The organism is Halomicrobium sp. HArcht1-1 (assembly GCF_058933285.1).
Window position 1 is genome coordinate 2968890 of record NZ_JBZYDL010000001.1, and the last position, 56816, is coordinate 3025705.

Consider the following 56816-nt stretch of genomic DNA (forward strand, 5'->3'; position numbering starts at 1 on the left):
GGATCGTCAGCAGTACTCGTTTGACGATGAAACGTCGAAGGCCCATACGTTGTCCTCGTTATCTGCTGAGGTACGTAATCTGTTCGTCCTGTGGGGCGAACAGTCCGTATCCGATGACGTCCTGCGTGCTCGGATACGTGTTGAACCCGTTGACGGCGGTGTCGTCGACGACACCGACGAGCGTACTGTGCGTGCCGTAGGAGTTGGCGCTGAGTTCGAGGACGCGCTCCCAGACCTCGTTGTACCGTTCCTGTCTGAGTTCGGGGTCCTGGGCCACGTCGACGCCGTATCGGGCGTCGCGCAACAGCTGGCTCAGGTCGTCGTCGTCGATGTTCTGGAAGTTACAACACTGGGCGAAGTTGTCCTGAGAGTGGACGGACTTCGCGTAACCGTGTGGGTTGAATCCGCCCGAGAGTCCGATGAAGGCGAACTTGCCGTCGTCGAAGTACTCCTCGCTCAGGAGCTGTCCGATGAAGTCGAGGAACTCGTAGGTCTCCAGCGAGGCCTCGAAGTACTCCGACTGGTTGAGCGACTGCTGGATCAGTTCGACGGTACGAACGCGGTCGTCGTTGTCGGAGTTGGTCTCCAGTTGGATCTCGATGGGAGTCTCCCAGCCGTTGTCGTCGATCGCTTCTTCGATGAGTTCCGTCGCGCGTTCGCGGTCGAGTTCGTTGTACTCGCGGCCGTCTTCGACGAGTTGCTCGTAGTCGTCGGTCCCAGTCGAGGCGGCGACCGGCGGCAGCGGCGTCCAGGCCGGACTTTCCCACCCAGAGAAGACGCTCTGGGCGATCGTCTCACGCGGGATGAGGTGGTTGATCGCCTGTCGGATCCGCTTGTCGGTGAAGGGTTCGACCGTGACGGGGTGCTGGAGGAACGTGTAGCCGGCACCGTCGGTCGGGGCCGTCCGGAAGTCTTCGGAGCTCTGGTAGTCGTTGAGCGTACTCGCGGTCAGCCCGTAGCTCATGTCGATCTCGCCTTCCTGGAGGGCAGCGGACCGGGAGGCGTCCTCCGAGACGAACGCTATGTCGACCTCGTCGACGACCGGGCCGTTCGGGAACTCCGAGGGACCCTCGAACCAGTCTTTCATCTCGGTGTCGAACCAGTAGTCGTCGAACGCGGTGAACACGGCGTACTCGCCTTCCTGGAACTCGTCGAGTTCGAACATCCCGGTCCCCATCGGGGTGTTGCCCTGTCGGGGGTCCATCTCCTCGGGCGGGAGCGTCGCCGACTCGGAGGGGTAGATGGGTGCGTCGCCGAGTTCCAGCACCGCGGCCGCGTCGGGTTCCTGCACGTAGAGGTGGACGGTGTAATCGCCGTCGGCCTGGATGTCCAGCATCGAGTCGTAGTACTGGCCCGACAGCGTCGAGTTTCGAATCCGCTCGTAGGACTCGACGACGTTGTCGGCGGTCATCTCGTTGCCGTTGTGGAACGTGACACCCTCGTGGAGGTCGAACCGGAAGTGCATCCCGTAGGTGCCATCATCGACGGCGTCGCCCGCTTCTTCGACGGTCAGGACGCGGGCGTCGTCCCCGGAGGCGGGATCGTTGTCCGGGTGTTCGAGGACGATCTGTGCGTCCGTATCGATGACCATCCCGCCGTCTTCGGTCTCGGTGTAGGGGACGGTGGTCATGTAGTCGGCGTAGTCGGCCGGCGACGCCTCCTGTACGTCGACCTGTTCGTAGGACTCGGCGAGCCACGGATAGATGTCGCCGCTCGCGCTGGTCGTCACCATCCCCTCGAAGATGAGGTTGTGGAGGATCGAAGCCGTAGCGGAGCTGCTGTACGCGAAGTCGAACGTGTCCGGACCGCTCCCGATCGCGGCTCTGAACGTCCCACCTTCTTCGATCTCCGATGGATCGACCGTGACGCGGTCCTGGACGGGATCGACGCCGCCGTCGCCGCCGTCACCACCGTCGCCGCCGTCACCACCGCCGCCACCGAGCTGATCCGAACAGCCCGAAAGTGACATTGCAGTGAGGGCAGCTGCGCTCTGGAGGACCTTACGACGCGAAAAACCGGGCAAATTATCGTCCAAATTTAATTTCGACATGTCTGAATCACCAGTGAAAGCCTACCCCACCATCACAGTGATCATCAAAAAGGGTTGTGGCGTTGTCTCACGTATCGTACCAACACACGATAAATAATCGTATTTTTCTCCGTAATAATATGGTGAACAACAAATGTGCTTGTACCCGATCAGGTTAACGGTGATCAGAACCCCACTGCGACAACAACCTCACTGTGGTTTGAGATGTCACTCCATCGGTTCGACCGTCTGGTGCCAGTGGGCCGATCCTGTCGAGGAAGATCGGGACAGGCACCAGAGAGCGACGGCGAGATCGCGTCTTCGCGGGAGATCGATCGTTAAGAGATACCCCGTTTCGTTTAACGACTCAGTTCTCCTCCACGTGAACGAGTGGCAGGGTGCACACGACTGACGGCCATCGTGTCGCGGGATTCGCTCCGCCGCGCTAATACTGCCGGCTGTAAGTCTGTGAATGATTTCGCCACCCCGGGGTGGCGAAGATCGTCACGAAGTTACAGCCGGCAGTATAACGGCCGACCGAGAAGACGACGACAATCCGTATCAGAAGGATATTTGCCGCGGCGTGCCTAGGACCGCCGATGCAACCCACCCAGCGCGGTGTCTCACGGCGCGAGTTCGTCAAGGCGGCCGTGGCCATCGGCGGGTCGGCCGCGCTGTCGGCCTGTCTCGAACGAGAGTCCCCGGATCTGGCGACCGGAGATCCCTCGTCGGTCCCCGACCGCCAGCACGCCTGGAACGAGGCGTTGCCACGAGACGACCACGGAAACGTCCGAATCCCACGTCACCACGCCCTCTTGCTCGTCGAGTACAGTGAGACCGGCGTCCCCGACGACGACGCACGCGAGACGGTCGAAGCGGCGTTCCGCTCGCTCGAACGGGCCTACCCGTGGAGCAACGAGGGACTGCTCTTTACCGCGGGCTATGCCCCCGCGTACTTCGACCGATACGACGCCGACCTCGACGGCGTCGCGCTGCCAGCGCCCACGGCACTGGCCCCGTTCGAAGACCCGGAACTCGACGAACCAGACGCGGTGATACACCTCGCCAGCGACTACGGAAGCGTCGTCCTGGGGGCCGAACAGGCCCTGATGGGCGAACGCTCGACGCTCAACGGCGTCGACGTATCCGGCTTCGGCGAGGTCTTCGACCGCGTGGACAAGCGGACCGGGTTCGTCGGCGACGGACTCCCCGCGGAGCACCAGGACGTGGACGGGATTCCGGACGACGAGCCCGTCGACGAGGACGCACCGCTGTTCATGGGCTTCGAGTCCGGCTTCGAGAAGAACCAGGCCAGCGAGAGCGGCGTCACGATCGAGAGCGGCCCCTTCGCCGGTGGGACGACCCAGCACCTCTCGAAGATCCGGCTCCACCTCGACCAGTGGTACAATCAGGACAGTCGCTCCCAGCGCGTCGCGAAGATGTTCTGCCCGGCCCACGCGGAGGACGACCGCGTCGAGGGCGTCGGCGAGAACCTCGGCGACGACAATCAGGTCGGCGACTGCGTCGACGACATCGAGGCCGACGCTGGCAGCCACGGGATCGTCGGTCACGCCCAGAAGAGCGCCCGCGCACGCGACGAGAACGATACGCCCGTCCTGTTGCGCCGGGACTTCGACTCGACCGACGACGGCGCGGCCGGCGTCCACTTCCTCTCGCTGCAGTCGTCGATCGCGGACTTCGTCGCGACGCGAGCGGCGATGAACGGCAGCGACGTGAGCGAGGAGTCGAGCGTCGGGACGCGACTCAACAACGGGATCCTCCAGTACATGACCGTCCTGCGCCGGGGCAACTACCTCGTCCCGCCGCGCTCGTCGCGTGCGCTGCCACGGCCCAGCCCGTAGCGTCTTCGACGGTCAGACCACATCGCTATAGAGGGACCAGTGCCAAGCGCCGGTATGGACAGATCGCAGTACACGCGTCGATCGCTCCTCGGTGGCGTCGCCGGGCTCGGTGCGACCGCGATGGCCGGCTGTTCGGGACTCCTCGAAAGCCAGGCCGTCGGCGAGCCCCCAGTCGTCGAGGAACGACCCAACGCAGTCTACTACCCCACACACGTCGAGGGGATGGAGATGATCGGTATGACCGACGCGGGCGACCGTCGGATCGGACTGATGTACTCCTACGCCCACCGGTTCTGGACGATGGACGTGGGCGACACCGCACGCGTCTCCGCCGGTGACGCCGACGCCCACCTGATGGCGAGCGTCTGGGATCCCGACACCGGACAGGTGTTGCCCGTCCGGAGCGGGCTCTCGGTCACGATCGAACGGGACAGCCAGACGGTCGACGAGCGCACCCCCTGGACCATGCTCTCACAGAACATGGGCTTTCACTACGGCGACAACGTCTCGCTCGACGGGGACGGCACCTACACCGTCACGGTCGAGGCTGGGGGACTCGGGATCGACCGCCTCGGCGCGTTCGCGGATCGCTTCGCAGAGCCGGTCACCGCCGAGTTCGAGTGGGAGTTCAGCCGGGGCCGGCGCAACGAGATCAGCTTCCAGCAACTGGATGGGGCCGGCGACCCCGGCGCACTCGAACCGATGGAGATGAAGATGCCTCTCTCGGTCGCGCCCGCTCGCGAGGACCTTCCGGGACGGATCGTCGGAACCGGCGAGACCGGCGACGCGACCCTCGTCGTCGCAGTGACCGACCGCGGCGGTGAGCCGTATCTCGCCGTCGCCCCCCGGACGCCGTACAACCGCTACGTCCTGCCGGCGATGTCGCTGTCCGCGACGCTCACCCGCGAGGGCGAGGCGGTCCTGGACGACTCGCTGTCGGCCGCGATCGATCCCGAACTCGGCTATCACTACGGGACCACAGTCGACGGCGTCGAATCCGGCGACGAGCTGACGATCGCCGTCGATTCGGTCCCGCAGGTCGCTCGCCACGAGGGCTACGAGACCGCATTCCTCTCGATGCCCGACGTGGAGCTGCCCGTCGAGTGATACTGCCGGCTGTACATCTGTGACCGATTTCGCCACCCCGGGTGGCGAAGCTCTCCACGAAGCGACAGCCAGCAGTATGAGCCACGACCGCCGAGCGCGGTCCACCCGCCGTTCACGACCGCTGTGGTGCGCGTGGAAAAGAAATCGTTATAGGTCGCGGCTTCCGACCGTCGAAGTATGCAACGACGAGCCGCGGCGATTTACTTCGTGTTCTTCCTCGTCGTCGGTGCGGGGGCGTATGCCTACATCGGCGTCGCCGAGCAGACCAGCCAGCCACAGTACGACCTCGACGGAACGATGGTCGAGAGCAACGAGACGGTCGCGATCGGCGAGACCGAGTACACGCTCAGCGGGATCCATCGCGAAGGTGGGAGCCACGGCAGTGGCGGCGAACTGGTCTCGGAGCTGACCTGGACCAACGACTCCTACGTCGGCACGGGATCGATCTCGCACAACTCGACGACGGAGTATCAAAACGAGAGCTACCGCGTCCTCATCGCCAACGAGACCGGCGTCTCCGAGTTCACGCTGGAGGCCCAGCAGAACGTCAGCGCAATCTTGCAGGCCGACCCCGCGGTCGAGAACACGACCGCGACGCGTGACGGGACCGAGTACGTCGTCTACCAGAACAACGACACCATCCAGCCACTCGCGGAGTACCTGCCCGAACCCGAGCGCCAGACAGTCTCCGAGGGCGAGACCTTCCCGTACGAGGGCAACGACGCGACCGTCGCCAACGTCACCACCAGCGAGGTCCGCCTCGAATGGGACAGCTCCGAGGAGAACACCGTCGAGCTCACCGAGGGTGGGAACGTCACGCTCGCCAACGGCCAGCAGTACTTCGCCAACTACCACGGCGAGGAGTCCGTCTCGGTGGTCCCGGCCAGTCAGTACAGCGAGTACGTCCAGACGAACAACGAACTCGATAGCTTCCAGACGCGGCTCAACGGTCTGTGGGGAATCGCGATCATCAGCGGACTCGCCGCGCTGACCGTCCTCTCGACCGCGTACCTGCCCGTCCGGGGCTAACACGTCCGGCCGTCACTCTTTCGTGAGCGCCACTCTGCGGGTATCGAACGCCGCTACAGGCGGATCGCCGCCAGTGTGAACAGTCGCCGCCAGAAACCGCTTCTCGCTCGCGTTACCGCCCGTTCCAGCTGAGCGACGCCAGCGCCACGCCCAGCGCGATCGTCGCCACGACTCCCAGCATCTGTAGCACCGACACCATCAGACTCCCGTTGGTCGTCCAGGGCGTGCCCGCGACAGTTCCGAGTCCGATCAACACGAGCACCACGCCCGTGCCGATCCCGAGCGGTTCCGCGAGGTCGTCGAATCGCTCCGTGAGTGCGTTCATACTCGCCACCTCGGCACTGACCGTGGTAAATCTCGTGGTTCTCGCACGCGCCGTCGAATCGCCGACCCGGAGACACCGCTCGGCGTGTTACTCGCAGCGAACTGCGACGGGAGAGTCGAACCGAAGGAGGACGGTCACCTCGCCACGCGCGGCGCTGCGACTTCCGGGGTCCCAGTCCCTAGATGGCGCATTTGCTGCTCGCGGAGTGCTCGCAGCAAAATACTACGGGCCGGGAGGGACTTGAACCAAAGGAAGAAATGCTCACTCGCTTCGCTCGTTGCGCGTTTCTTCCAGGGTTCAAGCCCACGTGGCCGCTTCGCTCCTCACGTCCGTTCGTCGCAGAAGCGGGCCGGGAGGGACTTGAACCCCCGACCGTCTGGTTAAAAGCCAGACGCTCTGCCAACTGAGCTACCGGCCCTCGAATTGGTGTGGGGGCAGCGAGGGCTAAGGGCTTACGATTACTCGTCGTCGAAGGGGAGTTCGATTTCGTAGCCGACGGCCTCGATAGCGGCGTCGAGTACGCCGTCGACGTTGTCTTCTTCGGTGACGCTCATGTAGTGGTCGGCCTCGACATCGCGGGTGAGATCCGCCTTGTTCGCGATCGTCAGGACGGGCGCGTCGAAGCGGTCTTCGAGCGCGTCGCGCAGTTCCAGCTGGACCGCGATCGGGTAGCCACAGTTGCCGCTGGGGTCGAGGAAGACGAGCACGGCGTCGGCGAGGTGTTCGACGGCGCTGACGGCCTGAGACTCGATGTCGTTGCGCTCGGCCTCGGGGCGGTCGAGGAGCCCCGGCGTGTCCACGAGCTGGTAGCGGATGCGGTCGCGTTCGACGTGGCCGACGCGGATCTGTGTCGTCGTGAAGGGGTAGCTGGCGGTCTCGTTGCGGGCGTTCGTGACGAGGTTGACGAACGACGACTTGCCGACGTTGGGGTAGCCGGCGACGACGATGGTCGGTTCGTCGGGGCGGATATCAGGCAGCGTCTTCAGGGCGTCGCGGGCGGCGGAGATGCCGGCGAGGTCGTCTTCGACTTCCTCGACGATGTCCGCCATCCGGGCGAACGCCTGCTTGCGGAGCTTGCGGGCGGTGTCGGCGTCGCCGGTCATCCGGCCCTGGTACTCGCTGTGGATGTCCTTGGCCTTGCGAGAGGCCCACTGGACCTCCGAGAGGTGCTGGCGCAGGGCGTCGATTCCGCCCTCGCCCTCGACGTTGCTCGTGATGATCGCGTCGGCGAGTTCGACGTAGAACGGATCGAGCGTGTCGATGTCGGGCCACGCGGTGACGACGTTCTGCAGGTTGTCCGAGACGATGTTCGACGCCGTCTGGAGCATCGACTGCTGGCCCTCGATCCCGGTTTTCGCCTTGCCGGCGCGGGCAGCCCGAGAGAAGGCCTTGTCGATGACTTCCTCGGCGGTCGGCGTCGTCGGAAGATCCTCGAAGGGATGGCTCATTGGACCGGGATACACGGCCTGCGCGTAAAAGCACGTTCGTTCGAGCGCGCGTCTCGAAAGCGTCGGTGCCCAGCGCCGTCGAATCCCGGCGTCGGGCCGAAGCCAGGGCTACTGTTCCGTGAGCAAGTCACAGTGTCGCTGGAGAGACGACGGCAACTCCTCGGCGTGCTCGTGGAACAGGTCGACGAGCGCGGCCGCCTCCGCGAACCGCGGCCCGCGTCTGGCACGCAGTGGCTCTCGGTCCCACTCGATCAGATCGGCCTCGGCCAGCGTCGGCAAGTGCAAGTGTACGAGTTGCCGGTGTAGCAGGTCCCGGTCGCGTTGTGGCGGCGACGAGTGTGCAGCCTCGGGGAGCGCCAGCGTCTCGTCGGCCCGCGCGTCGGCCAGCGCGACGACGAGCCGTCGGCGTGGCTCGGCCGCGAGTGCCCGAAACATCGTATCCCACCGTTCGGTCGACCGTCGGCCATCGACGGGCCCCGTCATAGTTGCGCGGGAGTTGTAATCCAATCCACAAAAAATTTCTGAAGGAGAACTGTCACGAATTGTCGTTCGTTTCGACGTCGCTTTTGTATCGCGTGGAACAACGACGGGTATGGCCGAGATCGACGCCGGAGAGATCCTCCCCAACGAGCACGTCCAGCAGATGGCCGCCGACGGGACGGTCACACAGATGCACCGCGGTCACGCCTACGCCAGCGAGGGCGACACCTTCGTGATCGACGGCCAGCGCTTCGAAGTGACCGACGTGACCCACCGGACGCTGGGGGACCTGACCGACGAGGACGCACGGCGCGAGGGGTCGGAGGACCTCGAAGCCTACAAGCGACGCCTCGAACGCGTCCACGACGAGTTCGAGTGGGACCCCGAGAGCGACGTGGTGTGCCATCGGTTCGAACCCGTCGGAGAATAGGGTGGTGCCGACCACAGGGAGGGACCACCGTGATGCCGAGCGGGGAGCACAGCGACCCGCGAGGAGTAGCGAGGAGCAGCCCGAACGAAGTGAGGGCTGGTCCTCGGAACAGACGAACGGCGACCGTCGGGAGCCGTGAAGTAGGGTGGTGCCGACCACAGGGCAGCCCTCTCCATACCGAACGCAAGCAGAACTCATAGCCCGGAGCGCCGTCTACGTCGAAGCGAGATGTCGTGGTACACACTGGTGCTGGCGGGACTGTTCGAGATCGGGTGGGCGATCGGGCTCGAATACTCCGACGGGCTCTCGAAGCCGGTGCCGACGGTCGCCACCGGGATCGCGCTCGTGATCAGTATGGTCCTGCTGGCGCGTGCCGTCGAGGACCTCCCCATCGGCACCGCCTACGCCGTCTGGACGGGCATCGGAGCCGTCGGGACGGCCTCGCTGGGGATCGTCCTCTTCGACGAACCGGCTACCCTGCTCAGGCTGGGGTTCGTCGGCCTGATCGTCGTCGGCATCGTCGGCCTCAACCTCGTCTCGGGCGGCCACTGATCGCCGATCGCAGGCGGCTGCGAGCGCGCTATCGCCGCTGGGCCAGTTCGTCCCGCAGGTCTTCGACGTCCATACCGTTCATCGCCAGCACCACCAGCAGGTGATAGACGATATCGGCGCTCTCGTGGGCGATCTCCTCGTGGTCGTCGTCCTTGGCCGCCAGGATCAGTTCCGTCGTCTCCTCGCCCAGTTTTTCGAGGACGGCGTTCTCGCCTTTCTCGTGGGTGAACAGCGAGGCCGTGTAGGAGTCTTCGGGCAGGTCGGCTTTGCGCTGCTCGATGACGCTGAACAGTTCGTCGAGAATCTCGTCGGCGTCGGCCTCGGTCATACGTCACTGGGCGTGGCGGTGGGCCTTGAGCGCATCGCTCCATCACTCCGCTCGTTGGTCGTTCATGACGTAGTAGTACCCCGAGAGCGCACCGTAGTACAGGAGGCCGGCGATGATCGGGAACAATACGAACGAAAACCAGTGGTTCGGGAGCAGGTCTCCAAAAAGTACTGCCGAGGTCATCAACGAAGCAAAAAACAGGACGACGCTCGTGCCGAGAGAGGGGGTTTCAGCCGCCACGGGATGAGTGTACCGAGGTAGGTGTCAAAAATACGTCGGATCGAAGGGTCGCCACCTACACCTCAACGGTCTCGAAGAACGCCAGATCGTGAATCCGGGGGTCCTCGGTCAGTTCGGGGTGGAAGGAGGTCCCGACGACGGGGCCCTGTTTGACCGCGACCGGACGGCCGTCCCACTCGGCCAGCACCTCGACGCCCTCGCTCACGTCGTCGATGACGGGTGCGCGGATGAACACCGCGGGGAAGGGGTCGTCGAGCCCGCGCACGTCCAGTGGGGCCTCGAAGCTGTCCGTCTGGCGGCCGAAGGCGTTGCGCTCGACGGTCACGTCGAGCAGGTCCAGCGCGTCGACGCGGTCGTCCTGGGGGTCCGTCGAGGCGACGATCAGGCCGGCACAGGTCGCCAGCACGGGCTTGCCAGCGTCGACGTGGGTCTGTATCTCGGCGGCGATCCCCTCGTCGTGGAGCAGGCGGGAGATCGTCGTCGACTCCCCGCCCGGCAGCAGCAACACGTCACACTCCGGGACGGTGCCCGAGTGGCGGATATCGTGGATCTCGGCGTCCTCGCCGTGGGCCCGCGCGGCCCGCTCGATGGCGGTCGCGTGCTCGGAAACGTCGCCCTGGACGGCGATCACGCCAGCGGTCAGCGTCATGCCCGCCCGTAGGCGATTGGGGGCGAAAAAGCTCTCGTTGTCGTGAGCGAGCGAACACACCGGCAGACTCGCCTCGCTCGACTCCCGACCGTTCGCTCGCTTCACTCGCGAACACCCGAAAGGACGAGGTTCGATCAGGGAAGGGCCGTTCGTCCAGACACCCTGACTGACCAACGCTTAGGTGCAGGGATTCCCTTACCGGAGACATGGGAGACAGACGCCGCGATCCGGTGTCGATCCGCGACGACGGGTCACAGGACCTCTACGACGTTTCAGAGTGGGAAGTCAGGTCGTGGCTCGATCGCGTCGCGTGGTTCTGTTACGCCGCGCTGGTGTACTCGCTGCGCGGATTCGTCGTCCTCGCGGCGATCGCAATCTTGCTCTCGCAGTTCCTCGTGGGCGGTCTCGGCGCGCTGGCGAATCCGGTACTCGGCGTGTTCACCGTGCTGTCTGCGATCCCGGCGCTGGCACTGGCTGCCTACGCCTGGTACACCGACGTGACGACCAAAGAGCCACTGGCGTTGCTCGTCGCGACGTTCGCGCTCGGAGTGTTGTTCGCCAGTTTCGCCGGTGTCGCCAACAGTGGCCTCGGCCCCGCAGTCCAGGGGATCGGGTCGGGCTTTCTGGCGTCGATCGTCGGTACCGTCCTCTTCTACTTCCTCGTCGTCGGCCCGGTCGAGGAGGGCGTCAAGCTGCTGTCGGTGCGGCTGGTCGCCTACCGGAGCGACCGCTTCGACGCCGTCATCGACGGGGCGGTGTACGGTGCAGTCGCCGGACTGGGCTTCGCGACGATCGAGAACGCGCTGTACATCACCCAGAACGCCGACGCTGGCGTGACCGTCGCCAACGCCGTCATGGAGGCCGGTTCGATCACGTTCCTGCGCTCGCTGGCCGGTCCGGGCCACGTGATCTACTCGGCGTTCGCCGGCTACTACCTCGGACTGGCGAAGTTCAACCGCGAACACGCCGGCCCGATCGTCATCAAGGGACTCATCGTCGCGTCGCTGATCCACGCCACCTACAACACGCTGGTCGGCGTCGTCCCGGCCGTCGTCTCGGTGCTCACCGGTGTCTCGCCGCTGCTTGCCTTCCTCGGGTTCGTCCTCGTCTACGACGGCGTGTTCGGGGCGTTGCTGTTGCGCAAGTTCAACGCCTACGAACGGGCCTACGAGCGGGCACACGCGAACGAGGTGCCCGATCCGGAGCTGACGGAGTTCGATCCCTGATCACACCATCCGCTCGACGTACTTCGCGACCACGTCGACTTCGAGGTGGACGGCGTCGCCGGAAGACTTCTCGGAGAGCGTCGTCACGTCGTAGGTCGTCGGGATGATCGCCACGGCGAAAGAATCCTCGCGGCGGTCGGCGACGGTGAGACTGATGCCGTCGACGGTGATCGAGCCCTTCTCGACGACGTAGCGCTCGACGTCGGCGGGCAGCGAGAAGGTAAAGCGCCAGTCGCCGTCCTCGCCGCCGACCCGCTCGATCGCTTCGACAGTCGCCGTCGCGTCGACGTGGCCCTGCACGATGTGGCCGTCGAAGCGCCCGTCGGCTGGCATCGCGCGTTCGAGGTTCAGCGTGTCGCCCGCAGCGACGGCGTCGAAGAAGGTGCGGTCGATCGTCTCCTCGGCCAGGAACACGGAGAACCACTCGCCCGGTTCGAACTCCTCGACGGTGAGACACGCGCCGCTGACGCTGATCGACTGCCCGTGCGAGAGGTCCGCGAAGTCGGTGCCGATCCGCAGCCGGCGGCCGTCCGCCGTGTCCTCGACTGCCCGCACTTCGCCCGTCGCCTCGACGATTCCCGTGAACATACCACTGCTTGGCACAGTCGTCACAAGAGAGTTATGGATAACGAAGATGGAACGAGCGTGACGAACGGCTTTTGCCAGACGGTCGCGTACGCTGGCCCATGCCACGCGGGATTCTGGAGCTGGTCGGCCTCGCCGGCTCGGTGCTGTTCGCCTCGTCGGTCGGGCTGTTCGGCCTCCAGACGCTCACGGACGGCGACACCCTCGCCGGACTGGGCTATCTGGCCGTCGCGGCGCTGATGGTGTTCGTCCCCTACTACGTGACGACGCCGGACGACGTGGCGACCGGTGCCGCCGAGCGGGCAGTCGGGTGGGTCGTACGAGACGACGACTAGACGTCTGTCTGCCAGTCGGCCGGCGATGTCGGGAAAATCGAGACGACGAGCGGTCGACGATGCCCTCGTGTCGCCGGAGTGTCTCAGAGACCGAAATCGTCAGGGCGTCGGCAGCGGTTCCTGGGCTTCGAGGAGGAGTTCTTCGGGCGAGTCGGGCTGGGGTTCGTTCTCCAGGATCACGTCGATGGGGAGCGTCGGTGCGCCGTCGACGAGGTTCTCCATCAGGACGAGTCGCTCGCGGGCACGACTCATGCCGACGTAGAACACGCGCCGTTCGTTGTCGGTCAGGGTCGGGATCGGATCGGTGTGTTTGGTGAACTCCTCGTCACCCGGCACGTGGCGGTCGTTTTGCTCGACCTGTGCGGCCATCTGCTCGACGACCTTCTCGGTGAGGTCGGTGCCGACGAACACGTGGTCGGCCTCGCGACCCTTGGCGGAGTGGATCGTCCCGAGACGGACCTGGTCGGCGTCCATGCCGGCGTACTCCCCGTGGAAGTAGGCCTCGACGGTCCGTTCCTGGAAGTTGGTCACTTTCCGGAGCATGTCGGCGGCGGCCCGCGGGTCCGGTGCGAACGGTGCGTGTTCGCGGATCACGTCCGGATCGATCTCGATGTCCGCCAGGTCGTCTTCCTCGCTGGCGTCTGCGATCTCGTCGAGTTCGTCGAACAGGTCGTCGCGGTCGCCGGTCCCGAAAGCGGAGTCGGCGAGCATGTCCGCGAGCCGGCGACCCTCCAGCACGGAGAGGGGTTCGTCGGCGTCGAGCGCCTCGACACCGCGGACGTACTCGGTGAGTCGGTCGGTCCACATCCGCTGGTCGGTCAGGCAGGTGAAGGGGATCCCCTCGCCGATGAACTCGTCCATGAACTGGAACATCTGGTACCGTGCCCGAAAGAGGATCATCACGGTCCCCTCGTCGTCGTCGACGGTCCGGCGGATCTCGCGGACCAGATCGAGCATCGAGGGGTTCAACATCGGTAACACCTCGCCGCCCTCCTTGCGCGGGTTGAGGTCTTTCTCCTGGCGCTTCTCGATGTGGCGCACCTCGCGGTTGACCACGTTGAGAATCGAGGAGGGCAGTCGGTAGGAGTTGGGCAGGATCTCGTCGACGTCGACGTCTTCCTCCAGCAACAGATCGGGGTCGGCACCCTGCCAGGCGTAGACGACCTGGTCGTCGTCGCCCGCGATGAGGATCTTCGTCATCCGGGGTTTCCACTCCTCGTACACGTCGTACTGGAGGGTGGTGATGTCCTGAAACTCGTCGATGATGAGGTACTCGACGTTGGGCAGCAGCGATCGCTGCTTGACCCGTTCGAGCATGTCTGCGAAGCCGGTGAGGTCGTTGTCGCCCTTGTAGGTGCGCCAGGCGCGGATCGCTTCGGGCACGTCTAGCCGGTCGTCGTCACCGGGCCAGGTCGGCGTGTACTTGTTGCCCGTCTGGGCGTTGTCGTCGATCTCGGGCGGGAGCCTGACTTCCTCCTCGTCCCACTTGAAGGGCACGTCGTACCAGTCGGCCACGTCCCGGCGAGTGCGCTGGAGCCACTGGCTCGTGGCGATGACCTTGTTCCCGAGCGTCGTCGAGCGGGCCGACCGACGGCGAGAGCCTTCGTACTCGTCTTCGAACTCCAGCCCGAAGTCGTCACAGAACGCCTCCTTGTCGGACTCGCCGACCACGTCGCCCCGAGAGAGGTCGAGCAGTTCGTACGCCTTCGCGTGCATCGTACAGACGTTGCCCTTCAGGGAACGGGGGTTGATGTCGAGTCGTTCGGCCAGTCGCTCGCGGATCTCGGCGGCGGCCGCACGCGTGTACGAGACGACCAGAATGTCGCGAACGTCGGCGTCGTCCTCGGACAGCAGTTCTTCGACGCGGTCGAGCAGCGCCGTCGTCTTCCCGCTCCCCGGACCGCCGAACAGCCGAACCACCTGCGGGGTCGTGTCAGTCATTGCACACAGAAACGAGCCGCTCACTCATAAACGACGTGCTTTCTACGGGTGGGTGTTCGGCGTCGCTGACGACGCGACAAGACAGATCGGAGACGACAACGAAGGCGTCCTACGAGTGTCGGGGAGACCGTGCCTCCCGTACGTCTGCGCCGTCACGGATCATGTCCTCGCAGTCGGGACAGACCCGCGGGTCGGTGTCTTCTTGAGGTGTGAACACGCGTACGTAGTCTTTGGTCACGAACGAACCGCAGTTCTGGCACTTTGGCATGGGCTCTCTCCCAATCTAACCCATACTGGTTATCGCTAATATAAGTATCGCCGATTTACATAATGATCGTTCCAGTCGTGGCAGCCACACACTGCTCACACGGCCGGGGCGACCGCGACGCGACCACTCTCTCCGTACGAGACTCGGACTGTGCTTCATACTGCCGGCTGTCACTTCGTGAGGATCTTCGCCATCCCGGGGTGGCGAAATCGTTCACAGATGTACAGCCGGTAGTATCACTGTGGACGCCGTCGTCGGAAGGATCGCACACAGACAGCCGGCACCGTCACCGGTACAGAGAGAGATACAGCATGCTGAAGCCGATGATGAAGGGGATCGTCTCCGCGAACTGGAAGAACAGGCGAGTTGCCTCCCCGGCGTCGCCGACGCTGAGCTGGGTGATGACGCTCGAAACCGCGACTCCCATGCTGATGAACGCGAAGCCGACGAAAGCCGCCTGGAGCCGTTCGGAGGGACGCTTTCGGTAAGCCTGGAAGCTGATCAGAGTGATCCCCAGCGTCAGGCCGAACACGACCATCCGTAACAGTGCCAGCAATCCACTCGCGATCACGACGCCGTCGACCATCCTACCTACCACCTAGTCGGGGTTGAGTTCGTCCCAGAGCTGACTGAAGCGGTCTGGGAGGTTCTCTTCGCGGTAGATCCGGACCTTGTACTCGTCGTCTTCCAGCGAGATGACCGTCGACTCGAAGTTCGACTCGTACACCTTGTAGTGGTTCCCGTCGTCGGCCACGAGTGTGCGAGCCGTCACCAGTTCGTACTCGGTGAGCATCTCGATGCGGCGATACACCGTCGGCAGCGACATATCGCACTCCTCGGCGAGTTCCTTCGCCGACTGGGACTCGCGACTGATCGCGGCCAACACCTGCCTGGCGTGCTGGTCGCCGATCGTGTCGAGGATCTCTTCGATGCTCTTCTCGTCGTTCACTACCGGAATGCTTCTCCTCTCGTCATATAAGCGTTTTCAGCCGACGGGGTTCTTTCAGATCCAGAAAACACTGACGGGAACTTATGCACGGACCCGCCCTACGTCAGATTGCGGATCGACTCCAGGTGACCACATGACCGAAGACGAACTTCGTCACGTTTCGACGGGCGATGCGGGACACGCCAGCGCCGACGAGCGCTTGACCCCCCTCGTCGGCGGGCACGACACCGAGACGTCGTCCGACCGATCGAATCGTGACGGCGTGCCAGAGACGCTACTGTCTTCGGTCGGCGAGGCCCTCGCCGATGGCGACGCTGCCATCGACGAGAGTCTCGTGACGGAGAGCCTGGACGAGATCCTCCTCGCGTTGATCGCGTCTTCGACCGATCAAACGCACGGCACAGAGCTGATGGACGAACTGGAGCGGTGTTTCGACGCCCAGTTGAGCCCAGGAACGGTCTACCCCCGACTCCACGAGCTCGACTCCGAGGGACTCCTCGAGATGCACGAGCTCGTCCAGACCAAGCAGTACTCGATCAGCGACGACCCCGCTGCTCGAGAACGCATCGAACGCGCGGTGTATCAACACCTCGCGATCGGTATGTTCCTGCACGCGTCACTCGACGACGCGTAACTCCGTCAGAACTGACCCCCCAACTCTCTCCCCCCTCTCGACGTTCGAGAGCGACGGTGACGCTTCGAGCACCGCGAAAGTTCACAGACCGACAGTCGCCACTACGAAGACATGTTGCTACGAGACGAGCCGGCAGACTCCGGTAGGAAGGACAGCTATGGGAGCTACTGAAAATCAATGCACGCCCGACCGCACGGCGGAAGTGCGATCGGTGTGTAAATCGTTTCAGTCGTTGCTAGGACGTGTGTGCTGCTGAGAGTCAGTTAGCGGGCCCCCAGCCACACACCGAGCACTCTGTGGCCGATCCGTCGTGAAGACCGCCACAATCCGGACACTGTTTCTTGTTGTAGCTTTCTTCCCAACCAGTCGCTTCGACGTCGTGACCCCGCTGGGACAGGAACTCGTCGATCATGTCGTCGGTACTCGGTGCGGTCGCCATACATGCTATGGTATACCACACCAGTATATAGCTCTATTGGTATCGACCCTTGTTGCCACGACACATAGTACGGGGATACGACTGGACACTGGCGGCCGTCACGTCGTCGAGACGCTGGTCACACCGAGGTAGCGATGGTCTGCAGAGGTGGACGGCGACACCGTCGCCGTGTCGCAGTATCTCTCCCTCGGTGTGACGACGCCTCGTACCGCCGGCAGCGTGGACGAAGCAGAACGCATCCAACCGTGTCGATGTCACTCGACGGTCGAAAACGGAAAGGAAGGGTGGTGGGGGTGGGTGGTGGGTGCTGGCACCGGGATGGTGCCGTGTCTGAAGAAAGGGAGTGATGGATAATAAAAATAGTGGCGAGAGTATCACAGACAATAACGAGGGGTAGACAGAAGGCGGCAGTAGCGAGTTGCTGGAGTTCTCTTTAGTAGTTGGAATCAGGTGCGAACATTCGACACCACGTCGACGACTGTCTCGAAATCGGCGGCGAGACGAGCAGCGTCGACAAAGAACTCGATGGGCCCTGGCGGGGAATATCCAGAAAGTGCTGGGGCGTCAGCCACTCGATTACGCCGTGGAACCGCCTTGAAGCGTCACATCAGGAACAGCCCTTCGGTTAGATTCCACGACAATCTCCATTCGGCCGGGGTCTCGTGTCGGCGTCGGAACAAGCCGGGTACCACAACTGAGTTGCTGCGTTGAACAGCCCCCGAAGGAACCGGGATTGCCGATGCGATTTTGCGGTCTCCATCTCGGCACGTCCAACGGCAGTCTCAAGATGAGGTCCCATAGACACAAGAATACGTGTTAATCCGCCCGGCATAATCCACCCCTAACCAATCCAAAATATGCATGCTTTTTACCTCATTTTTAGGTGATTGGAAAGATATTAATTGGTGAAAAATAGTATCGGTGATATGCCCACAGGAACGAAGCTACTGTCACTCCTTCTTTCAGTTCTTCTCATCACTGCGACGTTCACACCTGTCGTCGCAGTTGGGAGCGTGGCTCAGAGTGCTGGCAACGATGTGGTTACCACTGATAGTGCTGGAAACGAGCCCGTCGACCCCCCAACAGACAACACCAACCAAACAGACGGCGTCAATCAAACAGACGATGTTAATCAAACAGATGGTCGAGAAAACGAGCCAATCTCTAACACTGCGCCGCCGAAGGTGAAGAAGAGACAGGCCGTCCAAATTCTCCAGGCCATCGACCCCGAGCAACAGAGTGGGGAAGCCCAACACATCGATCGCGCCCGTGACCGGGTGAATGGAACACTGAGTGAGTATCGTGGTCCGGCACGAGTCTCAGATCCGCAGGTGTTCACTGACGACGGCATCGCGATTCGCGCGCTCATGCGGCTCGTGGATTCTGAGTACAGCAACGATACTCGGCGAGCGACGGAACTCATCTACCAGGCGGACAACGAAAGTGCTCGAACGACTGTCGCCGATGCACGCCGGCTCTTCGATCAGTACGAAAGCGAGTTAGATCGAGGCACCCGCCAATCTGCCGAGAGTCAACTCGCGGTCGCCGAGCGGGCGATCGAACGGGCGAACCGCTGGGATACCGAAGCTACCGAGGGGCGGGAGTACTATCACGCCCGGGCGACGGCAATTCCGCACCTCCGAACCGCTCACCGGCACGCCCAGATGGTTCTCGACGCTATTGACCGGAACGAAACGACGAGCGTCACGATCGAGCAGCGTGCTGATCCGGTCCGGCCGGACAACGAATCTCTGTCGTACCCACTGTACGGGAACGTCACTGGAGCCAATCCAACCACTGAGCCTCAGGTTGTTATCTCAGTTAATGGAACGCAGGTGAAGACGGTCAACACTACCGTTGTGCAGAACTCCGCTGGACAGAACCGCTCGTACAACACGTCGGTCGAGCTCGAGGAGCGCGTCAATCGTATCGAAGTGTCGACGGTAGGAGACAGCGGATCCTCGGCGGTCCTGCACCTCGACGGTGATGGGCTGCCAGGCACGTACGAAACGAGCGTCACGGGGACCGATCCGCTCGATCCGAACAGTGACGCCGCGTCGACGGCGGCGAACGAGTCGAACAACGAGACGGTCGACGGGGCAGAAGACTTCGACGGAGACGGCCTCTCGGCGGTGAGGGAGCGCGAACTCGGGACAGATCCACTCGACAACGACTCGGACGAGGATGGGCTGACCGACGCCGTCGAAGTGTTCCTGACCCAGACGGATCCCCTCGCCGCTGACACGGACGGTGACGGAACGCCCGACGAGGCCGAAGATCCCGACAAGGACGGCCTGGCCAACGGCGACGAGGTGGCGAATGGGACTCGTCCACTGGTCCCCGATAGCGACCGCGACGACCTGCTTGACGGTGAAGAGATCGAGGAGTACGGGACGAACGCGACGGACCTGGACACCGACGACGACGGCCTCGACGACGGTGCGGAGATCCGACTCGGCACCGATCCGCTGGTCGCTGACACCGACGGTGACGGCGTCCTAGACGGCAACGAGACGTTCGAGACAGAGACCGAAAACAGTTCGCTGGGCGTCTCACTGGAGCTGACTGGCGAGGGCGACGTAGCAAACGACACGACCATCGCTCCGCAGAACGACTCGATGTTCAATACCTCCCGTGTAGAGAACATGAGCCAGTCCCCGGTCGTGGAACTCACCGCCGAACAGGAGTTCGATTCGGCCAACGTCACGATGGAGTACGACGATACCGGCCTCGAGAACGAATCACAGGAGGTGGCCATCTTCACCTACGATCCGGAGGCAGGCATCTTCGTCCCGCTGAACTCCACAGTCGATCCCGCAAACGGCACCGTCACCGCACAGACAGAGCACTTCTCGACGTTCGCGGTGTACAACATCGAAAACTGGGCGGCGACGTACGACGCGAAGGAACCTGTCCGGGAGACGGGCGATGATGGGGTGACACCAGTCGACGTGGTGATGCTGATGGACGTTTCGGGGTCGATGGATTATTACGATCGAAACCGATTAGCGAAGGACGCAGCACAGCGGTTCACTGGTGGATTGCTGGAAAAAGATCGAGCAGCTGTAATCGAATTTGACAACTTCGGGCGTGTACAGCAACCCCTCACAAGTAATTTTACAGCGGTCAATCAGTCGATTCAGAACCTAAAGTACGAAGGTGGCAATGGCGGCACTGACTTTGCATCGATTGCTGCGGCAAACGAACACTTTGCCGAGCGTGGGGGTTCCGACCGTGCGAATATTACAATTTTCTTGACTGACGGTAGATCTGATTACGCTGATGGCACTGAGATGGCAGCTGAAGCGGCGGAAAACAACATCACGATCTACCCGATCGGATTTGGTGGTGCGAGTAAGAGGCAGTTGGCCCCAATTGCGCAACAGACTGGCGGGAACGTCTCTCTTGTCGATAGTGCAGCGGATCTCCCCGAAGTCTTCTCTCGTGTCGCCGAGAACACCACGACGATCAACGACACTGACGGTGACGGGCTCAGTGACGAACGCGAGACCTCTGGGATCGTCCTCGGTGGCCCGGACGGTGAGGTCGTACGCACCGATCCCACGTCGAACGACACTGACGGAGATGGGCTGTCCGACGGCCGAGAGGTCGGGGAATTCAAGACGGTGTTGTTCACCTTCAACGGTGAAGAGTACGAGGGCTCGTACTTCGATCATACTGCGGACCCAACCCTTCCTGATACTGATTTCGACGGTGTCGACGACGGGGAAGAAATCCATGAATTGGGCACCGATCCGAGAGATTGGGATACCTCCGGTGATGGGCTAAACGACTTGGTTGATCCTGCACCAACTGAGGAGACTCGTCCGCCCCAATTCGAATATAATACTTCATTCAACACATTCAAATCTGGTCTTGAAAACATCCCTGTGTCAGATTTAAAGATATTTGCGAAATCGATCGGAGCAGCCGGTTCTATCAAAGAAATAAGGATTCACCAATATCTCAAACCACCAGTGGTTGATGGGTACTGGAATAACCAAACGTATACGAAACAAAACTTCTCTACAATGGAAGACGGAGAGGTGTATAAAAAAGTAGAGCTTGGACAAGAAGGCCATCCTTGGACAGCCGATTATATTAGAATTACTATAATTGATTCGGATGGAAACGCGGCCGTCGTAACCGAAGATGTAGAAAATAGTAGTTTCGAATCATCCGCTCTTGTCACGGCAAGCCCAGCAATTACATCTGCACCAGTCAAATATAATCCCTCCTGGGCATTGAGAGGAAGCACCATCAGCTCTGGTATCGTCGTCACTGGTGCCGCTGTAGTTGGCACATCATATTACGTCATAGCCGCCGAGGCATCAGGGTCTGCGGAGGGTCAATATGCGAAACAAAGCTACACTCAATCAATTCCTGCAAGCGATAGCGAGCCAATTGAGAACGAGTGGGGACGCAATGATCTTCCGACAGAATCGGTGTATGAAAATGCTGGTGTCGAACTTCCAATTCAACTTACGTCCGGTGAAGTATATGAGGGCTCTTCATCTGGCAGTTTCGAACGGGGATATGGCTGGGAATATATCAAACAAACACCTGGGATAGAGAGTCAAGCGGATGTCGGGTACGTCCTCTCGACCGCAGTGGCTGCCGAAACGTCGGAGGGGTACGACGTTGTCATTGGACAGAACCCGAACGGCGACGGCCACATCGCACTGTACGTATTGGGCTCGACGATTGTCAGTGCCACCAGCGTCGAGACAATCGAAGATACGATCGAGAGAGAAAAAGAGGACGAACAGAGTGACGAGGAAATCACGGACGAAGAAGAGATCGACGACGCACCGGGAACTGAACAGGACTGGCAGCTCAGCGAGCGCCAGAAACTGTGGATCAGGACTGTCGGTGACTTCGCCCTCGACGTCTACAAGGCGTCCAATATCTACGATCAGTATCTGGATGACGACGATGACGATAACACGACGGACCCTGATCCAGAGGTGACGTTCTTCGACGTGGGTAAGGGATCGTCAGTACTGTTCGAAGGGCCAGAAGAGAATATTCTGATAGACGCTGGGAGTAGTGCGGGAGCTTCACAGGCTAACTACGTAGAGGCCGTCGAAAATGAATTAAATGACGACAATGGAGAGGCGACTCTTCACCACGTGGTCGTCAGTCACAACGATACAGATCATATCGGATACGTGGATGATCTCATGGATTCCGACGACGTCGAAGTGAGGAATCTTTACTTTAGCGGGATTGATGCAGGGAATCTGGGTGAAGATGGAGTCGACCGTGAGTTCGACTCAAGTGAAATGAACTCACACATCATCGACGAAGCCGGGGCATCGAGACAGATCACCGATGCTGGACTCACTGTGAGAGTCACCAGACCGGACACAGCAAATATAGACGGCGTAAGCACGTCTGACATCAATGCTAATTCTCTGATAACCAGGGTCAAGTATGATGATCAGACGTTCTTGATGCCCGGAGACATCCCAGCCCCAGTCGAGGAGTGGATGGTATCTGAATCAGACATAGCCCTGACGGAAGTCGACGTGCTTCAAGCACAGCATCACGCGACTCAAGAGGAAGGCGACGGCGTATTCAGCAAGGCATTCAGCGACAGACTCGCATCAGACGCGACAGTCGTCATCCAAAACCGAAACACGGCCACCAGTTCTGAATTCCACCCTAACTGCCAAGCCCTCCGGAATATGGTCGGAGAAGTTGGTGGTGTTCACTGGACAGCGGAACATGGTCGACTCGAAATCACCATCAGTTCCGAAGACGGCATAACTGACCGACCAAGCCGAGAGGCTGAAAGACCGAGTGCTCTCTTACCAAGGGTAAACAACGGTGAAGGTGGTTGCGCTACTGGGTGACAGCTACGGAAACTGAAATTCATTCAGACCAGCAATCATATCAAAGGTGAACCCAAACGCTAATCATTCTCAATTTCCTTTCCGCAAATAAATATAGATAATGACGAATCCGACCCATCGAAACGAGACGACGGCTGCAATTCCAACTGATGATCTCACCGTTTCCTGGGAGCTTGAGCTGGGTGATACGGTTAGAACCCTCACTGCAGGCGGTGAGCAAATTTACGCGGGTACCAGTAACGGGCTCGTTGCCGTCAAGGACGACGGCACCGAAAGGTGGCGTATCGATGGCAAGGCATCCGGGGCAACCCCCGCTCTTTGTGATGAAGTAGTATACGTCCCAATCTGGAGAGAAAACTCTGGCCTTCACGCAGTCGATACACAGACTGGTGAAACGATGTGGCACTATTCGACTGAAAATCCGCGCTCACCCTGTGTAGTAGGGGACACAGTCTACGGTGCCGGAAAGGACTCGGTGTTCGCACTTGATCGCACATCGGGCGAGCAGATTTGGTTGTGTGTGGTATCAGGTAGTGTTGACCTTGCAGTAGCGGATAGTCGAGTTTTTAGCGGATCAGCTGAACTCGAGATGTATGCGATCGATGCAGGTTCTGGCGAACGTCTGTGGACAGCCAACATCGATTCGATGCCAGCTGAGGGAGGTGCTACAGTCGTCGACGGGACACTCTATTTCACCGGCCACGCAGGTCTTGGTCCGGAGCGCCAGACCTACGCAGCTTCGGCTGAAACTGGCGCACTCGAATGGGTGGCGGACGACATCGGGTCTGACTCCGGAGCACCAGCTGTCGTCGACGGTGTCGTGTACACTGCGGATTGGGGCTTGTCTGCTTTGAATGCTGGCTCGGGGGAAGTCCTGTGGCAGTACGAGGGTGAGACACTATTTTGCCCATCACTTTTGATTGTTGATAACACTGTTTTTGTCGGCGGCCGAGATGCTCAAATCCACGCTGTGAACGCAACCGATGGCACAGGTCGGTGGACCCTCGAAACTGCCGGTGAGGTGAAAGCACCACCAGTCACTGCTGATGGAACACTCTACGTTGCCGGTGGAAGCCATTTATACGCCCTCAGTGCAGATAAGTGAACACAGAGTTCGAACGCAACAATAGTCAAGAAAGAATCTATTGTTCGCTCACTGTCTAGTTAAGGGACCGGGGAATGAGGTGGCCGTAGCGAGAAGTGCCTATGCAACTCGCAGACCTCTTCAAAGAAACATTAAAAGAAGGATGTCAAGACATTTGGAACAACGAGCGCACCCCGACACCGGTCGGCAGTTTAGGGAGCGTCTCCATACGGTGGGGCTGTTGATCACCAACGTTGCAAATTAAGGGCTATATGTAATCGATATATCCTGAAAAGTTATTATGTGGGTTCAGACATCTCCAACTCTAATAAAAGGTCGGAAATATCCGATACGATTTGATCATCTTTTGAAAATCCTTTTTTAACTGCGTGATCAACCACTTGCTCTACAGCAAAGGTTACTTGTTGAATGAACTCTGTGACCGGCACAACATACCCCCGTTCGGATTGTGGAGTTGGTCTAATTTCGGGTGTGTCATTTTTTGTATATTTGATTCGATACGACAAACAGATATTATTATAAGATATCATTTCGGCCTGTATATATTCATCTAGCCCCTCGAAATAGACTTTCGCGGTCTCGTAGGGCGACAAATCGCCAGAGGCTATTTTACAGGTTGCTTCCAATAGGTTTTTTGAATCATATAGAATTCTATGACCGATGCCATTGATATCGGCACCCGCCTCTACTGGTTTTTCAGAAGAGACTAGTCGATTGCCGTTAATATAGATCTCAAACTGACCTGTAAGGAGACTCGGATGTGACGGGTTTGAATTCTCTTCGAGTGTGACTGATATCTTGAGTGTCATTGTCAATTTATAATTTACTATGATTCCGGATAAGCCGTAATGATCAGTCCCGAATCTTCAGAGCGTAAGACAACTAGAGGTCTTTCCATATCGTATAGTTTCTCCAATCGTCCTCCTTCATAAACAATTCTATCACCCTCAACACGGGTCGGGTTCTTAACTGCTATACTGATTGCCTTTTTAATATCTTCAGGACCCATAGACTTTGGGAACTGTGAGTTTTTGCCTTTCGTGGTACTATACTTACCCGGCTCAACATCATAGTCTTCGAACTTTTTCGAGTCTTCAGGGACGTGACGAGCTATGATATGTTTGAATCCGGGACCGTCTTCTAGTACTTTTTCTTTATTATTCCACTTGTTAGTGTTTATAAGAATAGCTCTTTGGTCCCCTCCATTTTCAATCATAGATGTCTCAACGTCACTTATCGTCAGTTTTTCGTTCAGCTTTTCACCTTTACCCACGCCTTGGTTACTGTTTATTTTGCCGATATTCTTATTTAGCTTCGATACTGGAACACCACCGTCTGCGACAACTCGCTTGTAGTCGTCGCCCTTACCGAACGCTTTGTGGAACTCGTAGGCCTTGTCTTCGGGGAAGGCCTTGGAGAGCCCCGAAGAAATGAAGGCACGGTATGCATCGTCCGCCTTGTCCGGATTGTACTGTATCCATTTTTTGATCGTTTTCAGAGCCTTCGGGACGTCATTGATGAAGAACGGAGCGAGCCCAATCCCATCGAGAGCAGCGTCACCGTAGTCGCCCTGTCCAGCGTTTTGCGCGGCATCGCGAAGGTCTGCTGGAATCTCAAACAGTGGAACAAAGGACAGTCCAATCCATCCGACGAGATAGCTGGGATTGTCGTTGTAACCGCTGGTGACCACACCGTCAGGCATCCCCGCCTCACCCAGTGCAGCCCCCTCAATCATCGCACGACCGTTCTCGTTCAGACTCTCTCCGAGGTTTCCAGGATCGCATGGATCCGGATCTCGTTTGTCTGTTTGACCGTCGAAGTCGGTATCCACGGCGACGGGACTGGTACACGTCCGATCGACTTCTCGTGCATCTTTGAGGCCATCCCGATCGGAGTCTTTTAGACTCGGGTTCGTGTATGTCTGTGGCTCGTAGAGTTCCCACTCGCCCTCAACTCTGTAGAAGGCCACCTCACGGCCGTCAAGAAGGCCATCACCGTCGGTGTCCGCCTTCGAACTGTCCAGTTCGAAATTACTGGTCAAGGCACCACTCTCACGGACTGTCCGGAGTTGCCACTCCCGGTCCTCTACGGCGTCGATCACGCCATCGCGATCGGTGTCGAGCCCGAGCTTGAAGTGATAGAACTGCGCATCGGAAGGACTTCTCAGTTCGATCGTGACGCGCTTGCCGGCGAACTCCGAAAGGTCTACACGGCGAGTGAAGACAGGTGAGTATTGATCGATACTCGGAGGGGTCCTTCTGGGGGGTGTCACGTGTACCCGCTGGGTATCGCCGGACGCACTCGTAACAGTGAAGAAGAAATCACCCTCTGGCTCGTACTGTGCATCAGTCCCGCGAACTCTGAAGTGTAACAGCGTATCCTCTGCGTTTGCAGACAGTGTCGTCTGGGTTTCAAATCCCGGTTTGCAACCGTTCTGTTCCTGCTCTGAGGTCTCAGTCGGACACCGATCGGCACCGTCCTCAAGTCCGTCCCCGTCTGTGTCGGGGTCCGTAGGATCAGTGCCGGGACGCCAGCCACGTTCTATCGTCAGGTCGCCCACTGTGAGATATCGGCTTTCCTGGCCGTCAGTCAAGCCATCAGCGTCGGTGTCGGCGACCCACGGATCTGTCTGAATCTCACGCCTGTTTGCGAACCAGGTATCGGTCGGCGCCCCGCTTGCAGACCGATTTTCGAGGGTAAATCGATCGAGTGATCCTGCTGACCCCGAATCGCCGCCTGACCCCACAGAACGATCGAATCTGAAATCGAAGTCGTCCGTACTATCAGTCAAATAGACGTCGTCGTTCTCGTCTTTAATTTCCGATATCGGGACCCCGATACCTCTCAGATCTGCCGACGACACCGATTCCAGGTATTCCTCGTGACGAGCGGTGATAGCGTAGGTCTGGCTGGCTCTGGGATCAGTATGCGTCTGCTCTCGTTCGACGCTGTCTTGGAGTCCATCGCCATCGGTGTCTGCGATGAGCGGGTTCGACGAGACCGTTATAACCTCGTCGTCTGGTGTGCAGTTTTCGCCCTCCCAGGTGAGTCGACTATCATCTGTCTCTTGTTGGTTGCACTCTGCCTCATACCGAACTGGCTTCTTGACCCCGTCGGTGGAGACGACCGGGATTTCCCAGCCCTCCTTTTCGACGCGGTCTGAAACACCATCTCCGTCACTGTCGACAAGCGTCGGGTTTGAGTGGACGACGGGCGTCCACCGCTTTTCGCCGTCGACGGTCGTCAGCTCGAAGTCGACCTCTTCACCGTCGGTCAGTCCGTCGCCGTCGGTGTCTGCCTCGGTGGGGGAGGTGCTGAATTCTGCACCGTCGGCGAGCGGAAGCCGCCAGGTCTGTTGTTCGAGGTGGTCGGGGAGGCTGTCGCCGTCGGAGTCAGTACCGCCTGCTGTGCCACGGACGAGCTGCGTCCGGAGGTTCACGCCCGAGGCTTCGATCTCGATCGTCGCTGGGCCGGCAGCAAGCGTGGAGACGTTCAGTCCCTCCTGGATAGTCCCGATAGTCCCAATACTGAGCGACTCCGTGATGGTCGTCCCGTCAGCCCCTGTCACCGTCACCGTCGCATTGGGCTCGGTGTTGGTCTGCTCGGTCTGGTAGACGATCGAGAGGTCCTCGTCCTCAGAGAGCGTGGTTTCAAGCGTCGCTACGCCGGTATCCCCAAGTGTCGCATCGCTCTGGTTCTCCGTCGGTGCGTCAGGAATTTCGATCGTTACCGGCTCGTCCATCGACAGCGAGTGATTTCGGGGGTCGGTGGCTTTGCCAGTCAGGACCTGCCAGCGGTCGAGTCGGCCGGGAGTCAGGGGTGACTCACTGGCGTCACTGTTGAACGCTGGATCGATCGTTACCGTCGAATTCGGGAGTCCACCACGGAAGACACCGCCATCGGTTCGACGATAATTCCAAGTCCAGTCGAATCGCCTCGGTGACGTGAAATCGCTGGGGTCGTCCTTTACCACCCACTGACCATCCTGTGTTGGGAGTCCGTCGAAGGTCATCGTCACCGCAGCACCTGACCCGTCGCTCGGTTTGTCGTGGATGAGTCCGAGACTGAGGCCGTTCGGACCGGACCAGAAGAAGAGCCGGCTGATGTCGGACTCGAAAATCGGCAGCGGTGAGTTGATCTGGGCGTTTCCGTAATCGTAGAACTCTTGGATCTCCTGGCCGTTGCTCAGCGGGACGACCGGAATCGTTCGGTTGCCCTGTGTGACGACAATCTGTTGGGCGCTCGGCTCACCACCGACGACGAGCGTCGTGTCGTTCTGGAGTTCGCAGGCGTCTTGACAATCAAATCCGGACTGGTTGGCGAACGAGACTGGCGTCTGGGTGCCGTTCGTACCGCGTGCGGGCACCGTCGTCGCACTCACCCACTCCTCGGTGTCCAGCACCGTGAAGTACGAGAACGACGAGACGGTCGCCGTTGCGTTGCCGTTCTCGATCGTCGAGTTGATCGGTGTCCAGCGGTCCTCGGCAGAGCCGTTCCACTTGAACACCGAGAGATCGTCGTACCCGGAGGCCGGGATCGTCTCGTTGACGGGTAGTCGGACGGTCGCATTGTCGAATTCCGAACTATTCTGGACGCGGACGGTCGGGCTCGCACTTGCGGTTCCGTTGTCGAAGTACGAGGATTTCGAGGTGACGGTCGTCGTCGCCGCGACATTACCCTCCCCGTTGAGTGCCACCTCGACGCCGGTCGACTCGTTGGTGGCGGTCGTCGTGAACGTCTCGTTGCCGTCCAGCACGCCGTCGTCGTCAGTATCGGGGTTGAGCGGGTCGGTCCCAAGTTCGATCTCGTCGCCGTCTGTGAGACCGTCGTCGTCGGTGTCCGGATCGGTCGCGTTCGTCTCATACTCGATGATCTCTTCGCCGTCAGTCAAGCCGTCACTGTCGGTGTCGGCGATCTGTGGTTGGGTCCCATTCGCGAATTCGGCCGCGTTGTCCAGTCCGTCCTCGTCGGGGTCTTCGGCGCCGTCGACGGTCCCGTCGTCGTCCGTGTCCGCGACGACCGGGTCGGTCTGGGTGAGTGCGATCTCGACTCGATCCTCCAGTCCGTCCCCGTCGGTGTCCGCCTCGAACGGATCGGTGCCGGTCTGGCGCTCCTCGAGCGTGGTGAGCCCGTCACCGTCGAAATCTTCCCAGCCGTCGACGGTGCCGTTGTCACTCTCGTCACGGGCCGTCCGCGATGAGTTGCTGTCGGGATCGAGCGGATCGGTGCCCGTCACCGACTGCTCGTACGTGTCGGGGAGTCCGTCGCCGTCGAGTCGGAGCACCGCAGGCGACTCCGTCTCGCCGTTGGCCGTCACTTCGATTCGGTTGACCTGCTCAGTCAGATTGACCGTCGTCGCGTACGTGCGATTCGCACCGTAGCCTCCTCGAAGCGCTGTCGTGTTGGTGGTGACCGTCCGATCGTCGTTGATCGTGATGGTCACCTGCTGACCGGCTGTGGGATCGACGGCGCTGACGTTCCCGGCGACACGGTATCGTCGGGTGTCGTTCCCGGATCGAACGGAGTCGACACGCCGATCGATCGTGACGTCTGTGCCCACGTCACGACCGACGTAGTCGATTACCATCTGTGCGTGACGGTACGCGGTCCTGAGGTGCGGAATCGCCGTCGCACGCGACTTGTAGAACGCCTGTCCGTCGGCGTCGCGAGTACCCCACCGATCGGCGCGGTCGAGCGCCTGCTCGGCGACGTCTAGCTGGCTCTCGGCCGGCTGGCGGTTGTCCTTCGAGAGCTGTCCTTCGTACCGATTCAGCACGCGACGGGCATCAGCGACCGCCGTTCGGGCACTCTGATTGTCGGCTTGATAGACGAGGCTGACTGCGCGACGGGTTTCGTTGCTGTGTCCCGATTCAGCGGGGTGCATCAGCGCACGGACAGCAATACCATCGTCGGTGAACACTTGGGTATTCGAGACCCGGACTGGCCCGCGATAGTCCGAGAGGGTGCCGTTGATACGGTCTCGCGACCGCTGGACGTGACGCGCGTCACCACGATTCTCACTGGCGTTGATGCGATCGATGATAGCTAGAGCGGCCGACTTCTTCATGCGCGGTGTCGCGTTCTCTGGTACCGAAATCCGGGGTGTTTCAGGTGGTTCCGTCGTGACAACTGGTGTGGCTGTCTCTGTCGTCGCCGTTGGTGTACTTGTCGGAGCCGCAGCGGTCGTCGTTTCTGTGGTGGCTGTTTCTGTGTCAGTTTCTGTTGCAGGGGTCCCCGTTCGTGTCTGTACGTCTGTCGGCGCCTCGGTGTCGGTCGGCTGGTTGCCGGCACTGTCGACCGGTGTCGACTCGTTTCCGACACCACTCGCTGGCAATCCTGCCGCAACTGCTGGCGTGAACGTGGAGGTCACGAGAAGTACTGTCAAAAAGACAGAAATGACCTTCCTTCGGGTAGTCATACGAATTCATTATCGACGTCTTATTTATTTATTTCCTTGTCAAGGAACTTAATGAATGGAAATAGGAGTTTCCCACGATCTCCGATAAAATTTGATTTTATACTGATAAGTGTCGAACTTCCCCTTTCATGAATACGGAGTCAAAACCAACAAAGACCATTCTGCCGTTCCTGAAATCCTCTGACTGGATCTGTGAGAGGTCCAGTCCTGTCCGCAAGGTCCGCTGTTGCTATCCCATGATTCTTCCCGTGGTCATCACGACGGAAAGTTCTGGAATCGGTGGATCGTGTTGTCGCTGTGCGGTGTATTTTGGATAGGTGGCCTTAGCCACACGACTAAGGGGAACCCGGAAGCTCGCTTTCCGGGTTCCCCCTGGTCGCGCGGCTGGGTGACGTGACCGAGAGGGAACGAACCCAGCCGCGCGACGCGCCGGGGTGGGGTGTATGGGACGATATTGCCGCTAAAATGGTGTGTTGAACAGTGATGCCTCTATCCAGGGGGCGCGCTACCCCCCGGACCACTCGTCAGCGGGCGGGCACCCGGCAGCCTTCCAGGCGTCGAAGTCGAAGCTCTCGTTCCGACGTTCCTGCTGCTCTCTGGTGATGTACTCGCCGGTCCGTTGACCTTCGAACACGTTCCGAAGGTCTCGGAACCGGTCGCGGGCACCGTCGGCGTAGGTCACGACGACGTGGACGCCGTAGACGTTGTTCTCGACGAACTGCGTGTACGTTGTCTTCACCTCGCGCATGATCTCACGGGCTTCCGCGCGATCTTCGGGCTGGTAGCCCATCTGCAGCAACTTCCGACAGTCGTCGCCCTCGCGAACGGTGATCGCGTACTCTCGCCGGAGTCGACTCCAGCGCGTCTTCTCCTGCTCCTCTGCGGCGTCGGCCAGATCCATCACGGCGCTGCCGATCGACTGCTCGAAGCGCTCGCCGGCCGCCCTGACGCGCTTGAGAAGCTCCTGCTGGATCTTCTTCGATTCGAGTTCCATCTCGCCGTAGGTGTGACGAATCAGCCCTTCCAGGCGGTCGATCACCGTGCGGATCGTTCGGTACGTGTAGCCCGTCTGCTCGGCGGCCTCCTGGGGCGAGACCTTCCCACCGTCGGTGAGTAGCAGCTCGGTCACGTCCCGGTCGGCGCGGGTCATGTCACCCCACAGTTGCATCACGCGATGCTCTTGTTCGTCCTCGATCTCCGGCAGCGGGCACTTGACGATCTTCCGCGCCTCTGTCGTGTCTTTGACCGACCAGTACGGATCGAAGTCGACGAACGCGCCACTGTCGGCGGTGGTGGCGATACCGGTCCACTCCAGACAGTTGAGGATCGTCTCTTCCAGCTCCCGGCGAGCGTCGTCGAGGTCGTCCCACCGAACGGTGTCGTCAGTCCGACTCGTCTGGTACGACACCTCGAATTTCGGATGGTACGGGGCGTCGTCGGGCTCGTACTCGTCGGGGTGGTTCGGGTAGTAGTGCTTCAGCTCCTTCCCGAGCCCATGCCCACGGACCAGTTCGTCGGCCTTCTCGTCTTCGACGGTGGCCGTCACGTAGTATCCGGGGAGCTTCGTGTTGTCTTCGACGTGCTTCCGGTAGCCGCTCCGGTCGCCCTGGATCAACGTGTGGCACCGGGCGATGGGGCCGTCCGGGGCGTACAACGGGCCGCTGGCGTCGCGGTACAGCCGGACGTAGTAGGCCAGATCGTTTACGTGGCTGTCCGGATGGGGCTGGTCGAAATAGCGGCTGCTGATCCCGTAGGCGTCCATCACGCGCTGGATGAGCGTGAGGTACGTCTCGTGGGGAATGTTCGAGGCTTGCACTTGCACGTCGATGTAGGGCTCGCCGTACTGTGGGACCGAAACCGGCTTTCCGTCAGACGTGAGGTTCGGCCAGCGTGGTCGGATGGTGATCGTCCCGCCTTTCGTCCGCGGGTCCTGGTCGGCGGGTTCACCGGAGTAGTGGGGCGAGTCCTTCGCGACGAAGTAGAACTGGAACTCACGAACCTCCTCGATCTCGAAGGAAGGGTTGTCCCACGGGTCCAGGCCGCTCTTCGAGTAGTCGAAGGCCGTCGCCCACTGCTGGCCGTTGAACTCGATGTCACGGGTCGGCTTCCCCTGGGTTTGCCAGCGATCACCCCACTCTTTCATGAACCCGTGCATCGCATAGTAGGGTGCCAGCCCGTGATCCTGAACGGCTGGATCGGGATGCACGCCGACGGTAAAGCGCACGTCGCCCTCGTGAGGGGCGCACTTGAGGTACCGCGACATGCTCACCTCGCTCGTGCATCCTCGTCGAGCAGGCCCTGGACGGCCCGCTCGACTTCTGCTTGACTCTCTCCGAGTGGCTGCATCTTCGCCCAGTCGAAACGCAGGGGTTCGCCCCTCTCGGCGTCGTAGAGTCGTGACGCCCGGACGAACTCGCTCACGCCGCGTCACCTCCCAGTCGGCGACGAGCCCGCCGAAGCAGGTTGCCCACGGTACCGGGAGATCGACCAGTCTTCCGTGCGTACTCGCGGACACCGAAGCCGTCCTGCTCGATGGCTTCGTACACCTCTTGCTGGGCGTCAGACAGCGGTGACAGGTCTTCCTCGTACTCGAATAGCGACGACTGGTACCTCACCGCCAATCCCTCCCGAAGCACTCCGGATTGCCACAGAGCTTGTAGTGTGGGCGGTACGCGGCGATCGGAACGTCTGTGAAGTCAGCATCCTCGCGATAGTCCGCCTCGGGACAGGCCGGCCGTGGCTCGTCGCTGTCGGGGTCCTGTCGGTGTAGTGTGTCGGCGTACTGTGAGCGGTTCCGAACGCCGCGGTCGGTGTCAACCTGGGCGTCGACGGTCGCGCGCTGGCTCACGCCGACCACCCCGTTTCGGTTTGGAAATTCGCCGGACGGCGGCGACCCCCGATTAATTCCGTATTCGAGTCAGCTCTGAACCGGGGTTTTTCGCTAACCCAATTTGCCTGCTTTCGACCAGTATAGGCGTCACTCGTCGAAATTTCGGTTCGGCCAGGAATCAGGCAGTTGCTTGATGGGCCCTGGCGGATTTGAACCACCGCTCAATCGGTTATGAGCCGATCGCTTTGAACCAGACTAAGCTAAGGGCCCTGGTACGTTCGTATCCCACCGGCCGACAAAATTCTACCGTCTCGTTGCGGCAGCGGCGAGACACTCGCCACGGGCCGCTCGACGGAGCTGAGCGACTGGCTCGGGGAGTCGACGACGGGAGAAGCGCCACCGCCAGGGCTCGAACCTGGGACAACCACGTTAACAGCGTGGTGCTCTACCAACTGAGCTACGGCGGCTCTGTCCCACCATAGCCCGAGTTGTTAAATAGGACTTTCGCTTTCCGTCGTCCATCGACACGCTTTCACGCACTCCTCGCAAAGCCGGGGGCATGAGCGACGAGGTCGACGCCGTGGTCGAGCGGGTTCGCGAGCGGGTGACCCCTGGCGACGACGAGCGCGCGGCGTTGCAGGCGGTCGCGGACAGACTCACCGAGCGGGCCGAGGACGCGATCGCGTCGTTGCCCGTCGACGCCCACGTCGTGCGGGTGGGCTCGACGGCGCGCGGGACGTGGACGGCGGGCGATCGGGACCTGGACCTGTTCGTCTGTTTCCCGCCCGAACTCGACCGCGAGGAGTTAGAGGAGTACGGGCTCTCGGTCGGCCACGCCGTGTTGCCGGCGGGCCACGAGGAGTACGCCGAACACCCCTACGTCAAGGGCACCGTCGACGGGTACGACGTGGATCTGGTCCCGTGTTACGACGTCGCCGACGCGGCGGCGATCCAGTCGGCGGTCGACCGGACGCCGTTTCACACGCGCTATCTCGCCGAGCGACTCGACGAGACGCTGGCCGCGGACGTGCGGGTCTGCAAGCAGTTCATGAAGGCGATCGGCGTCTACGGCAGCGACCTCAGGACGGAGGGGTTCTCCGGCTACCTGACGGAGCTGCTCGTGCTCGAACACGACGGGTTCCGGCCGCTCGTCGAGGCCGCGGCGGCGTGGACGCCGCCGGTGGCGTTCGATCCGGCCGACCACGGGCAGGAGAGCTTCGACGATCCGCTCGTCGTGATCGATCCCACGGACCCGGAGCGAAACGTCGCGGCGGTGCTGTCGGCCACGCAGCTGGCGACCTTCCAGCACTACGCACGCGAGCTGGTGGCCGAGCCACGAGCGGACCTGTTCGAGTCCAGCGAGCCCGAGCCCGTCGACGCCGAGACAGTCCGGGCGTGGTTCGAGCGGCGGGGGACGACGCCGGTCGCGGTGCGGTTCGACGCGCCGGATCTCGTCGACGATCAGCTCTGGCCCCAGCTCGAACGGTCGCTGTCGGGAGTGACCGACGCCTTGAATCGACGTGGGTTCGACGTCCTCCGCTCGACGGCGTTCGCAGACGAGACGGCCGTCTTGCTGGCGGAACTGGAAGTGGCCGAGCGGCCCACGATCGAGCGCCACGAGGGCCGCCGGTCCACGTCCGAGACCACGCCGAGGGATTCTACGAGAAGTACGCCGCCGCCGACGCGACGGGGCCGTACGTCGACGGGGATCGCTACGTCGTCGAACGCGACCGCGAGTTCGCGACGGCGTCGGCGTTCCTGCGAAGCGACGCGCTGTCGAACGTGGCGCTGGGGACACACGTCGCGTCGGCGCTCGAAGCGGAGTACGAGGTACTGGTCGGCGAGGCGGTCGCGTCCCTGGCAGGCGAGTTCGGCGTCGAACTCGCGGACTACGTCGACCCGAAGCCCTGATCGACCAGGGCGTCGAGCACGTCGCGGGCGTCCTCGCTGACCGACCCGTCGGGCTGTGAGGGCTGGTAGCCGTCGAAGACCTCGTGGACGGTGGTGAGGCTGTCGGTCAGGGTGTCGAGGCTGTAGCCGCCTTCGAGAACGAAACCGAGGCCGGCGTCACAGCGGTCGGTGAGCTCGCGCATCCGCTGGGTGAGAAGTCCGTACCCCTCCGAGGAGACCCGCATCCGGGAGATCGGATCGTGGCGATGGGCGTCGAAGCCGGCGCTGACCAGCAGGAGGTCGGGATCGAACGACTCGATCTCCGGGGCGATCAGCTCGTCGACGGCAGCCAGGTAGTCGACGGTGTCGGCACCGGGGTCGTAGGGGACGTTGAGTGTCGTCATCGCGCCGTCGCCGGTTCCCGTCTCGTCGACGTCGCCGGTGCCGGGGTACAGGCCGTCTTCGTGGATCGACGCGTAGAAGATGTCGTCGCGGTCGTAGCAGATGTCCTGGGTCCCGTTGCCGTGGTGGACGTCCCAGTCGAAGATCGCGACCCCCTCGGCACCCTCGTCGAGTGCCGACTGGGCCGCGACGACGGCGTTGTCGACGAAGCAAAAGCCCATGGCGTCGTCCGCGACCGCGTGGTGGCCGGGCGGACGGCCCAGCGCGAACGGCGTCTCGCGGCCGTCGTCGCCCTCCAGCGCCGAGAGCGCCGCCCACTCGGCGAGGCCGGCACTGGCGAGTGCGGCCTTCCAGGTGTCCTCGACGGCGACGGTGTCTGCGTCCCAGTTGCCCCCACCATCCTGACAGAACGTCTTGATCTCCGCGACGTAGTCGGGATCGTGGACCTTGCAGATCAGTTCCTCGTCGGCGTCGCCCGCGGCGACGTACTCGACGCCGTGGTATTCCGCGAGACCCCGCCTGATCGCCCGGAGGCGGTCGGCACTCTCTGGGTGGCGCGGACCCGTGTCGTGGTCGAGGCAGACCTCGCGGTAGCCGAAGTTCATTCAGTAGTACTGCCGCAGTTCGAAGTACGTCTCGACGTCCTCGGCCTTGATCGTCCGCCGGTCGGCGTGGCGGGCGAGCGTCGCGGCGGCGGCCGCCACGTCGTCGGCGTACGCTTCGAGGATGTCGGCGAGTGCGACCCGGCGTCCATCGCGACCCGGTAGCTGTCGTCGATGTCGAGCCGTGCGATCCGGTCGACCGGCGCGACCGGCAGCTCCAGTTCGTCCTTGTCTCGGACGCCCTCGGCGTCGAAGTCCTCGGGCATCAAGGTCTTTCGTCCGTCCGCCGTCGCCGTCTCGGCGGCGGCGGCGGCCAGTCGTGCCCCGTACTCCTGGATCCGGCGAGCCAGTTCCTCGGCGGCTTCGGCACTGACACGCAACCCACCCGCGTTCCGCCGGATCACCGAATCGACCGGCGCGAACGGTAGCTCGACGCTCATACACAAAGGCGGGACTGTCGCAGCCTTAAGAGTTTCCGTAACTGCGCTCGGCGCGTCAGAACACGTCGTCGGCGTCGAGTCGGTCGTCTCGGAGGGTCCCGCGGGCCGTGACCTCCTGACCGAGCTGGACGCGTTCGGCCGTCTCGACGCTCATCGTCTCCTCGCCGTCGTCGAGTACGACCGGGTCGCCGGTCTGGACGACCGTCCCGGTGAACTCGATCGTCTCGCCGGCAGTGGTCTCGTCGTCGCTCTCGTCGGTCGCCGTGGCGGTGCCCCGTCGGCGAAGTCGTCGAGCCCCGCCGAGGCGCTGCCGCCGTCGGCACTCGTGGCTCCGGTCGCCTGTCCCCCGCCACCAGCGCCGCCGTTGCCCGGAGCACTGGCGGCACCGTCGAGGACGACCACGGTCGACTGCCAGCCGGCCGACGCTTCCTTGTCGTCCTGCCAGCCGTCGTCGATCTCCACGTCGGCCGCGAGGATCTCGTCGCCCGGTGCGATCTCCTTGTCGGCCTTCTCGCCCCAGAGCGCGACGCGGATGTCGCCGGTCGCGTCCTGAATCCGGACGTTGCGAACCTGGCCCTCGCTGCCGTCGTCGCGGTCGAACGTCCGCTTCGGATCGGCCGAGCGAACGACGCCGGCGATGTCGACGGTCTCGCCGATCTCGACGTGCTCGATCGCGGCGGCGTCGGGCTCGAAGGCGACCGCCTCGTCGATCTCGTCGACGGCACCGTGGTCGCCGACGTGGAGTTCGAGACTCCCTTCGCGCTCGCGGACGTAGCCGTCGACGATCTCGACGGCCGTCCGGGATCGATCTCCTCGGCACGGTCGGCCCGGTCGTCCCACAGGGTCACCCGAACCCGACCGGTCTCGTCGCCGATCGTCAGGTTCGCGACCCGGCCCTCGCTGCCGTCGTCGCGGTCGAACGTCCGGATCGAGTCGGTGTCGAGGACCACGCCGCGCACGTCGACGTCGGACTGGCCCATGCTCAGGGCGTCGATGGTCGACCCCCCGCCGGGCTCGACGTCGACGGTCGCGTCCTCGTCGGGTTCGGCCTTGTCGACGGAGACCTCCAGCCCGTTGTACCCTCCTTGGGCCGGCCGGCGACGCGCAACACGTCGCCCACGTCGAGTTGTCCTTCGTCGATCGACTCGGCTTCCTGGTCCCAGAACGCCAGCCGGACCGAGCCCGTCTCGTCGGCCGCCTCGACGTTGATCACGCGACCCTCGTCGGGTTCGTCCTCGCCGTCGCCGTCCCGTTCGAAGGTGCGCAGATCGCCGACCGACATCACCTTCGCGATGAACTTCACCTCGTTCATCCCCGGCTCGATGTCGGCGACCGCGTTGACCTCGTTCTCGTTGAGTTCGTGTGCGAGCAACATCGCGGCGGTCTCCTCGTCTGCGAGCCCGCCCATCTGCTCGACCTTCTCCTCGACGGCCTCGCGGAACTCCTCCTCGGAGACCTCGTCCGTCTCGAGGTCCGCGTAGATGTCTCCTATCGCACCCATTGATGTACACAAGGCAAGGTTGGCCGCCGCTTAAGCGTTGTCGTTACGAGAACGCACCGCTCGCGTCCGGTGGTTTCCGCCCTCGGCTCGGTAGCATAGCGGCGATGGGTCGCGTTCCGGGATAAACGCACGGACCGCCAGGGTGGTCACGCCGTCGCCGTCGCGACCGTCGCCACGCCCTCGTCGGTCTCGTGTGTGACCGTCACGCTCCCGGCAGGCCGTCGGAAAAGGTCGCCGTGACCCGGTACTCGATCTCGGCGATACACTGGACGACCGGACCGCTGTCGTCCCGTGGTTCGACACCGACGGCGACGGTCAGTTCGTCGTCGTCGGCGTCGTAGCTGGCCGCCGACAGGACTGCCGTCCAGCCGGGGTCCGGAGCCCAGATCGTTCCCGAGACGGCCACGTGCTCCCCGAACGACACCGTCGCGTCGCTGGTCGTCTGGCCACAGTCGTTGCGCTGTACCACGATCGTCGCGTCGTCCAGTGTCGGAGTCATGGCTGTCTGGGTCGTCCGCTGTCGCCGGTCACCGCCGTCGCTGCCGGACACACAGCCCGCCAGCCCCGCCGCCCCGAGCCCGACGAGCCGGATCAGTGTCGTTCGACGGTTCACGTTCACCACGAGAACGGCTGAAAGTAATTAGCTTGTGGTCGTTCGTACGGTGGACGCCCTCGCCGCGTGGCCGTGGGACGCTCCGAGTCGCGTCGACGACGCCACGGCGACGACACTCGTGGTACCGTCCCGCAGTGCCCGATCGAACCGTAACCCCTTTACAGCACTCCCTCTTCGGTTAGAGTGAGTCCGGGTAGGGTAGTGGACTATCCTCTTGGCTTGCGGAGCCAGGGACCAGCGTTCAAATCGCTGTCCGGACGTTTTCCTTTCACTACACTGCGAGTGACGACTGTCCGTTCGTGCGACGACGAGAAGTGACGGGCGATATCGCTGTCAGGACGTTTTGCCGGTCAGAGAAACCACCTACACACAGCCGGGGAACTCTTCGCCCCGGATGTGGACGGAGTCCACCCAGTCGGGCCGGTCCTCGGCCGGCGTCGTGAACCGCGAGCGGGCGTCCATGTAGGACACGATGAGCGCGCGCCGCCACTGGTCGGTCGTGTTGGGGGCGGTGAAGTGTGGAACCAGGCAGTGAGCGAAGAGTGCGTCGCCCGGTTCCATCGGCACGGCGACGGCGTCAGAGCGGTCCACGTCGTCCTCGGCGATGACGATGTCCGTGTCGTAGTCGGCGGCCTCGTGGCCCAGCAGGCCGTCCGTGTGCGCGCCCGGCACGACGTTCATACAGCCGTTCTCGGTCGTCGCTTCGTCCAGCGCGATCCAGACGGTGACGTGGTCCATCGGCTGGATCGGGTAGTAGGCCGCGTCCTGGTGGAATCCCTTCTCGCTGCCGACCGCCGGTGGTTTGAACATCGCGGCGCTGCGCAGGAGCTTCAGGTTCGGCCCGAGCAGTTCGGCGGCGGTGTCCGTGATCGTGGCGTCGTGGGCGACCGAGCGGAACACGTCGTCGGTCTCGACCATGCCCAGCCCCTCGAACTTCCGTACCGCGTCGCCCGTGTGCCCGACTTCGATCTCGCCGCGCTCGACGGCCGGCTCGATCTGTGACTGGAACCCCTCGACGGCGCGGTCGCCGTGAGTGTACGCTCGCAGGCGACGCTTCACGCGGTCGACCGTCTCGGCGTCGAGGGCGTCCTCGACGACGACGTAGCCGTCTCGCTGGTACTGTTCGAACTGCGCGTCGGTGAGTGACATGCTGTCGACTCTGTGGTACCACCAACTAATGCTTGCGGTCCCGGCCCACAGAAAGCACTTGTCCGGGCGGCCGGATCGACCGGCGTGAACAGACGTGCCCTCCTCCGAGCGGCCGGTCTCGGCGTCGCGACCCTCGCCGGCTGTGTCGAGTCGCCCGATCCCGACGTGACGCCGACCGCCGAACCGACGACGAGTCCCACCCGCCGCCGGACGATCCGATCCTGCTGGTGCTCGCGAACGGGAGCGGCGAGGCGACGGTCACCGTGACCGTCGCGCGCGGCGAAACGATCTCCGAGGAGACGGTGTCGCTGGACGCAGACGAGCGGCGAGAACTCGACCCCGGTATCGACACGGCGGGCGAGTACGAGCTCGCGGTGTCGGTCGAGGACGGCCCCGACCGGACCGTCTCGCTCCCGATCGACGCCTTCGACGTGCGCCAGGGGTCGAACGTGATCGTCGGACTCGGCGGCGACGTCGAGGTGCTGATCGAGGAGTAGACCCAGGCGTTTTGCCCGCCGGGATCGAAGCCCGTGCATGCGCGATCACCTGCGGGCGGGCGTCGCGATCTACAACGAGGGCCGGTACCACGCGGCCCACGACGCCTGGGAGGACCACTGGCTCGACCTGTCCCAGGGGACCGACGACGAGCGACTACTCCACGGGCTGATCCAGTTCACCGCGGTCGTCCACCACCTCGACGACGAGAACCACTCCGGGGCCACGGGGCTGGCCGAGAGCGGTCGGGCGTACCTCGCCGACCTGCCGGCGACGTATCGAGGATCGAACTGGACGCCGTCCGGTCGTTCCTCGGTCGCGTCGCGACGGCCCCGCGGGAGGTGACACCGGACGACGCACCGCCGCTGGTCTACGAGGGCCAGCGGTTGACCTACGACGATCTTGACTTCGCGGCGACGGCCGTCGCCGCGAGAGTCCTGGCCGAAGGCGAGGACGAGCACGCCGTCGACGCCGGCATCGAGTACGCCCGCGAGGAGGTCGCCGCCGACGAGAGTGGTCCCTACACCGGACTGATCTTCGCGTTCGTGCGCGAACCCGACCGCCGGCCGATCGTCGCGACCAGACTCGGCGAACACGTCCAGCGCCGCGAACACCGCGAATCGGACGTCGACGGACTGTTCGAGTGATACTGCCGCCCTCTCCCCTTCGAGAAGATTCTTGTAGGACGGCGATGCAGTACAGATGCTATGTCAGTTCTATCGACAGCAGACGAGGGGAAGTTCCTGATGGACAACGAAGCCGAGCAGATCGGCGTCGTCACCGAAGTCGACCCCGACGAGCAGGTGGCCTACGTCGAGCCGGACCCGGCATCGCCGAGAGCGTGATCCAGGGCTTTGGCTTCGGCGACGCCGACGAAGACGACATCGAGGTCCCCGCCGACTCCGTCGAGACGGTCACCGACACGGAGTTGCGCGTCGCGATCGATCTGTGAGCCCGCCGCGCCGAGCTGTGTGACAGAGGTCGTCTCGTTCCAGCGTCGTGACCATCAGCGTCGGTCACCGGGAGCGAAAAGAAGGCTTCAGCCGTCGGTCTCGACCCGCTCGCCGCCGTCGAAGTGCGCGGAGTTGTCCCGCGGTTCGTAGCCAAGCACCTCTTTGGCTCGCTCCAGCGAGTAGTACTTGCGGTCGTTGTCGGAGACACCGACAGACTCACTCCGTTCGTCTGTCGAGCCCTCGCTCGCTCCGCTCGCGAGGATGCCGTAGACGATCTCGACCCGCTCTCCGGGCGCGCTGTGGACCTCACTCCGCCCCGGCTACGCGCTCCTCGCCGTCGAAGTGCGCGGAGTTGTCCCGCGGTTCGTAGCCAAGCACCTCTTTGGCTCGCTCCAGCGAGTAGTACTTGCGGTCGTTGTCGGAGATGCCGTAGACGATCTCGAAGTCGTAGTCGGCGACGAGGGCCCGGTCGTGGATGTGGGCACAGTCGCGGTAGGAGAGCCACATGGCCTGCCCGCGCTCGTAGTCGATCGGCGGGTGTCCCTTCGTGAGATTGCCGATGCGGACGTTGCACACGTCGATCCCGTACTCGTCGTGGTAGTACCGGCCGATGACCTCGCCCGTGGCCTTCGAGACGCCGTAGAGGTTCCCGGGCGGGGAACTCGGAGCCGTCGAGACGGAAGTCGTCGTGCGTGCGATACAGGTCGGGCTTGCGCTCGTCCTCGTAGGCCCCGACGGCGTGGTTCGAGGAGGCGTAGACGAACCGCTCGACGCCCTCGTCGATGGCCGCCTCGTACATCTTCTGGGTGCCGTCGATGTTGTTCGCCAGCACGGAGTTCCACGGCGCGTCGGGTCGTGGATCCCCGGCGAGGTGAATGATCGCCCCGACGCCCTCGACGGCGGCCCGAACGTCCTCGTCGTTCGCCACGTCACCGACGACGTAGTCGTGATCGGGCTCCTCGACGGGCGGACTGTGATACATGAGCTTCCACTCGTAGTCGTCTTCGAGCCCACCGAGGATAGCCTCCCCAACCGCACCGCCAGCGCCCGTGAGCAGAACAGGCTCGTTCATTCAGGTAGATGCTACGGCGGGGGCGATACGTACCTTGCGGTTTCGGCGCTCTCTCGACAGTCTTTCGTCAGGTCGCCCCCACCGACGGGTATGGACCCGACAGATCCACAGGTCGCGTGTTTCGAGGCGGGCGTGAAGTTCGGCTCGCTGTACCACCAGTTCGCGGGGACGCCGATCAGCCCAGACAGCGCCGACTCGCTGGCGGCGGCGATGGCCGAGGCCATCGAGAACCAGCCCCACTGCGAGGACGTGTCCGTGGAGATCCGCGAGGAGGCGCTCCGTGCCGAGATCGAGGCGCAGTCGGCCGATTACACCGAGTTCACCGGTCGCTTCGCCGAGGTAGAGATGACGGTCGACTACGAGGGCGTCGCCGTCGAGACGAGCATGCGGATGGACGGCGACTATCCGCTGATGGCGGTCGACGACGTGGCCGCCCCCGAGTAGCGTCCGCGAGGTGTGTTCGAAAAGCGATAATTTTAGTGCCGTCGTCGCTGTACCGTCGTACATGGGATACGCTGCCCTGGATGCTATCGACGACGCAATCGAGGCCACGAAGGGGTTCCTCCTCCCCTTCGATCGCGGAACGTGGCTTCGTCTCGCAGTGATCATGTTCTTCGTCACCGGCGGCGGTGGCGTCCTGAACAACGCAAGCAACGTACCGCAGTTCGCCGGCAACGGTGACCTCGGGACCGCGCCGAGTGCCGGAGCAGGGAGCGTGACGCCCGACGCCGCGATCGGGCTCGGGGCCGTCGCTCTCATCGGGGTTGCCGTCCTGTTTGCCCTCCTGCTGCTGTTTGCTTCGCCGATCATGGAGTTCGTCTTCGTCGAGTCGCTGTTCGAGCGCGAGGTCCACGTCCGGCGGTACTTCTCGCGCAACGTCGGCAACGGCCTCCGGCTGCTTGGCTTTCAGGTCGCGATCGTCCTCGCCGCTGGGGTGTTCGTAGTCGGACTGTTCCTGGTGGGACTGCTGGTCGCTGGCGGCGTCGACAACGTCGCGGCGTCGCTGGGCCTGTTCGCGTTGGCGATCCCGTTGATCGTGCTCCTGGTGATCGGCACCGGGATCGTCAACGGGTTCACGACCGTGTTCGTCGTCCCCATCATGCTGGCGGAGGACCGCGGCCTGCTCGCTGCCTGGAGTCGGCTGTGGTCGTCGATCACCAGTAACCTCGCGGAGTACCTCGTCTACCTCGTCGTCAGCGTGTTACTGGGGATCGGCGTCGGGATCCTCGGCAGCATCGTCATGCTGTTCGCGCTCGCGCTCGTGGCGATTCCGTTCGGGCTCGTCGCCTTCGGCGTCTACACGTTCGCGGCGTTCAGTACGGCCGCGATCGCGGTCTATGCCGTGCTCGGACTGGCCTTCTTCGTGGTGGCGCTGCTCGTGGGCGGACTCGTACAGGCACCGCTCCAGTCGTTCCTGCGCTACTACGCGATGCTGGTGCTCGGCGGCGTCGACGACGATCTCGACCCGATCCCCGAGGTTCGCGAGGAGTTGCGAGCCGACGAAACCACGGTCCGGTAGCGTCTTTCGGTTTCGTCGCACCTGGACCGCTACCCGCTTGCGGTTACACTTTCACTTTCAGGCGGGCTTTTAATTCCCCGCCGTGTGAACACGTGACCATGAGCCAATCGACGCTCGACGACGACGAACTGTTCGGCGAGGCCGCCTCCGAGATGCGCGACGACGTCGAGGCCTCACTCGACGAAGCACGCGCGGTCCTCCCGGTGGCCGACGACATCTGGGACGTCGACGCCGACAACACGCTGGGCGTGCTCAACGCACTGAAAGGCGCACTCGACGTGGAAGACGCCGAAGAACACCTCAGAGACGCCAAGAAGTGGTACACGATGGGCGAGCGTGCCGACGCCTTCGAGGACGCCGGTGACCTCGAAGAAGACATCGCCGCGCTCGAAACGCTGCTCGAAGACGTGGAGACGGCCCGCGAGCAGGTGGGCGAGCTGACGAGCACGATCCCACAGCTCCGGGGACCCTCGAAGAGTTCGCCGAAGACGCGGACGAGGAGACCGACGACGCCGAGGCCGACGCCGACGCAGACGCCGAGGCAGAAGCCTAGGCTATAGTAGCCAGTGAAAATCGATGCACACCCGATCGCACGACAGCAGTGCGATCGGTGTGTCGATCGTTTCAATTGGTACTATCGCGGTCTCTGACACTCGCCAGCACGTCCGCCAGCGCCTCGCTCGCCGCGTCGAGCAACGCCGCGCCGCGGTCGGCACTCGCCGCTCGCGGATCGCCGACCGTCCCGTTCTCGCTGAACTCGTCGGTGTCGTAGGCCAGATTGACGCCGTGTTCGAACTCGCCCCACGAGTCGGCGGCGTCGGCCGCGCTGGCTTCGAGGCGGTCGCTCCGGACGAGTTCGGGGTCGGTCGCCAGGAGGAGGCTCGTCTCGACCGGGCCGCCGTGGCCCATGTCCGGCGCGTCGACGGCGTCGAACCAGGTCAGCGGGACCGCGTAGGCCGTCCCGTCGCGGGTGACTCGCCCGCAGATCTCCCGGAGCGCGTCGACGTTGCCGCCGTGGCCGTTGACGACGACGACCCGATCCCAGCCGTGGCTGGCGAGGCTCGCGATCGTCTCGCCGACGTAGTCCCGGAAGGTGTCCTCGCCGACCCACAGCGTCCCAGCGAAGTGGCGGTGTTCCTCGGCGACGCCGACCGGGATCGCGGGCGCGACGACGACCTCGCCGTCGTAGGCCTCGGCCCCGGCTTCGGCGACGGCCTCGGCCGTGAGAACGTCGGTCCCCAGCGGGCCGTGGGGGCCGTGCTGTTCGGTGCTGCCGACCGGGAGGACGGCCAGGTCCGTGTCGAGATCCGCGGCGTCGGTCCAGGTGGCCTCGGAGAGGTGCATACGCGTGTGTGGCCGGCGAGGGAGACAAGCGTACCGCTCTCGGCCGCCGCGAGATCAGACGATCGAGTTGGGCCGGGTCCGGAAGTACTCGAAGACGAGTCCGAGGCCGACGCCGTAGACGACGTGTGCCAGCAGCGTCAGGACGGCGTAGCCGACGAGCGCGAGGCCGGACTGGCCGGTGTAAAAGCCCAGTACGAAGCCGGTCCAGATCGCGAACCCGAAGAACGCGCCGCTGACGGGGTCTCGACGACCGGGCAGGTACCCCTTCAGCGAGGCGTACAGCAGCGGCCAGGGGGCCATCCCACCGGCGAGGAAGATGAGATAGCCCGCGAGGATCGGTGGGACCAGTTCCTCGATACCGACGAGTTCGGTCAGCAGCGCGAACGCCGACCGTTCGAAGACGCCGAGACTCTCCGCGATGAGGAAGACGACCGTCGACAGCGCCGTCCCGACGAGCCCGCCCGCCGCGCCGACGACGCCGTCGCCGACGATACCGATCAGGCTGTCGAACTCCTCGGTTTCGCTCAGTTCGTCGACCGGATCGTCGACGCCGTGCGATGGACCAGACATGCCGTGGTATACCGTACCAAGCAGTAAAAATCCCCCGAACGTGTTAGACGGTTCACGAGTTTGCCGGAGATCGGGCGCGAGAGTTCGAAGGGGTCGGACCGTCGGCCGTTCGTCTGTGGCCCGCGTCGTCACCCGGAAGGGCGAGTCGTCCCGCAACGTATCGGCGGTGTCACTCCGGAACGTCTCCGATGGCGACGAGGCCGTCGGTGCTGCTGGTCGCGAAGAACACGGCACCGTCGGCGAGGATCGGTCCGATCGAGGGCGTGTGGAAGCCGTCCATCACGTAGTCCCAGCGCGCCTCGCCCGTCTCGCGGTCGAACGCGGTGATCGTCCGGTCGGTGGACTCGCCGCCGTCGGCCATCGCGACCACGGTCTCGGTCCCGACCGAGAAGCCGTCGGTGTACACCCACTCGTCGTAGTGCCACCGGGTCGTTCCGTCGGCGATGTCGACGGCGGTGAGTCCGTCGTCGCTGGTCACGAACGCCGTCGTGCCGTCGGTAGCGACCGTCGCGTCGAAGGTCGTCCCGTCGTAGTCGAACGAGTGGAGTTCGCTGCGGCGGTCGCCCGTCTCCCGGTCGTGGACGACGAGCGTCCGGTCGTCGACGACGAGGAGGCCGTGGTCGGTCACGACCGGCGCGCTCGGGGCTCGTCCGTCGAGCGAGCGCGTCCAGCGGACCGATCCGTCGGCGAGCGCGAGCGCGGCGAGCGTGTCTGTCCCGTCGACGCTGCCGACGGCGTAGATCGTCCCGTCGGCGATGGCGGGTGTGACCCGCTGGCCCGGCAGTTCGGGCGCTTTCCAGCGCCGTTCGCCGTCCGTCGCCCCGAACGCCTTGAGGCCGTCGGCGTACGGAACGACGATCGTCCCAGACGCCGCGACGGCGAGCAGTTGCGCAAGCGACGTGTCGAGCCCCTCGACGGCGCGCTCCCAGTCGACGCCTCCCTCCTGTCGGTCGAGGGCGACGAGGCCGGAGTCGTGTGCGACGACGAACCGGCCGTCGACGAGGGCGCGTCCGTGACGACCCTCCCTGCCGAGCGTCGTTCGCCACTGTTCGGTGCCGTCCTGTGCGTCGAGCGCGATGGCACTGCCGTCGTTGCTGGGATCGAAGTTCGTGGTGTAGATCGTGCCGTCGGCGATAACCGGGTCCCAGCGCGTGAACGCCGAAGACGTCCACGCGAAGGCCGCCCGCGAGGGCGCGGAGACGGCCGGGGCGAACGTGTTGGCGGCGTCCGCCCCGTGCTGTGTCCAGGAACCGCCGGGGACCTCGGGCAGTGGCGTGTTCCCTCCGCTCGTCCACGGAAGCGCCGACAGGCATCCAGAGAGGGCCGCCGTGCCAGCGCAGGTCGTCGTCAGGAACGTCCGTCGATCCATACTAGCGCTTGAAATAATATTTTGATAAATCCGGCGGAATCGAACAGCGGAACCGCGACCGGGGGGTCGCGAAATGCTGCACAGACGGACAGCCGGTAGTATCAGGCGAGATCGAACTGCTCTGCGGCCTGTGCCATGTCCTTGTCGCCCCGGCCGGAGAGGTTCACGAGGATCGTCTCGTGGTCGCCGTCCTCGGCCAGTTGCTTCGCGAGCGCGAGGCCGTGGCTCGTCTCCAGTGCGGGGATGATTCCCTCGGACTCGGAGAGTTCGCGGAACGCGTCGAGCGCTTCCTCGTCGGTGATTCCGCGGTACTGTGCGCGGCCGAGTTCGCGGAACATGGCGTGTTCCGGGCCGACGCCGGGGTAGTCCAGGCCCGCCGAGACGGAGTGGACAGACACGTCGTCGTCGATGACCCGCGTCTTCATCCCGTGGAGGACGCCCTCGGAGCCCGCCGCGAGCGGCGCGGCGTGGCGCTCCGAGTCCGCGCCCTCACCGCCGCCCTCGCCGCCGTAGAAGGCCACGTCGTCGTCCCGGAAGGCGTGGAACAGCCCCATCGCGTTCGATCCGCCGCCGACACAGGCCACCGCGGCGTCGGGCAACTCACCCGTGCGTTCGCGGAACTGCTCGCGGGCCTCCTCGCCGATGACGCTCTGGAAGTCCCGGACCATCCGCGGGAACGGGTCGGGGCCGACGACACTGCCCACGAGATAGTGGGTGTCGTCGACGTTGTGAGCGAAGTCCTCCAGAGCGACGTCGACGGCCTCGGCCAGCCCTCCTCGCCCTGGGTCACTTCGTTGACTTGCGCACCCATCAGGCGCATCCTGAAGACGTTCATCCGCTGGCGCTCGACGTCTTTCTTGCCCATGTAGATCTCCGTGTCGAGGTCCAGCAACGCGCCGGCCATCGCCGTCGCCGTGCCGTGCTGGCCCGCGCCGGTCTCGGCGATCAGTCGCTCCTTGCCGGCCTGTTTGGCCAGCAGCGCCTGTCCGAGCGTGTTGTTGATCTTGTGGGCCCCGCCGTGGAGCAGGTCCTCGCGCTTGAGGAAGATCTCCGCACCCCAGCGGTCGCTGAGCGTCTCCGCGTGAAACAGGGGCGTCGGTCGCCCGGCGAACGATTCGAGCAGGTCCCGGAGCTCCGTCTGGAACGCCGTCGTCTCTCGAATGTCGTCGTAGGTCGTCGCGAGCTGTTCGAGCGGTGCTACCAGCGGATCGGGGACGTGGCGGCCGCCGTACCCCGCGAAGTCGCCGTCAGACATATGCGGACCCTCTACCGCCCGCGGTCTTAAATCTTCTATCGTGAGACAGCCCGCCGCGACGGCGGCGCGCTCACAGCGTCTTCTCGAAGTGGATCAGCTCGTACTCGCCCTGTACCGAGCGGTCGACCTCGCGATAGCCCGCAGCGGGGTAGAACCGTGCCGCCGCTTCCTGCCGGACGGCCGTCGTCGCCAGCAGCGTCTCGAAACCCAGCTGGGCCGCCCGTCGTTCGAGAGTCGCCAGCAGGTCTCGGCCGTGGCCACGGCCCTGCATCGGCGGGGCGACGCGCATCCGGTGGAGTTCGGCAGCGCCGGGGACCGTCCGCTCGTCGTCGTGGCCAGACTCCGAGGGCAAGAGCCCGCCCATCGCGACCACCGGTCCGTCGAACGTCTCTGGGACGGCGGCGTCGCTGTCGTCTTCGCCGTCTCCGATACCGACCAGAAACTCCCCGCCCGCGTCGAGGTACTGCGTCTCGATTGCCCGGAGATCGTCGGTTCCGGGCACGTCCGCCGGATCGGTGCCGGCGACCCGCATCGCCCACTCGTGGAGTTCCCAGACGGCGTGGGCGTCTCGCGGGTCGTACTGTCGGAGGGTCAGCTCGCTCGCCATCGCTCTGTCTGGGGGTGTTCGGCGAGTGGCTTCAGCCTGCCGGCTGGCGCTGGATAGTGATTCACTTCGCGCCCAACAACGCACACAAACGGACGTGCGGTGTCCGAAGCCACTTCCGGGTGCCCGCCGAAGTGAGGCCGATGTCAGACACCAACCGCGTCTTCTTGCTTGCGGAGCGACCCGACGGACGACCGGACGAGGACACCTTCGAGCTGGCAGAGCGCGACGTGCCGACGCCAGGCCCCGGCGAAGCACTCGTCCGGACGCTGTACCTCTCGGTCGACCCCTACATGCGCGGTCGGATGGACGCCCGCGAGTCCTACGCCGATCCGTGGGGCGTCGGCGATCCGATGGAGGCCGCCGTCGTCGGGAAGTCGTCGAGTCCAACGGCGCGGGCCTCGAAGCGGGGACCGTCGTCACGGGTGAACTCGAATGGGCCGACTACGCAACCGCGCCGGGGACGGAAGCTTGTACCCCATCGACCCCGAGCTGGCCCCGATCTCGACGGCGCTGGGCGTGCTGGGCATGCCCGGCCGCACGGCGTACTTCGGGACCAAGGAGATCGCACAGCCGACCGCGGGCGACACGTTCGTCGTCAGCGGCGCGGCGGGCGCGGTCGGCTCGGTCGCCGGCCAGATCGCGGGCCTCCAGGGCGCTGACGTGGTCGGCTTCGCCGGCTCCGACGAGAAGGTCCAGTTCCTCGAAGACGAACTCGGCTTCGACGCCGGCATCAACTACAAGACGACCGACGACTACGGAGCGGCACTCGACGAGGCGGCCCCGGCGGCGTCGACGCCTACTTCGACAACGTCGGCGGCCCGATCACCGACGCCGTCTTCACCCGACTCAACGTCGACGCTCGCGTCGCCGTCTGTGGGCAGATCTCCCAGTACAACGCGACCGAACTCCCGACCGGCCCGCGCAAGCTGGCGACGCTGGTCGAGAAGCGCGCCGCCGTCGAGGGGTTCCTCGTCGGCGACTACCAGCCCCGCTTCGAGGCCGCGACCCGGCAGCTGGGCGAGTGGGTCCAGACCGGCGACGTCCAGTACCGCGAAACCGTCACCGAGGGCCTGGAGAACGCCCCCGACGCCTTCCTCGGCCTCTTCGAGGGCGAGAACATCGGCAAGCAGCTGGTGAAAGTCGCCGAGCGGGACGCCTGACACAGCCGCAGTCGTCCGGACAGCGGTTCGCGCTCTCGTCACGACCACCGCGCGACCGTGCCGACCGTCACGGAGCGTGCGCCGCTGGCGTCGCGTGATACTGCCGGCTGTCACTTCGTGACGATCTTCGCCACCCGGGTGGCGAAATCGGTCACAGATTTACAGCCGGTAGTATGAGGAGGCGGCTCGCTCGCCGACACCCCCACGCTCTTTCGGGCGTGAGGCGTAGTCGAGGCCATGTTGCAAGAAGCGACGCAAGCGCCGACCGTCGAGCCGTCGACGAGCGCCATCCTCTCGGAGTTCGTCGACGGGATCGTCGTGGCAGTGCCGCGGCTGCTGTCGGGACTGCTCTTTCTCGTGCTCGCCTATCTCACGATCAAGCTCGTACTGGCGGTCGTTCGGTCGGTCGTCGATCGGCTCTACCGGGACGAGGAGCAGCTAATCGTCGACCTCGTGGTCACCGTCGTCGGGATCTTCCTGTGGTTCGGGGCGATCCTGGGGCTCCTGAAGGTCGTGGGGCTGGGCGATGTCGCTGCCAGCCTCGGCACCGCCAGCGGCTTCATCGGGCTGGGTGTCGCGTTCGCACTCAAGGAGATGATCGCCGACACTGTCGCAGGGGTGTACCTCCTGCAAGACGAGGACTTCTCGGAGGAGACCGCGTCGAGACCGCGTCGGTGACGGGCCGGCTCGTGAGTATCGACCTCCGGAAGACCCGGATCGAGACCGACGAAGGGAACCTCGTGGTCGTCGCCAACCGCGACGTCGAGAAGCGCTGGACGCGCCACGCTCGGGCCGACCAGGACCTCGATGCGGGCCGCTGAGGCGCGGACTACGCGAAGTGCGATTCGGCGTCGGCTTTCGCTCGATCGACGACGAACGCCTCGGCCTGGGTCATCGCCCGCAGCGCCTCGTCGGTGTAGTCGACCGTGATCGACGGGAGCGCGCGTGCCAGCCCGCCCAGCAGGTCGCCGGGGTCGATGTCGATAGTCAGTGCGTAGGCCTCGGGCGAGGCGTGCAGCGGTTCGGTGAAGGCAAACTGGGCGTCGATCAGGTCCGTCGTCGCCTCCCAGTCGTAGGCGGTCGCCGCGGCCCTCGTAGCCGGCGTCCCAGACGGCAGTGTGGAGCATACAGGAGTTGCGCATCAGCGACGAGCGCGGGTAGACGAAGCCGACGTGGCCCTCCGGGACGGCGACCCGTTCGCCGTACTCGGCGACGTACGCGCCGGGTTCGAGCCGGTAGACGCCGTCGTCGGGCTCGATCTCGGTCCGGTCACCGACGTGCTTGTCGCCGCGTTCGATCCGACCCGGCTCGACCTGTTCGGACACCGCCGCGAGCGTCAGGTCGACGCCGTTTGGCTGGACCTGTTCGGGTCGCAGGTCACCCAGTGCCTCGGCGACGAAACGTCCGCTCTTGTACATGCCCGATCGGTCGGTAACCAGCGTGATGAGCCTTCCGAGACCGCCACGTCGAACCGAGGGACGCGAGACGGATCCGGATGAACAATGGTTCGGATTTCCCGAGCAGTATCGAACGATCGGCAAAGATCCTCGGCGAGAGTCGCGAGAAACTGAGTAGATACGGAAGCTGACCGGCGCAAAAGGCCACAATTCGGCAGACACCGCTCGAAAACTCGCGGGAATACGCGGGATTTATACGCGCGCGCCGTCGACTCACGGACGTTATGGGACAGACGCTCACGGAGAAAATCCTCGACGATCACCTCGTCGAAGGCGAACTCACGCCCGGCGAGGAGATCGGGATCGAAATCGACCAGGTGCTGACACAGGACACGACTGGAACGCTCGTGTGGCTCCAGTTCGAAGCGCTGGGACTCGAAGAGGTCCAGACGGAACTGGCCGCCCAGTACTGTGACCACCAGACCTACCAGTTCGACTTCAAGAACACGGACGACCACCGCTTCCTGCGCTCGGCCGCTGGGACCTTCGGTGCCCACTTCTCCCGGCCCGGCAACGGTATCTGTCACAACGTCCACAAGGAGAACTTCGCCGCGCCCGGCAAGACGATGCTCGGCTCGGACTCCCACACGCCGACCCCGGCGGCCTGGGCGAACTGGCGATCGGTTCGGGCGGCCTCGACGTGGCCGTCGCCATGGGTGGCGGTGCCTACTACATCGACATGCCCGAGGTCGTCAACGTCCGCCTCGAAGGCGAGCTGCCCGAGTGGGCGACCGCCAAGGACGTCATCCTCGAACTGCTCCGCCGGCTCTCGGTCAAGGGCGGCGTCGGCAAGGTGCTCGAATACACCGGCCCCGGCGTCGAGAGCCTGACCGTCCCCGAGCGGACGACCATCACAAACATGGGGACCGAGCTCGGTGCGACCACCTCGATCTTCCCGACCGACGAGCAGACCGAGGACTACCTCTCGCGCCTCGGTCGCGAAGACGAGTACGTCGAGCTCCAGCCCGACGACGACGCCGAGTACGCCGACGAGATCGTCGTCGACCTCTCGGACCTCGAACCGCTCATCGCACAGCCGTCCATGCCCGACAACGTCGTCCCCGTCGAGGAGGTCGAGGGCGTCGACGTCGAGCAGGTCATGATCGGCTCCTGTACGAACGGTGCCTACGAGGACATCCTCCCGGCCGCGAAGATGCTGGAGGATCGCAACGTCGACAAGAAGACCGAGATGATCGTCGCGCCCGGCTCCAAGCAGGCCTCCGAGATGCTGGCTCGCGAGGGCTGGACGGCGGAGATGATGGCCGCTGGCGTCAACTTCTCGGAAGCGACGTGTGGTGCCTGTATCGGCATCGGCCACGTCCCGGCTTCGGACTCGGTCTCGCTGCGGACGTTCAACCGCAACTTCGAGGGTCGCTCCGGTATCGAGGACGACTCCGTCTACCTCTGTTCGCCCGAGGTCGCCACCGCGGCGGCACTCAAAGGCGAAATCGTCGACCCGCGCAACCTCGCCGACGAACTCGGCGATCTGGACGCGCCGGGCATCGAGCCGCCCGACGAGTACATCGGCAACTCGAGTCGGACCTCATCGCGCCCGACGAGGCCGTCGACGACGAGCTCATCAAGGGCCCCAACATCGGCGACGTGCCGCTGAAGGACCCGCTGGGATCGGACATCGAGGGTGAGGCGCTCCTCAAGATGGAGGACAACATCACCACCGACCACATCATCCCGGCGACGGCGGACATCCTCAAGTTCCGCTCGAACATCGACAAGCTGAGCGACTTCACGCTCTCGCGTGTCGACGACACCTTCGCCCAGCGCGCCAAGGACAACGACGGCGGCGTCCTCGTCGCAGGCGAGAACTACGGACAGGGGCTCCTCGCGCGAACACGCGGCCCTCTGTCCGATGTATCTCGGCATCGACGCCGTCCTCGCACAGAGCTTCGCCCGCATCCACAAGGCGAACCTCTTCAACTTCGGGATCGTTCCCCTGGAGATCGACGCGGACACCTACGAGCAGATCGAGCAGGGCGACGACGTCGAGATCGTCACCGACGTGGCCGACGCCATCCAGTCCGGCGAGACGGAGTTCACCATCCGTGTCAACGACGACTGGGAAGCGAGCGCCACGCTGGACGCCTCCGAGCGCGAGCGCCGGTTCTCGCCTCCGGTGGCAAGCTCACCCACACGAAACAGCAGTACGAGGACGACAGCGGCGCGGCACCCGCAGACGACTGACGGGAGACGCCGAGCATCGCGAGGGCTCCGACAGCCGAACAGCGCATGCGCGGCGCGTTGCGCCGCGCATGCCGAGGCGGTGAAACCGCCTCGCACGCGCCGTGAGGCGAGCGAGGTTCTGAGCGTAGCGAAGAACCTCGCCCTCGTGATCGGAGCAGCCAGGAACCGCGTCCGATCGGGACGACACGAACCGCGCACATTTTTGTCGGAGTCCGGCGACGGGAAGCGACGGCCATGCGGCGACGAGACGCCCACGGATCGGTAGACCCCAACGCTTGTTGACCTCGCCGCCGCCTCGACACCATGGGCACGTTCCGCAGCGTCACCGAGGACGAACGGGCGACACCAGCGGATCAAAGATCACGTCTGGGGCGACGGCGGCGTCCCCGACCCGGACGAGACGGTGCCGCGGGCGCTGGGCGAGCGGTGGGCCTACGTCGAAGACGGGCGGTTCCGCTCGATCTGTGCACTGCTGGAGATCGACGTGCGTCTCGCGGGCGCGTGGCGGACGATCGGCGGGATCAGGGGTTCGTCACACCGCCGGAACACCGCGGGCAAGGATACGGACGGCGACTCCTGCGTGCGGCCGTCGGAGAGTTCGCCGACCGCGGGCTGTCCTACGCAGTCTTGTGGCCCGCGTCGATCGACTACTACCGGGAGCGTGGGTGGGGACTGGTCCACACCGAGACGGCCTACGCCTTCCCACCGGCGGCGATGGCAGATCCCGGCCCGGCGGGACGCTTCGAGCGCGTCGGACCGGACGACTTCGGACGCCTCGAAGCGGTGTGAGGCTGACGCCAGCGACTACGAGCTGGCGCTCCGACGAACCGAGCGGTGGTGGCGCGAGCGGGTGCTCGACGACGCGTGGGCCTACACCTGGACGCCGGACGGGGACGACGGGCCCGCGGGCTACGTCGTCTACAGGCTCGACCGCGACGCCGAGACGCTGACCGTCGAGGGCTGGCCACCCGGAGCGAGCGGGCGCGCCGACAGCCTGCTTGGCTTCCTCGAACGCCACGCTCCACAGGCCGACCGCGTGGAGTGGGCGTGTCCGCGGGAACGGCGGCTGCTCAGAGAGGCCGCCGACCCCGACGCCGTCGAGGCGTCGGTCGAGCCGAGCGAGCGGGTACGTCGTCGACGTACCGACGGCGATCGAGACGCTCCCCGCCGAGCGAGGGCCGGCCGAAGCGGTGACGGTGGAGGTGACCGATCCGCTCGCGCCCAGTTCCGAGTCGAACCGGACCTGACGTGCCGGCGACTCGAACCCGGAGCGACGACCGACGAGCCCGGTCTCGTGGTCGACTCGGCCGTCCTGGCACAGTTGTACGTCGGAACGCTGTCGATCGAGACGGCGGCGGCCCGCGAGGTCGTCACTGCGACCGACGACGCCGTGGCTGCGCTGAGCGGGACGTTCGGGGCGCGAGACGTGTACGTGAGCGATTTCTTCTAGCGGCGAAAACGAAAGTGGGGTGGGATGGTTGGGGGGATGTGGGGGTAGCACCCAGTTGGGTGCGTTTACTCTTGCGTCCTTGATAGTTAAGAGCTTTTTGGCACGATGTGAGACGTACACGCCGGTCGCAGGAGCGAACATGTCCCGTGTCCCAGGACCAAAGAATAGAGGGTCTGTCGTACTACCGGCTGTACATCTGTGAATGATTTCGCCACCCCGGGTGGCGAAGCTCGTCACGAAGTGACAGCCGGCAGTATCAGTCACCGGGAACCCCGAGGCCGCCATCCATTAGTGAGCCCGCGACGTAGAGAGCGGCAGTGACGACCGTTCCCGACAGCGATACGGAGCCGCCGACGGTCCGTCCCGCGACGCGGTCGGACCTGCTGGCGGTCCATCGGATCGAGTCGGCCGCGTTCCCACAGGCCGTTCTCCGCGTTCGAGAGCTACGTCGGCGAACCCGGCTTTCTGGTCGCCGTCGACGAACGCCACGACGAGCCCGAACTGCTCGGTTACGTCGTCGCCGACACCGTCCCCAACCACGGGACGCCGCTGGGCCACGTCAAGGACCTCGCGGTCGAGGAAGCGTACCGCGGGCAGGGGATCGGTCGACGACTGCTCCGGCGTGCCATCGACGTGCTCGAAGACGCCGGAACGGGCTCGGTCAAGCTCGAAGTCCGAGTCGGTAACACGGCCGCACGCTCGCTGTACCGGTCGTTCGGCTTCGAACACCGCCGGACGATCCCCAACTACTACGGCAACGGCGAGGACGCGCTGGTGATGATCCGGGCGCTGGAGCCGGAGTGAGACCGCGAGGAGACCGCCAACGCTTTCGCCCCCACCCGACGAACGCTTCGCATGGACACCGAGGCGACAGTCCTCGCCGAGCACGACGGCCTCCGCGTGGTCGGTGGGTACCCAAGTACGAACGCGACCGACGTGACGATCGAAGACCGGACAGTGACACTCGCACCGGATCCCCGCGACGCCGGCCACGAGTGGTTCTTCTACTGGAACGTCACCGTCGAGAGCGATACCGAGCGGACGGTCGACGTCGCGTTCGATCGCGAGGTCGTCGGGCCCTGGGGACCAGCAGTCAGTCGGGACCGGCGGACCTGGTCGTGGCTCGGTGCCGACGCCACCGACGACCGGCGTGGCTTTCGCTACGGGTTCGGGGCCGACGAGCGGGCCGCGTTCGCGTTCTCGGTACCGTACGTCCGCGCGGACTTCGAGCGGTGGTGGAGGCTCCGATCGGCAGCACGAACGCGTCCACCGGGAGCGGCTGACCACGACGGCGAACGGCCGAGCGGTGCCGCTCCTACGGATCGGCGATACAGCGGCGGAAACCCACGTCGTCGGCGCCTGCCGCCACCACGCCTGCGAGTCCCCGGCCTCGTACGCGCTCGAAGGGTGGCTCGGGGCACTGGCAGCGGACCCCCCGTCGGAGTGGTGCGCCCACGTCGTGCCACTCGTCGACCTCGACGGCGTCCAGCGCGGCGACCAGGGCAAGGCCAGACTCCCTCACGATCACAACCGGGACTACGGGCGCTCGAACGGCGTCCTCGACGATATCGAGCCGCTGTACCCGACGACAGCCGCGGTCAAGCGCTACGTTCGGAACATCGACGGCGAGGGTCGGCGCTCGCGCTCGACTTCCACTCGCCGTACAAGTGGGGCGATCCGCACGATCGCGTGTTCTTCGCCT

General features: G+C 63.6%; 43 protein-coding genes, 4 tRNA genes and 14 pseudogenes (2 of these 61 cut by a window edge). 25 read left to right on the forward strand and 36 right to left on the reverse strand.

The window, feature by feature from the left end; translation table 11 throughout:
- A protein-coding gene (locus tag AC5FRZ_RS15535; protein ID WP_493565033.1) for an ABC transporter permease crosses the window boundary here: on the reverse strand, positions 1 to 46 show its start. It extends 911 nt beyond the left edge of the window; only the first 46 of its 957 coding nucleotides appear in the window; its start codon is at positions 44 to 46; its stop codon lies off the left edge, out of view.
- A gap of 12 nt (positions 47 to 58) precedes the next feature.
- The gene (locus AC5FRZ_RS15540) at positions 59 to 1969 is read right to left on the reverse strand and encodes an ABC transporter substrate-binding protein (protein WP_493565034.1); all 1911 of its coding nucleotides are present in this window, start codon (positions 1967 to 1969) and stop codon (positions 59 to 61) included.
- A gap of 659 nt (positions 1970 to 2628) precedes the next feature.
- Between AC5FRZ_RS15540 and AC5FRZ_RS15545 the strand changes: the two genes are divergently transcribed.
- From AC5FRZ_RS15545 to AC5FRZ_RS15555, 3 genes are all read left to right on the forward strand, one after another.
- On the forward strand, positions 2629 to 3891 hold the full coding sequence (locus AC5FRZ_RS15545) for a DUF7405 family protein (RefSeq protein ID WP_493565035.1): 1263 nt from the start codon (positions 2629 to 2631) through the stop codon (positions 3889 to 3891).
- 54 nt (positions 3892 to 3945) lie between these two features.
- On the forward strand, positions 3946 to 4998 hold the full coding sequence (locus AC5FRZ_RS15550; protein WP_493565036.1) for an iron transporter: 1053 nt from the start codon (positions 3946 to 3948) through the stop codon (positions 4996 to 4998).
- 177 nt (positions 4999 to 5175) lie between these two features.
- Positions 5176 to 6027, forward strand: coding sequence for a DUF8231 family protein (locus tag AC5FRZ_RS15555; RefSeq protein WP_493565037.1), 852 nt, complete (start codon positions 5176 to 5178; stop codon positions 6025 to 6027).
- A gap of 112 nt (positions 6028 to 6139) precedes the next feature.
- On the opposite strand, the gene AC5FRZ_RS15560 is transcribed toward AC5FRZ_RS15555, so the two are convergent.
- The 4 genes from AC5FRZ_RS15560 to AC5FRZ_RS15575 form a co-directional block, all read right to left on the reverse strand.
- Positions 6140 to 6352 carry a DUF8123 family protein gene (locus tag AC5FRZ_RS15560; RefSeq protein WP_153554617.1) on the reverse strand — a complete coding sequence of 71 codons (213 nt, stop codon included), beginning with the start codon at positions 6350 to 6352 and terminating at the stop codon, positions 6140 to 6142.
- Positions 6353 to 6697: 345 nt separating this feature from the next.
- Positions 6698 to 6770: transfer RNA gene (locus tag AC5FRZ_RS15565), tRNA-Lys, on the reverse strand.
- Positions 6771 to 6810: 40 nt separating this feature from the next.
- Positions 6811 to 7800: an NOG1 family protein gene (locus AC5FRZ_RS15570; RefSeq protein ID WP_153554618.1), complete on the reverse strand. Its 990-nt coding sequence runs from the start codon at positions 7798 to 7800 to the stop codon at positions 6811 to 6813.
- Positions 7801 to 7908: 108 nt separating this feature from the next.
- Positions 7909 to 8235 (reverse strand): DUF7344 domain-containing protein, encoded by a 327-nt coding sequence (locus AC5FRZ_RS15575; protein ID WP_493565038.1) that lies wholly within the window; start codon positions 8233 to 8235, stop codon positions 7909 to 7911.
- 157 nt (positions 8236 to 8392) lie between these two features.
- Between AC5FRZ_RS15575 and AC5FRZ_RS15580 the strand changes: the two genes are divergently transcribed.
- On the forward strand, positions 8393 to 8710 hold the full coding sequence (locus tag AC5FRZ_RS15580; RefSeq protein ID WP_170092761.1) for an ASCH domain-containing protein: 318 nt from the start codon (positions 8393 to 8395) through the stop codon (positions 8708 to 8710).
- A gap of 228 nt (positions 8711 to 8938) precedes the next feature.
- The gene (locus tag AC5FRZ_RS15585) at positions 8939 to 9262 is read left to right on the forward strand and encodes a DMT family transporter (RefSeq protein ID WP_153554621.1); all 324 of its coding nucleotides are present in this window, start codon (positions 8939 to 8941) and stop codon (positions 9260 to 9262) included.
- A 28-nt stretch (positions 9263 to 9290) separates the two neighbouring features.
- Here AC5FRZ_RS15585 and hisE read toward each other — a convergent pair whose 3' ends face one another.
- The 3 genes from hisE to pdxT are packed head-to-tail and all read right to left on the reverse strand — an operon-like array spanning position 9291 to position 10479.
- Positions 9291 to 9590, reverse strand: coding sequence for a phosphoribosyl-ATP diphosphatase (gene hisE / locus AC5FRZ_RS15590; protein WP_208627339.1), 300 nt, complete (start codon positions 9588 to 9590; stop codon positions 9291 to 9293).
- A 42-nt stretch (positions 9591 to 9632) separates the two neighbouring features.
- Positions 9633 to 9830 carry a hypothetical protein gene (locus tag AC5FRZ_RS15595; RefSeq protein ID WP_208627386.1) on the reverse strand — a complete coding sequence of 66 codons (198 nt, stop codon included), beginning with the start codon at positions 9828 to 9830 and terminating at the stop codon, positions 9633 to 9635.
- A gap of 55 nt (positions 9831 to 9885) precedes the next feature.
- Positions 9886 to 10479, reverse strand: coding sequence for a pyridoxal 5'-phosphate synthase glutaminase subunit PdxT (pdxT, locus tag AC5FRZ_RS15600; protein ID WP_493565039.1), 594 nt, complete (start codon positions 10477 to 10479; stop codon positions 9886 to 9888).
- A gap of 206 nt (positions 10480 to 10685) precedes the next feature.
- Here pdxT and AC5FRZ_RS15605 point away from each other — a divergent pair, with 206 nt between their 5' ends.
- A complete protein-coding gene (locus AC5FRZ_RS15605) occupies positions 10686 to 11705 on the forward strand; it encodes a PrsW family intramembrane metalloprotease (protein WP_170092763.1) in 1020 nt (339 codons plus the stop codon).
- Here the strand turns inward: AC5FRZ_RS15605 and AC5FRZ_RS15610 are convergent, their stop codons facing one another.
- Positions 11706 to 12293 carry a riboflavin synthase gene (locus tag AC5FRZ_RS15610; RefSeq protein WP_493565040.1) on the reverse strand — a complete coding sequence of 196 codons (588 nt, stop codon included), beginning with the start codon at positions 12291 to 12293 and terminating at the stop codon, positions 11706 to 11708. It lies immediately after the preceding gene.
- Between the two features lie 98 nt (positions 12294 to 12391).
- Here AC5FRZ_RS15610 and AC5FRZ_RS15615 point away from each other — a divergent pair, with 98 nt between their 5' ends.
- Positions 12392 to 12625, forward strand: a complete 234-nt coding sequence (locus AC5FRZ_RS15615) for a DUF7533 family protein (RefSeq protein ID WP_170092765.1) — start codon at positions 12392 to 12394, stop codon at positions 12623 to 12625.
- A gap of 99 nt (positions 12626 to 12724) precedes the next feature.
- Here AC5FRZ_RS15615 and AC5FRZ_RS15620 read toward each other — a convergent pair whose 3' ends face one another.
- The 4 genes from AC5FRZ_RS15620 to AC5FRZ_RS15635 all read right to left on the reverse strand — a co-directional run bounded on the left by AC5FRZ_RS15620 (position 12725) and on the right by AC5FRZ_RS15635 (position 15783).
- Positions 12725 to 14566, reverse strand: a complete 1842-nt coding sequence (locus AC5FRZ_RS15620; RefSeq protein WP_493565041.1) for a UvrD-helicase domain-containing protein — start codon at positions 14564 to 14566, stop codon at positions 12725 to 12727.
- A gap of 109 nt (positions 14567 to 14675) precedes the next feature.
- The gene (locus tag AC5FRZ_RS15625; protein WP_012808084.1) at positions 14676 to 14834 is read right to left on the reverse strand and encodes a DUF7563 family protein; all 159 of its coding nucleotides are present in this window, start codon (positions 14832 to 14834) and stop codon (positions 14676 to 14678) included.
- A gap of 286 nt (positions 14835 to 15120) precedes the next feature.
- Positions 15121 to 15420 carry a DUF7521 family protein gene (locus AC5FRZ_RS15630; protein WP_170092767.1) on the reverse strand — a complete coding sequence of 100 codons (300 nt, stop codon included), beginning with the start codon at positions 15418 to 15420 and terminating at the stop codon, positions 15121 to 15123.
- Positions 15421 to 15432: 12 nt separating this feature from the next.
- Positions 15433 to 15783, reverse strand: coding sequence for an ArsR/SmtB family transcription factor (locus AC5FRZ_RS15635; protein ID WP_012808086.1), 351 nt, complete (start codon positions 15781 to 15783; stop codon positions 15433 to 15435).
- 133 nt (positions 15784 to 15916) lie between these two features.
- Between AC5FRZ_RS15635 and AC5FRZ_RS15640 the strand changes: the two genes are divergently transcribed.
- Positions 15917 to 16417 carry a PadR family transcriptional regulator gene (locus AC5FRZ_RS15640; protein ID WP_493565042.1) on the forward strand — a complete coding sequence of 167 codons (501 nt, stop codon included), beginning with the start codon at positions 15917 to 15919 and terminating at the stop codon, positions 16415 to 16417.
- Between the two features lie 259 nt (positions 16418 to 16676).
- Here the strand turns inward: AC5FRZ_RS15640 and AC5FRZ_RS15645 are convergent, their stop codons facing one another.
- A complete protein-coding gene (locus AC5FRZ_RS15645; RefSeq protein ID WP_153554630.1) occupies positions 16677 to 16856 on the reverse strand; it encodes an HVO_0416 family zinc finger protein in 180 nt (59 codons plus the stop codon).
- Positions 16857 to 17782: 926 nt separating this feature from the next.
- Here AC5FRZ_RS15645 and AC5FRZ_RS15650 point away from each other — a divergent pair.
- On the forward strand, positions 17783 to 22714 hold the full coding sequence (locus AC5FRZ_RS15650) for a VWA domain-containing protein (protein WP_493565043.1): 4932 nt from the start codon (positions 17783 to 17785) through the stop codon (positions 22712 to 22714).
- Positions 22715 to 22814: 100 nt separating this feature from the next.
- Complete coding sequence (locus AC5FRZ_RS15655; RefSeq protein ID WP_493565044.1) at positions 22815 to 23819, forward strand: outer membrane protein assembly factor BamB family protein; 1005 nt, start codon at positions 22815 to 22817, stop codon at positions 23817 to 23819.
- Positions 23820 to 24097: 278 nt separating this feature from the next.
- On the opposite strand, the gene AC5FRZ_RS15660 is transcribed toward AC5FRZ_RS15655, so the two are convergent.
- From AC5FRZ_RS15660 to AC5FRZ_RS15695, 8 genes are all read right to left on the reverse strand, one after another.
- Positions 24098 to 24628, reverse strand: a complete 531-nt coding sequence (locus AC5FRZ_RS15660; RefSeq protein WP_493565045.1) for a hypothetical protein — start codon at positions 24626 to 24628, stop codon at positions 24098 to 24100.
- Positions 24629 to 24645: 17 nt separating this feature from the next.
- Positions 24646 to 30237 carry a hypothetical protein gene (locus AC5FRZ_RS15665; protein ID WP_493565046.1) on the reverse strand — a complete coding sequence of 1864 codons (5592 nt, stop codon included), beginning with the start codon at positions 30235 to 30237 and terminating at the stop codon, positions 24646 to 24648.
- A 505-nt stretch (positions 30238 to 30742) separates the two neighbouring features.
- The gene (locus AC5FRZ_RS15670; RefSeq protein ID WP_493565047.1) at positions 30743 to 32500 is read right to left on the reverse strand and encodes a DUF7845 domain-containing protein; all 1758 of its coding nucleotides are present in this window, start codon (positions 32498 to 32500) and stop codon (positions 30743 to 30745) included.
- Between the two features lie 2 nt (positions 32501 to 32502).
- A complete protein-coding gene (locus AC5FRZ_RS15675; RefSeq protein ID WP_493565048.1) occupies positions 32503 to 32658 on the reverse strand; it encodes a hypothetical protein in 156 nt (51 codons plus the stop codon).
- Entirely contained in the window at positions 32655 to 32852 is a 198-nt protein-coding gene (locus AC5FRZ_RS15680; RefSeq protein WP_208628954.1) for a sigma factor-like helix-turn-helix DNA-binding protein, read from the reverse strand. The genes AC5FRZ_RS15675 and AC5FRZ_RS15680 overlap by 4 nt, the downstream gene beginning before the upstream one ends.
- Positions 32849 to 33085, reverse strand: a complete 237-nt coding sequence (locus AC5FRZ_RS15685; protein WP_240936923.1) for a hypothetical protein — start codon at positions 33083 to 33085, stop codon at positions 32849 to 32851. Before AC5FRZ_RS15685 ends, AC5FRZ_RS15680 begins: the two co-directional genes overlap by 4 nt.
- Positions 33086 to 33261: 176 nt before the next feature.
- Positions 33262 to 33337 (reverse strand) — tRNA-Ile (locus tag AC5FRZ_RS15690).
- Between the two features lie 124 nt (positions 33338 to 33461).
- A tRNA-Asn gene (locus AC5FRZ_RS15695) sits at positions 33462 to 33534 on the reverse strand.
- 92 nt (positions 33535 to 33626) lie between these two features.
- Between AC5FRZ_RS15695 and cca the strand changes: the two are divergent.
- Positions 33627 to 34978: pseudogene (gene cca / locus AC5FRZ_RS15700) on the forward strand (CCA tRNA nucleotidyltransferase).
- On the opposite strand, the gene AC5FRZ_RS15705 reads toward cca, so the two are convergent.
- The 4 genes and pseudogenes from AC5FRZ_RS15705 to AC5FRZ_RS15720 form a co-directional block, all read right to left on the reverse strand.
- Positions 34957 to 35964: a histone deacetylase family protein gene (locus AC5FRZ_RS15705; RefSeq protein WP_170092785.1), complete on the reverse strand. Its 1008-nt coding sequence runs from the start codon at positions 35962 to 35964 to the stop codon at positions 34957 to 34959. The pseudogene cca and the gene AC5FRZ_RS15705 overlap by 22 nt on opposite strands.
- A pseudogene (locus AC5FRZ_RS15710) lies at positions 35965 to 36401 on the reverse strand (histone).
- A gap of 55 nt (positions 36402 to 36456) precedes the next feature.
- Positions 36457 to 37902, reverse strand: a pseudogene (locus AC5FRZ_RS15715) (single-stranded DNA binding protein).
- A gap of 202 nt (positions 37903 to 38104) precedes the next feature.
- Positions 38105 to 38515: a hypothetical protein gene (locus tag AC5FRZ_RS15720; RefSeq protein ID WP_493565049.1), complete on the reverse strand. Its 411-nt coding sequence runs from the start codon at positions 38513 to 38515 to the stop codon at positions 38105 to 38107.
- A gap of 187 nt (positions 38516 to 38702) precedes the next feature.
- Here AC5FRZ_RS15720 and AC5FRZ_RS15725 point away from each other — a divergent pair.
- Positions 38703 to 38775: transfer RNA gene (locus tag AC5FRZ_RS15725), tRNA-Arg, on the forward strand.
- A 103-nt stretch (positions 38776 to 38878) separates the two neighbouring features.
- Here the strand turns inward: AC5FRZ_RS15725 and AC5FRZ_RS15730 are convergent.
- A complete protein-coding gene (locus AC5FRZ_RS15730) occupies positions 38879 to 39664 on the reverse strand; it encodes a phytanoyl-CoA dioxygenase family protein (RefSeq protein WP_493565050.1) in 786 nt (261 codons plus the stop codon).
- Between the two features lie 227 nt (positions 39665 to 39891).
- On the opposite strand from AC5FRZ_RS15730, the gene AC5FRZ_RS15735 reads away from it, so the two are divergent.
- From AC5FRZ_RS15735 to AC5FRZ_RS15745, 3 genes and pseudogenes are all read left to right on the forward strand, one after another.
- Positions 39892 to 40161 carry an Ig-like domain-containing protein gene (locus tag AC5FRZ_RS15735; RefSeq protein WP_493565051.1) on the forward strand — a complete coding sequence of 90 codons (270 nt, stop codon included), beginning with the start codon at positions 39892 to 39894 and terminating at the stop codon, positions 40159 to 40161.
- 37 nt (positions 40162 to 40198) lie between these two features.
- Positions 40199 to 40806 (forward strand): annotated as a pseudogene (locus AC5FRZ_RS15740) (DUF309 domain-containing protein).
- 60 nt (positions 40807 to 40866) lie between these two features.
- Positions 40867 to 41111 (forward strand): annotated as a pseudogene (locus AC5FRZ_RS15745) (DUF8593 domain-containing protein).
- An 87-nt stretch (positions 41112 to 41198) separates the two neighbouring features.
- Here the strand turns inward: AC5FRZ_RS15745 and AC5FRZ_RS15750 are convergent.
- Positions 41199 to 41321 (reverse strand): annotated as a pseudogene (locus tag AC5FRZ_RS15750) (NAD(P)-dependent oxidoreductase); the annotation flags it as partial.
- Between the two features lie 97 nt (positions 41322 to 41418).
- Positions 41419 to 42184: pseudogene (gene azf / locus AC5FRZ_RS15755) on the reverse strand (NAD-dependent glucose-6-phosphate dehydrogenase Azf).
- 90 nt (positions 42185 to 42274) lie between these two features.
- On the opposite strand from azf, the gene AC5FRZ_RS15760 reads away from it, so the two are divergent.
- The 3 genes and pseudogenes from AC5FRZ_RS15760 to AC5FRZ_RS15770 all read left to right on the forward strand — a co-directional run bounded on the left by AC5FRZ_RS15760 (position 42275) and on the right by AC5FRZ_RS15770 (position 44256).
- Positions 42275 to 42628: a dihydroneopterin aldolase family protein gene (locus AC5FRZ_RS15760; protein ID WP_493565052.1), complete on the forward strand. Its 354-nt coding sequence runs from the start codon at positions 42275 to 42277 to the stop codon at positions 42626 to 42628.
- 61 nt (positions 42629 to 42689) lie between these two features.
- Positions 42690 to 43703 (forward strand): DUF7544 domain-containing protein, encoded by a 1014-nt coding sequence (locus AC5FRZ_RS15765; RefSeq protein ID WP_493565053.1) that lies wholly within the window; start codon positions 42690 to 42692, stop codon positions 43701 to 43703.
- A gap of 98 nt (positions 43704 to 43801) precedes the next feature.
- A pseudogene (locus AC5FRZ_RS15770) lies at positions 43802 to 44256 on the forward strand (DUF5790 family protein).
- 71 nt (positions 44257 to 44327) lie between these two features.
- Here AC5FRZ_RS15770 and AC5FRZ_RS15775 read toward each other — a convergent pair.
- The 5 genes and pseudogenes from AC5FRZ_RS15775 to AC5FRZ_RS15795 form a co-directional block, all read right to left on the reverse strand.
- The gene (locus AC5FRZ_RS15775; RefSeq protein WP_153554692.1) at positions 44328 to 45047 is read right to left on the reverse strand and encodes a creatininase family protein; all 720 of its coding nucleotides are present in this window, start codon (positions 45045 to 45047) and stop codon (positions 44328 to 44330) included.
- Between the two features lie 54 nt (positions 45048 to 45101).
- Positions 45102 to 45617 carry a DUF6789 family protein gene (locus tag AC5FRZ_RS15780; protein ID WP_372480062.1) on the reverse strand — a complete coding sequence of 172 codons (516 nt, stop codon included), beginning with the start codon at positions 45615 to 45617 and terminating at the stop codon, positions 45102 to 45104.
- A gap of 169 nt (positions 45618 to 45786) precedes the next feature.
- Positions 45787 to 46986 carry an outer membrane protein assembly factor BamB family protein gene (locus tag AC5FRZ_RS15785; protein WP_493565054.1) on the reverse strand — a complete coding sequence of 400 codons (1200 nt, stop codon included), beginning with the start codon at positions 46984 to 46986 and terminating at the stop codon, positions 45787 to 45789.
- Positions 46987 to 47087: 101 nt separating this feature from the next.
- A pseudogene (gene trpB / locus AC5FRZ_RS15790) lies at positions 47088 to 48241 on the reverse strand (tryptophan synthase subunit beta).
- A gap of 70 nt (positions 48242 to 48311) precedes the next feature.
- Positions 48312 to 48848 (reverse strand): GNAT family N-acetyltransferase, encoded by a 537-nt coding sequence (locus AC5FRZ_RS15795; protein ID WP_170092799.1) that lies wholly within the window; start codon positions 48846 to 48848, stop codon positions 48312 to 48314.
- A 140-nt stretch (positions 48849 to 48988) separates the two neighbouring features.
- On the opposite strand from AC5FRZ_RS15795, the pseudogene AC5FRZ_RS15800 reads away from it, so the two are divergent.
- Both AC5FRZ_RS15800 and AC5FRZ_RS15805 read left to right on the forward strand, forming a co-directional pair.
- Positions 48989 to 50008 (forward strand): annotated as a pseudogene (locus AC5FRZ_RS15800) (NADP-dependent oxidoreductase).
- A 237-nt stretch (positions 50009 to 50245) separates the two neighbouring features.
- Positions 50246 to 50829 (forward strand): annotated as a pseudogene (locus AC5FRZ_RS15805) (mechanosensitive ion channel family protein).
- A 252-nt stretch (positions 50830 to 51081) separates the two neighbouring features.
- On the opposite strand, the pseudogene AC5FRZ_RS15810 reads toward AC5FRZ_RS15805, so the two are convergent.
- A pseudogene (locus AC5FRZ_RS15810) lies at positions 51082 to 51426 on the reverse strand (deoxyuridine 5'-triphosphate nucleotidohydrolase); the annotation flags it as partial.
- 263 nt (positions 51427 to 51689) lie between these two features.
- Here AC5FRZ_RS15810 and AC5FRZ_RS15815 point away from each other — a divergent pair.
- From AC5FRZ_RS15815 to AC5FRZ_RS15835, 5 genes and pseudogenes are all read left to right on the forward strand, one after another.
- A pseudogene (locus tag AC5FRZ_RS15815) lies at positions 51690 to 53664 on the forward strand (aconitate hydratase).
- 501 nt (positions 53665 to 54165) lie between these two features.
- Positions 54166 to 54453 carry a GNAT family N-acetyltransferase gene (locus AC5FRZ_RS15820; RefSeq protein WP_493565055.1) on the forward strand — a complete coding sequence of 96 codons (288 nt, stop codon included), beginning with the start codon at positions 54166 to 54168 and terminating at the stop codon, positions 54451 to 54453.
- Between the two features lie 61 nt (positions 54454 to 54514).
- On the forward strand, positions 54515 to 55114 hold the full coding sequence (locus AC5FRZ_RS15825; RefSeq protein WP_493565056.1) for a sterol carrier protein domain-containing protein: 600 nt from the start codon (positions 54515 to 54517) through the stop codon (positions 55112 to 55114).
- Positions 55115 to 55431: 317 nt separating this feature from the next.
- A pseudogene (rimI, locus tag AC5FRZ_RS15830) lies at positions 55432 to 55918 on the forward strand (ribosomal protein S18-alanine N-acetyltransferase).
- 885 nt (positions 55919 to 56803) lie between these two features.
- On the forward strand, positions 56804 to 56816 hold the 5' portion of the coding sequence (locus tag AC5FRZ_RS15835; protein WP_493565057.1) for a hypothetical protein. Its footprint extends 299 nt past the window's final position; 13 of the gene's 312 nt are visible here — the first part of the coding sequence; it begins with the start codon at positions 56804 to 56806; the stop codon falls past the right edge of the window.

Excerpts from the sequence above, each read along its gene's own strand:
- AC5FRZ_RS15555 (WP_493565037.1), top strand. The coding sequence starts at position 5,176 with ATGCAACGACGAGCCGCGGCGATTTACTTCGTGTTCTTCCTCGTCGTC.
- AC5FRZ_RS15575 (WP_493565038.1), bottom strand. The coding sequence starts at position 8,235 with ATGTTTCGGGCACTCGCGGCCGAGCCACGCCGACGGCTCGTCGTCGCG.
- AC5FRZ_RS15630 (WP_170092767.1), bottom strand. The coding sequence starts at position 15,420 with ATGGTCGACGGCGTCGTGATCGCGAGTGGATTGCTGGCACTGTTACGG.
- AC5FRZ_RS15650 (WP_493565043.1), top strand. The coding sequence starts at position 17,783 with ATGCCCACAGGAACGAAGCTACTGTCACTCCTTCTTTCAGTTCTTCTC.
- AC5FRZ_RS15665 (WP_493565046.1), bottom strand. The coding sequence starts at position 30,237 with ATGACTACCCGAAGGAAGGTCATTTCTGTCTTTTTGACAGTACTTCTC.
- AC5FRZ_RS15640 (WP_493565042.1), top strand. The coding sequence starts at position 15,917 with ATGACCGAAGACGAACTTCGTCACGTTTCGACGGGCGATGCGGGACAC.
- AC5FRZ_RS15795 (WP_170092799.1), bottom strand. The coding sequence starts at position 48,848 with ATGGCGAGCGAGCTGACCCTCCGACAGTACGACCCGCGAGACGCCCAC.
- AC5FRZ_RS15540 (WP_493565034.1), bottom strand. The coding sequence starts at position 1,969 with ATGTCACTTTCGGGCTGTTCGGATCAGCTCGGTGGCGGCGGTGGTGAC.
- AC5FRZ_RS15655 (WP_493565044.1), top strand. The coding sequence starts at position 22,815 with ATGACGAATCCGACCCATCGAAACGAGACGACGGCTGCAATTCCAACT.
- AC5FRZ_RS15570 (WP_153554618.1), bottom strand. The coding sequence starts at position 7,800 with ATGAGCCATCCCTTCGAGGATCTTCCGACGACGCCGACCGCCGAGGAA.
- AC5FRZ_RS15545 (WP_493565035.1), top strand. The coding sequence starts at position 2,629 with ATGCAACCCACCCAGCGCGGTGTCTCACGGCGCGAGTTCGTCAAGGCG.
- AC5FRZ_RS15625 (WP_012808084.1), bottom strand. The coding sequence starts at position 14,834 with ATGCCAAAGTGCCAGAACTGCGGTTCGTTCGTGACCAAAGACTACGTA.
- AC5FRZ_RS15550 (WP_493565036.1), top strand. The coding sequence starts at position 3,946 with ATGGACAGATCGCAGTACACGCGTCGATCGCTCCTCGGTGGCGTCGCC.
- AC5FRZ_RS15760 (WP_493565052.1), top strand. The coding sequence starts at position 42,275 with ATGGACCCGACAGATCCACAGGTCGCGTGTTTCGAGGCGGGCGTGAAG.
- AC5FRZ_RS15730 (WP_493565050.1), bottom strand. The coding sequence starts at position 39,664 with ATGTCACTCACCGACGCGCAGTTCGAACAGTACCAGCGAGACGGCTAC.
- pdxT (WP_493565039.1), bottom strand. The coding sequence starts at position 10,479 with ATGACGCTGACCGCTGGCGTGATCGCCGTCCAGGGCGACGTTTCCGAG.
- AC5FRZ_RS15560 (WP_153554617.1), bottom strand. The coding sequence starts at position 6,352 with ATGAACGCACTCACGGAGCGATTCGACGACCTCGCGGAACCGCTCGGG.
- AC5FRZ_RS15605 (WP_170092763.1), top strand. The coding sequence starts at position 10,686 with ATGGGAGACAGACGCCGCGATCCGGTGTCGATCCGCGACGACGGGTCA.
- AC5FRZ_RS15780 (WP_372480062.1), bottom strand. The coding sequence starts at position 45,617 with ATGTCTGGTCCATCGCACGGCGTCGACGATCCGGTCGACGAACTGAGC.
- AC5FRZ_RS15610 (WP_493565040.1), bottom strand. The coding sequence starts at position 12,293 with ATGTTCACGGGAATCGTCGAGGCGACGGGCGAAGTGCGGGCAGTCGAG.
- AC5FRZ_RS15620 (WP_493565041.1), bottom strand. The coding sequence starts at position 14,566 with ATGACTGACACGACCCCGCAGGTGGTTCGGCTGTTCGGCGGTCCGGGG.
- hisE (WP_208627339.1), bottom strand. The coding sequence starts at position 9,590 with ATGACCGAGGCCGACGCCGACGAGATTCTCGACGAACTGTTCAGCGTC.
- AC5FRZ_RS15660 (WP_493565045.1), bottom strand. The coding sequence starts at position 24,628 with ATGACACTCAAGATATCAGTCACACTCGAAGAGAATTCAAACCCGTCA.
- AC5FRZ_RS15705 (WP_170092785.1), bottom strand. The coding sequence starts at position 35,964 with ATGAACTTCGGCTACCGCGAGGTCTGCCTCGACCACGACACGGGTCCG.
- AC5FRZ_RS15670 (WP_493565047.1), bottom strand. The coding sequence starts at position 32,500 with ATGTCGCGGTACCTCAAGTGCGCCCCTCACGAGGGCGACGTGCGCTTT.
- AC5FRZ_RS15645 (WP_153554630.1), bottom strand. The coding sequence starts at position 16,856 with ATGGCGACCGCACCGAGTACCGACGACATGATCGACGAGTTCCTGTCC.
- AC5FRZ_RS15615 (WP_170092765.1), top strand. The coding sequence starts at position 12,392 with ATGCCACGCGGGATTCTGGAGCTGGTCGGCCTCGCCGGCTCGGTGCTG.
- AC5FRZ_RS15765 (WP_493565053.1), top strand. The coding sequence starts at position 42,690 with ATGGGATACGCTGCCCTGGATGCTATCGACGACGCAATCGAGGCCACG.
- AC5FRZ_RS15785 (WP_493565054.1), bottom strand. The coding sequence starts at position 46,986 with ATGGATCGACGGACGTTCCTGACGACGACCTGCGCTGGCACGGCGGCC.
- AC5FRZ_RS15580 (WP_170092761.1), top strand. The coding sequence starts at position 8,393 with ATGGCCGAGATCGACGCCGGAGAGATCCTCCCCAACGAGCACGTCCAG.
- AC5FRZ_RS15775 (WP_153554692.1), bottom strand. The coding sequence starts at position 45,047 with ATGCACCTCTCCGAGGCCACCTGGACCGACGCCGCGGATCTCGACACG.
- AC5FRZ_RS15585 (WP_153554621.1), top strand. The coding sequence starts at position 8,939 with ATGTCGTGGTACACACTGGTGCTGGCGGGACTGTTCGAGATCGGGTGG.